We start from the raw sequence: 57,045 nt of genomic DNA on the forward strand, positions 1-57,045 counted from the left end.
TGCGACTCCGCCTCCGGCGTTGTCGTCAGTCGACGACGCTCCGCGTCGCCTCCCTCCTCCGCCTTGGATTCGAAGCCGCATGACGCCGCTCGCTGATCCACTGGCTATCGTGCACCAGGTCGTTAGCGTCCGCAGGTTCCGTCGGCCGCCCGCCCCCTGGCCGTTCGCTCCCTCACCGTCCGCCGACCCGTCCGTGCAGCAGCCGCGAGAGCGCCGCGTGCACCTCGTCGATCGACCGCTCCGGCTGGAACGCCTGCCAGTCCAGGGCCGCCACCAGCACCATCCCGACCAGCGCCGCCGCCGTCAGCGGGATGTCGATCTCCTCGCTCAGCTCACCGCCCTCGACGGCCTCCCTGAGCACCGTCTCGACCACGGCGACCGCCTGCTGACGCACCACCAGCAGGGTCGACTGCCAGGCCCGGTTGGTGCGCCACAGCTCGGCGACGTACAGCTGGGTGAAGGCCGGATAGCGGTCGATGAAGGCCAGACCGGCCCTGATCATCGCGTCCAGCGCCTCGACCTTGCTGCCGCCGCGCTCCGCCGTTTCGTCGGCGGCGGTCTGCAGGGACGCGGTGAGCAACCCGACGCCGTGCCGCAGCAGCTCCTCGAACAGCTCCGTCTTGCTCTTGAAGTTGTAGTAGACGGTGCCCTTGGCGACCCCGGCGCGCTCGGCGATCTCGTCCACCGTTGTCGCCGAGAAGCCCTGCTCCGCGATGAGCGTCACGGCGGCCTCGTAGAGCTTCTGCCGGGTGGCCTGGCGGCGGGTGCTGCTGCTGTCCATGGCGACGATTCTCACAGGTCCGGCCCTCCCGGGTCCGCCGGGACCGCTCACAGGCTCAGCTCGGGGTGGAGCCGGTCGAAGGTCCACACCTGCTTGCGCCGCGCCGACACGGCGGTCAGCGCCAGCGCGCCGGCGGTGAACGCCGTGAGGACGGCGCAGGCCTGCCAGACCGGTCCGAGCCCGCCGCCCGTGATGAGTCTGCGCAGCGCGTCGACCACGTAACTCATCGGCAGATACGGGTGGATGGCGCCGAAGAACCCCGGACTGGTCTGTACGGGATAGGTGCCTCCCGCCGAGGTCAGCTGGAGCATCAGCAGCGCCAGTACGAGAATCCGGCCCGCCGCTCCGAACCGGGCGCCCAGCCACTGCACGATCGCGGCGAAGCAGCAGGTGACCAGCACCAGGAAGCCGACCGTCCCGGCGGCGTGCGCCATCTCCAGGCCGATCGCCCAGTGCAGTACGGAGAGCAGCGCGCCGACCTGCAGCAGACCGATCGCGGCGACCGGCAGCCAGCCGGCCAGGGCGATGCGCCGGGCGGCGGCGCCGGCGGCCAGCGCGCGCCGGTTCAGCGGCTGGATCAGCATGTAGGCCACCATCGCGCCGACCCAGAGGGAGAGCGGGATGAAGTACGGGGCGAAGCCGGTGCCGTAGTTGGGCGCCGGGTGCAGCGACCGGGACGCGAGCTGGACGGGGTCGGCCATCACGTCCGTCCGCCGGTCCCGGTCGCTCTTGTCGTAGTCGGGGATCCTGCCGACGCCGTCGTTGAGTCCTCCGGCCAGTTCGGCCGAGCCGTCGGCGAGTGTGAAGATCCCTCCGTCGAGCGTGCTCGCCCCGGTCGTGAGCTTGCCGACGCCGGTGTCGAGGGTGGCGGAGCCCTTCTTGGCGTCGGTGAGCCCGGTGTGCAGCCGGTCCGCGCCCTTGGCGACCTTCTGGGCGCCGGTGTTGAGCGCGTTGATCTTGGTGACGGCGGCTTCCAGGTCCTCGTCCAGTCGCGGGGCGCGCTCGGCCAGCGCCTCCGCCTGCTTCTGGAGCGTGGCGAGATGGCCGTCCAGCTCCGTCAGCTCGCCGTTGTTGTTCTTCACCAGGGCGTTGACGTCGTCGGCGACCCCGGCCACATCGGCGGCGGCGTCCTTGGCCCGCTCCAGCGGCGGGCAGGCGGCGGGGTCCGGTTCGGGAAGGTCCTCGCAGCGCTCCCGGTAGACGGTGGTCAGCTCGGTGGAGGCCCGGTGGGCGCCGGCCGCAGCGGCGGGCGCGGCCTTCACGAGCAGGCCGAGGTTGTCCCGTATCGCCTGTGAGGAGTCCGCGACCAGCCGCGCCGAACCGGCGATCGTCTTCCCGTTGTCCTTGAGGTACGGACGGACGTCGGCCGCCACCCCGTTGACCTTGTCGGCGAGCGACTGGGTTCCGTCGGCGACCTGTTGGGCGCCGGTGTCCAGGTCGCCCGCGCCCCGGTTGAGCTTCTTCAGCCCGCCGGCCAGCTCGCCGCTGCCCTCCTTGGCGGTCTTCAGCCCGGCCACGAGGTCCTTGGACCCCTTCTTGGCCTTCCCGATACCGCCGTTGAGCCGGTCGGCGCCCCGGGCGGCCTTCTCGGTGGCGTCATGGATGTCCGAGAAGGAGATGAAGATCTTGTCGAGGAAGGAGCGGGAGGCGTTCGTCGACGCGGCGGTCCGCACCTCGGAGAACACGGTCCGGGAGATCTGGCCGACGATGTAGTTGTTGGCGTCGTTCGTACGCACCTGGAGCGCGCCGGTCTCGGGCACGTCGCCGGAACTGGAGGCGATCCGCCGGCTGAGGTCGGCGGGCATGGTCAGGGAGAGGTAGTACGAGCCGTTCTCCACGCCCGCGCGGGCCTCGGCCGCGCTCACTTCGTGCCAGTCGAAGACCTCGCTGTCGCGCAGACCACGGGTGATCTCGTCGCCGGCCGTGATCTTCTGTCCCCCGGCGGTGGCGCCCCGGTCGTCGTTGACGAGCGCGACGGGTATCCGGTCGAGCCGGCCGTACGGATCCCAGAAGGACCAGAGATAGAGCGCGCCGTAGAGCAACGGCAGCAGCGTGATCGCGACGAGCGCGGCGCGCGGCAGCCTTCCCCTGCCGAACCGCTTCAGCTCAAGCGCGGCGAGTCTCGGCGAGCGCATCGGCTGCACCCTCCTCGGTCTGTGTGGTGGTCTTCGCGGTGCCGTCCGTGGTGTGCTCCGCGGGCTTCCCGGCGCGCTCGTCCGTACGGATGACGGTGTCCGCGTCCTCGGACGCCTGGCTGCACACGGCGAGCACGGTCGTGCCGCCGTCGGCGACGGACCGCAGCAGCCTCCAGGCCTCGGCGCGGTCGGCGTCGGAGAGTTTGAGGTCCAGATCGTCGACGGCCAGCAGCCGTGGCCGGCCGATCAGCGCGAGGGCCACCGAGAGGCGCAGCGCCTCCAGCCGCTCCAGGTCGCGCACCGAGGTGCGCTCGCCCTTCGGCAGGGTGGCCGTGTCGAGTCCCGCCGCCGCCAGTGCGGCGTCGATCCGGCCGCGTGCCTCGGCGGCCCGCTCGGCGCGTGGCCGCAGCAGGGCCCGCAGGCGTCCGCCGAACCGCCGCTGGAGCAGGGCGCGTTCGCGCAGATGCTCGGCGAGGGTCAGGGCCGGATCGAGATCGCTGACGCCGGGGACCGGGCCGAGGGCGCTGATCCGGCGTACGGCGGCCATGCCGCGCGGCAGCGGCAGACCGCCGACGTCGGCGCGGCCCTCGGTGGGGCGCATCCGGCCGGTGAGCGCGAGGAGCAGACAGGTACGGCCGGAGCCCGAGGGGCCTTCGATCGCGACGACCGTGCCGGGCCCGGCATGGACCCGGACATGGCGGAACGCCCAGCCACGCGGGCCCTTGAGCCCGAAGTCCTCCGCGGTGACGGCCGCGGCGCCGTCCCGGCCGTCGACTTGGTTGTCCACGTGCCCTCACCCTCACCACTGTCGGATTTTTGTACTGACCAGTCAGTGCAAAAACTACTCCGAACGTGCGAGCGAAGCAAAGCCGCAGGTCAGGGCCGATTGTCAGTGGGGCCCTTCAGGATGGACACATACGGCCACAGCGCCGTCACACGACGACAGGAGGTTCGTCATGGCCAGCTCGCACGCCGGTGCCGCGCACCGGCGCCCTACTGGCGGCCCTGCCCCCTCACTGACCGGACCGCCGAGCGATGTCCACCCCGTCCTGCGGCGGGCCACGGCGCCGCCCGCCGCCCTCGATCTGCTCGCCCAGGCCCGCGGCGGACTCGACGAGGCCGCCGCCCTGGACACTCCGAACGAGCGCTACGCCACCGCCCATCTCGCCGCCCTGCGCACCGCCGCCGCGGTGCTGGCGGCCCGCGGCCGCCCGGAGACCACCACACAGCGGCGCAGGCGCATCAGAAGCGCCTGGGAGGTCCTCCCCGAGATCGCGCCCGAGCTGTCCGAATGGAGCGCCCTCTTCGCCTCGGGCGCCACACGCAGGGCGCGCGCCGAGGCGGGCATACGGGGCGCGGCCGGCCACCGCGACGCCGACGATCTGCTGCGCGACGCGGCCCTGTTCCTGCGCCTGGTGGAACGGCTGCTGGCGCTCGACCCGGCGCTGCCCCGGCCCAGGTCCGACGAGCCACGCCGGGGCGATGCCGCTGGGTGACCGGGACGGACGGCCGAGGCAATAGGGTGGGCGGAACCTGCACCGTTCACGCCCCGCCACCAGGGGCGGCACCGCGCCGAGGAGTCAACTGCCGTGTCGGACCCATCCCCCGCCTTCGGTGGGGAGACGTCATCGCGCCCCCGCGGCTCCCTCCGTACCGCCGTGGTCTGGGAGGTCCTCAAGGACGCGCTCGACCGCCGGGCCAAGGTGGCGGGGACGGACACCCTGGATGTGCTCGACACCGGCGGGGGCACGGGCAACTTCGCGGTGCCCGTCGCCCGTCTGGGGCACCGGGTGACGGTGGTCGACCCCAGTCCGAACGCGCTCTTCGCGCTGGAGCGCCGGGCGGCGGAGGCGGGCGTCGCCGAGCGGGTCCGTGGCGTGCAGGGAGACATCCACGGTCTCTTCGACGTGGTCGAGCGCGGCGGCTTCGACGCCGTGCTGTGCCATGGCGTCCTGGAGTACGTGGACGACCCGGCCGAGGGCGTGCGGAACGCCGTCGAGGCGCTCCGCCCGGCCGGGGCGCTCAGCCTGCTCGCCGCGGGCCTGGGCGGCGCCGTGCTGGCCAGGGCGCTGGCCGGCCACTTCAACGAGGCCAGGCAGGCGCTGACCGACCCGGCGGGACGCTGGGGCGAGGGCGACCCGGTGCCCAGGCGTTTCAGCGCGGAGCAGCTCACCGACCTGGTCGGCGCGGCCGGTCTGCGGGTCGGGGCCGTGCACGGCGTACGGGTCTTCTCCGACCTGGTCCCCGGCGGCCTGGTGGACACCCAGCCGGGGGCGCTGGACGCCCTGCTGAAGCTGGAGGCGGCGGCCGCCGAGCTGCCCGCGTTCCACTCCGTCGCCACCCAGCTGCATGTCCTGGGCGAGAAGCGCGGCTGACCGCGTGCGGCCGGCCGCCGCTCGGGACATGCTCAGGAAACGCTCGGGAAGCGATCCGGAAGCCGTCCGGAGGCCCTCGGAAGGCCGCCAGGAGCGCTGATCGCGTGGCTGATCAGCGACGTAGCCGCGCATGGAGTGCGCCACAGGCCCCCCAGCGGAGCGCTCGGCGCCGTATGATCGGGGTACACCATCCGGCATGACGGATCGAAGGTTGGGGAATCAACGCCTCAGCGGCCGAGCCGACATGGCGGCCCGGAATAGCGAAATGGCGTTGAGGGCGGGTTTCACGGGGGCGATTCCCTGCCTATCCTTGAAGGGGCCGCATACCGGTCGCCCCCCGCGACCGACGACTAGGAGGACTCCGTGCCGCTCTCGGAGCACGAGCAGCGAATGCTCGAGCAAATGGAGCGAGCGCTGTACGCCGAAGATCCCAAGTTCGCGACAGCGCTTGAGGGAAGCGGGCTGCGTACATACACCCGGCGACGGGTCTATCAGGCGGTCGCCGGCTTCCTGGTAGGTATCGCGCTCCTCATGGCCGGAATGGTCGCCCAGCAGATCTGGATCAGCGTGGTGGGGTTCCTCGTCATGCTGGGCTGTGCGGTCCTGGCGGTCACCGGCTGGCGCAAGGCGCCCAAACCGGGCGAGCAACACGCGACGGGCGGCAGTACGGCCGACCGACGACATCCCAGGCCACGTCGCTCGATGATGAACCGGATCGAGCAGCGGTGGCAGCGCCGCCGTGACGAACAGGGCCAGTAAGGCCCTGAGGTTCTCAGATCGAGCCAGTTGAGCCAGTACGGCTGAGGGGCGAACGCGCGACGCGTTCGCCCCTCAGCCGTCTGCCCTCGGCCCTCCGCCGTCAGCCGCGCTGCCGGGAGGGGAGCAGGCGGGTCACGGCCGTCCACCGGAGGAGGTCCGGACGGCTTTCCCAGCGGGCCGCGAGCGCCGCCCAGCGCTCCGAGGCGGCCCATATCACCCGTTTGGACGAGCGCGGGGCGAGAAGTGCGCGCAGACGGATCCACTCGCCGGCCGAGACTCCCAGTCCCTCCCGGACCCGCCGGGCGTCATCGGCGAGACCCGTCGCGGGCCGTGGATCCGGCGCGTACAGCACCTGCTCCACCGCGCCGGCCACCCGGTGCACCGCCTCGGCCGGCGGTCCCGCGAGCCGGCCCAGCCGCACGATCCTGGCCGCCGCCTTCCGGGGCGTCTGCGAATCGTCCGGCAGGATGCCGTGATCCCAGGCCGTATCGGTGATTTCTCGCCAGGCTCCGAGCGTCCGCGCCGTGGTATCCGCCGGCGCACGTCCACCGGAGCCCAGCCGCTGGGCCCGGATCCAGATCCGCCACAGCAGGGGCAGCGACAGCAGCAGGGCCGCCGCCAGCACGCCCAGGAGGACCCAGAGCACCGTCTTCCACGGGAAGCCCCCGTCCGCCGGGGGCAGCGCCCCGTCGGCCGTGGCCGCGTCGCACTCACCCAGCCGCCGTTCCTGTGCCGGGCAGCTGTCCGAGACGGACGGCGCCGAGGACGGTGCGGCCGAGGTGCTGGCGTCGGGCTGCGCCGCGTCGCTCGGCCCGTCGGACGGCGCCTCCGGCAGGGTGTAGGAGGGCGCGCTGCCCCGGCTCGGGGTCGGTTCGAACCGCGTCCACCCGACCCCTTCGAAGTACAGCTCGGGCCAGGCGTGCGCGTCCCGCAGCCCGACGGACATGCTGCCGTCCGCCTGCGGGGTGCCCGGGGTGAAGCCCACCGCGACCCGCGCCGGAATGCCCAGCGTGCGGGCCATCGCGGCCATCGTGAAGGAGAAGTGGACGCAGAAGCCTTCCTTGTCCTTCAGGAAGTTGGTGATCGCCATGACCCCGGTGCCCGAGTTCACCTGGGTGTCATACGTGAAATCGCCGTCCACCGCGAACCAGTCCTGCAGCTTGACGGCCTTCTCGTAGTTGCTCGTCGCCCCCGCCGTGATGTCCAGCGCGGTCGACTTCACCACGTCCGGCAGGATCGCCGGAACCTGGGTGTATTCACGCTGAATGGCGGACGGGGGAGCGGGCGCCGAGGCCAGCTGCTCCCTGGTCGGGTTCACCAGCAGACTGCCGACCTCGTACTGCGCGCCCCGCGTCGACTGCCCGCGGTCGCCCACCAGCGTCCGGCCCGTGGGCTCGAAGCGCCAGCGTCCGTCGATCTTCACATTGGTCGCCGGATAGGGCATCGGCAGATAGTTCTGCCGGTACCAGCCGGCGGCCGAGATGGCGGTCGTGATCTCGGTGGTGCCGACATCGCCGTCCAGACCCGGCACCCCGGGCAGCCGGTCGGGGACGTCCTCCACATTGCGCTGCGAGAACCGCCAGGACGCCCCGTCGAACTTGTCCAGCGACATGATCCGCAGATACAAGTTCTGGGTGTTCTCCGCGTTGGTCTTGTAGCGCAGCGCCTCGCGGTCCTCCGGCTGGTTCAGATTGTCCTGGAGCGAGACCAGCGGGTTCACCGCGGAAATGGTGCCCCCGCCGCCCACCCCCGAGCCTTTCCCGTTCCCCGTGCCGCCCAGCAGTCCGCCGTCCAGGGCGGGCAGCGCCGCCGGCACCGCCAGCGCTATCCCCAGCGCCACCACACCGATCCGGCGGCCGGTACGGACCGGGGCGAGCGCGGAGCCGCCCGCCGAGTCCAGACCGCCCGAGACCCGGCCCTGCGTGCGCGGCGCGCCGCCGAACACCCGGCCCCACTGGGAGAGCCGGTCCCGGCTCTCGGCCAGCAGCAAGAGCAGATAGCCGGCGGCCGCGACCAGGAACCACAGCCCGCCCCCGGCCCCGCCGGAGAGCCCCGCGGCGACCGAGTACAGCGCGAGCAGCGGCAGCCCGGCCGGGGCCGCGCTGCGGAAGGTCACCGCGAGCGCGTCCACCGCGAGCCCGATGACCAGCACGCCGCCGATCAGCATCAGCCTGATGCCGTCGGTCGGCGGCGCCGGGATCGAATACCGTCCGACGTCCTCGCCGCCCGCCGTCAGGAGCCGGCCGAACTGCTCGAAGACCTCGGGCGTCGGGACGATGCCGAGGAACGCCTGATCGCCGGCGAAGACCACCGTGAGCATCAGCAGGGCAGCGACGGCCTGGAGCGCCACCGTCAGCGCCCGCGCCAGCGGAACCCGCCGGGCCAGCGCCCCCACCCCGCCCATGACCGCCACCATGATCGCGGCGTGCACCAGCCAGGCGTCCGGCTTGACCAGCGGGATCAGAGCGCCCGCCGCCATCAGCGTGGCGGCGAAGGAGCACAGCGCCAGCCTTCCACGACCGCTCATGACCATCCTCCGGAGAAGCCTGTCGAACCGCCCGCGACGGCCGATTCGGAGCGCTGCCGCGCGGCCTGCCGCCACAGGTCGGGCAGCGCCGCCCCCGAGGTCACGGGGAGGGCCGTCCAGCCGGCCTCCCGCAGCTGCCGCAGCCGCGCCTCGGCGCGGTCGCCGGGCTCGCCGCCCTGCGCCCACCCGTCGCTGTCGAGCACGAAGGCGACGGCGGCGCCGCTGCGCAGCCGCATCCTTGCCGCCACGGCGGCCTGTGCCTCGTCCAGATCACCGAAGAAGGCCACCAGCAGCCCTTCGGTGCCGCCGCGCAGTACGTCGTACGCACGGGAGAGGCCCGCCCCGTCGGAGTGGTCGACGACCGCGAGGGTGTCCATCATCAGTCCGGCCGAGTCGGCGGAGTCCTGGGTCGCCCCGGCGAAGCCCTCGGCCCCCGCGCCGGGCACCGAACTGCCCGTGTCCGTCAACAGCCGTACCGCGAAGCCCCGTTCCAGCATGTGCACCAGCGCGGAGGCCGCGCCCGACACCGCCCATTCGAACGCCGAGTCCGGGCCAGCGCCTTCGTAGGCGAGCTGCCGGGTGTCCAGCAGCACCGTGCACCTGGCCCGCTGCGGCTGCTCCTCGCGGCGCACCATCAGCTCGCCGTAGCGGGCCGTGGAGCGCCAGTGCACCCGGCGCAGATCGTCGCCGTGCCGGTAGCCGCGCGGGATCACATCGTCCTCGCCGGCCAGCGACAGCGAGCGCTGCCGTCCGTCCCCGTATCCCGAGGACTCGCCCGCGAGCCGCACCGGCGGCAGCGGTTCGGTGCGCGGGATGACGGTCAGGGTGTCGTACGCGCTGAACGAGCGGGTCAGCTCACACATCCCGAAGGGGTCGTTCAGCCGCAGCTGGAGCGGTCCGAGCGGATAGCGCCCGCGCAGATCCGACCGGACCCGGTACGACACCTCGCGGCGGCCGCCCGGCTCCACCCGGTCCAGTACGAACCGGGGGCGCGGGCCGAGCACGTACGGCACATGGTCCTGGAGCATCAGCAGACCGGTGGGCATACGCGTCACGTTGTCCATCCGCAGATGCACCCGCGCCTCGGACCCCGCGGGCACCCGGGAGGGCGACAGCCGCCTGCTGCCCGCGACCCGGTAGCGCGTGCGGTACAGGACCGCCACACAGATCAGCGGCAGCACGGCGAGCAGGAACCCGACCCGCAGCAGATCGGACTGGCCCAGGACAAAGGCGCAGACAGCCGCCGCGACCCCGGCGGCGAGGAACGACCGGCCGCGGGTGGTCAGTCCGGACAGCGCGGCCCGCAGCCCGCCCCCGTCCTCGCCGTCCGGGGTGACCGGCCCCCCGGCTGCCATCACAGCCGCCGTGCGCCGGGCTGCTGGCCGTAGATCCGGGCGCCGGGCGCCGGACGTCCCGCACCGTGGCCGCCGTCCGCGGTGGGCACGGGGATGCGCTGCAGGATCTCCAGCACGACCTGCTCGGCGGTACGCCGGTTCAGCTGTGCCTGGGCCGTGGGCAGCAGACGGTGCGCCAGCACCGCCACCGCCAGGGCCTGCACATCGTCGGGCAGTGCGTACTCCCGCCCGCTCAGCGCGGCGGAGGCCTTGGCGGCGCGCAGCAGATGGAGCGTCGCGCGCGGCGACGCCCCGAGTCTGAGATCCGGGTGGTTACGGGTCGCCCCGACCAGTTCGACGGCGTACCGCCGTACGGAATCGGCGACATGGACCGTGCGCACCGCGTCGATCAGCTTCACGATGTCGTGCGCGTGGGCCACCGGCTGGAGGTCGTCCAGCGGCGAGATCCCGCCATGAACGTCCAGCATCTGCAGCTCGGCCTCCGGGCTCGGGTAGCCGATCGACACCCGGGCCATGAAGCGGTCGCGCTGCGCCTCGGGCAGCGGATACGTGCCCTCCATCTCCACGGGGTTCTGCGTGGCCACCACCATGAAGGGGCTGGGCAGTTCGTAGGTCTGCCCGTCGATGGTGACCTGGCGCTCCTCCATCGACTCCAGCAGCGCGGACTGGGTCTTGGGCGAGGCGCGGTTGATCTCGTCGCCGATCACGATCTGGGCGAAGATCGCGCCCGGTTTGAACTCGAAGTCCCGCCGCTGCTGGTCGTAGATCGACACCCCGGTGATGTCGGACGGCAGCAGGTCGGGGGTGAACTGAATACGCCGCACCGAACAGTCGATGGAGCGCGCGAGCGCTTTGGCCAGCATGGTCTTGCCCACGCCGGGGACATCCTCGATCAGAAGATGTCCCTCGGCGAGCAGCACGGTCAGCGAAAGCCGTACGACCTCAGGCTTGCCCTCGATCACACCCTCCACCGATGTGCGGACACGCTCCGCTGTGGTGGTCAGATCAGTGAGGCTCGCTCGATCGTCATAGGTCGTCACCCGGCCCTCCTCGGCCCTTACTACGGGCCGATGCTCATCAGACGGCCCGGCCCACCCCGAAACACGGACACCGCCTCCGGAAGGTTCCGGAACGCTGTCACAGACGCATTCTTGTTGCCGTTACCGCTTCGTGTCACTCGCCTGTGGATAAGTGGGTACGGTAAGTCGGATTTGCCGTTTTTCTTGTCCGGCCTCGCCCTCAGCCGGCCGGGTCGATCTCCCTCAACAGGCCCGTCTTCACGTCGAACACGAACCCGCGTATGTCATCCGTGTGCGGCAGGAAGGGTGAGGTCCTGATGCGCTGCATCGACTGCCGTACATCCTGGTCGACGTCGCGGAACGCCTCCACGGCCCAGGCGGGCCGCTGTCCGACCTCCATCTCCAGTTCGTGCCGGAATTCCTCGGTGAGGCTTTCCAGGCCGCAGCCGGTGTGATGAATGAGGACGACGCTGCGAGTGCCCAGCGCCCGCTGGCTGATGGTGAGGGAGCGGATGACGTCGTCGGTGACCACGCCGCCCGCGTTGCGAATGGTATGGCAGTCACCGAGGGAAAGCCCCAGGGCGTCGTGCAGGTCGAGCCTGGCGTCCATGCAGGCGACGACGGCGACCTGCAGCACGGGTCGCGCGTCCATCCCCGGGTCGCCGAACCCGGCGGCGTAGCGGTGGTTTGCCTCGATGAGCCGGTCGGTGACCGTCCCGCCGGTGCGGGCCGCACCGGCGGGAGCCCCGGCGGGCTCTGCGGGGAAGTGTGCGGAAGTCGACATACCTATGACGGTAATGGTCACGTGACGGTGAAGCCTGCTGTGGGACAGGACAAAGAACATCAACATGGCTTGTTGTGAGCTAACCCACAGGGGCGAATGGGTGTCGTCCGAACGGGCGAACTGTGCTGTTTATGACCCTCTGACGAGTGACCCGTGCGACGCGCTGGCCGGTTGATTGACCGCAAGGGCCTGTGGACTAAAGTGACGCGAAGTTCACGGACACCTCGCGAACACATCCCGATTTCCCCGCGTGTGCGGCGTACGTGCGGCTCGGCCTCCTCCCGCTCGCCGGTCGGCCGACGCCCCTTTCCGGCGCCGGCGGACCACCTCCCCTTCTGAGCGGGCGGGGACCAGGCAGTACGTACGGCCGCGCCGGACCTGAGAGGGCGCATGAGCGAGCGCAGCGAGCGAGTCATGGAAAGCCGTGCGCCCGCGGAACGCCGTCCCGAGCCCTGCGGCTGTGCCGAGCCCGGCGGCCGCCCCGACCTCCGTGAGGGGCGCGCATGAACGACGTCCGCCATGTCCCTGTGATGCTCCAGCGGTGCCTGGACCTGCTGGCCCCCGCCCTCGCCGAGCCGGGAGCGGTCGTCGTCGACTGCACCCTCGGCCTCGGCGGGCACAGCGAGGCACTGCTCGCCACGTTCCCCTCCGTACGGCTGGTCGCGCTCGACCGGGACAAGGAGGCGCTGCGGCTCTCCGGTGAGCGGCTCGCCCCGTTCGGCGACCGGGCCACCCTCGTGCACGCCGTGTACGACGAGCTGCCCGAGGTCCTCGCCCGGCTGGGGATCCCCCGGGTCCAGGGCGTCCTGTTCGACCTCGGTGTCTCCTCCATGCAGCTCGACGAGACGGACCGCGGCTTCGCCTACGCCCAGGACTCCCCGCTCGACATGCGGATGGACCAGACGGCCGGGGTCAGCGCCGCCGAGGTCCTCAACACCTATCCGCCCGGCGAACTGGTGCGGATCCTGCGCGCGTACGGCGAGGAGAAGCAGGCCAAGCGGATCGTCTCCGCGGTCGTCAAGGAGCGCGAGAAGGAGCCCTTCACCTACAGCGCCCGGCTCGTCGAGCTGATCCGCGACGCCCTGCCGCAGGCCGCCAAGCGCACCGGGGGCAACCCCGCCAAGCGCACCTTCCAGGCCCTGCGCATCGAGGTCAACGGCGAGCTGTCCGTCCTGGAGCAGGCGATCCCCGCGGCCGTGAAGACCCTCGCCGTCGGCGGCCGGATGGCCGTCCTCTCGTACCACTCGCTGGAAGACCGGCTGGTCAAGCAGGTCTTCGCGGCGGGCGCCGCCAACACCGCGCCGCCCGGCCTGCCCGTCGTCCCCGAGCGCTATCAGCCCCGCCTCACCCTGCTCACCCGCGGCGCCGAGCTCCCCACGGAGGAAGAGGTCGCCGAGAACCGCCGCGCGGCCCCCGCCCGGCTGCGGGGGGCGCAGCGGATCCGGGAGGACGTTCTGTGAGCGGACCGGCCAAGCAGTTGAAGGGGCGGGCCGCCCGGCTCGCCCGGCTGATGCCCTCCGGGGCCAGCTCGGCGGCCCGCACGCCCTTCGTCCTGCTGGTCGTGCTGCTCCTAGGCGGCGGCCTGATCACCCTGCTGCTGCTGAACTCCTCCCTCAACGAGGGCTCGTTCCAGCTGAGCGAGCTCAAGAAGCGGACCACCGACCTCACCGACCAGGAGCAGGCGCTCCAGCGGGACGTGGACGACCTCTCCGCGCCGTACGCCCTGGAGCGCCGGGCCCGCCGGCTCGGCATGGTGCCCGGCGGCAGCCCCGCCTTCCTCAACCCCGACGGTACGGTCAGCGGCTCCCCGCACGAGGCCGAGGCGCTGCCCCCCGTACAGCCGTCGGTCATGGGGGCGGCGCCGCCCGCGGCGCGCTGGCCCGCGCCCGTCCTGCCGGTTCCGGTGTCGCCCCCGGCCTCCCGCCCGGCCGGTGCTCCGGTGCCCGCCTCGCCTTCCGTCTCCCCGTCCGCCTCCGCACAGACATCCGGCAAGCCGGCCCCGACGACCTCCGGCAGGTGACGCAGTGCCCCCCAAGGAACCACCGCGCCGCCGGGTGCCGGGCCCCGCGCGCCCCGGCAACGGCGGACGCGCCCGGCCCGCCGCCCGCCGCCCGGCCTCGGCGCCGCGTGGAGCGCGCCGGATCCGGCTGGGCAGCCCCCGCCCCCGGCTGCGGCTGGTCAGCCTCGGCCTGACGCTCGTCATGCTGGCGTTCGTCGTCCGGCTGCTCCAGGTGCAGGCCGTCGACGCGAGCGCGTACGCCGCCAAGGCGGAGAAGAACCGGTATCTCAGCCACAAGATCGCGGCGGAGCGCGGAGAGATCACCGACCGCTCCGGGATCGCCCTCGCCGACAGCGTCGACGCGTACGACATCACCGCCGACCCGCTGATGTTCACCCCCGGCACCAGCAAGGCCCCGGACGCCGCCGAGCAGGCGGCCGCGCTGCTCTCCCCGATCCTCGGGGTGGACGGCGGTGCCCTGGTGAAGAAGCTCACGGTCCCCAAGTCGCGCTACACGGTGCTGGCCCGCCGCCAGACCCCGCAGGTGTGGAACCAGATCAAGGACCTCAGGGGAGTGCTGGCCGCGAAGGCGGCCAAGGACAAGGCGGCCGGCGGCCCGGGCGTCAATGTGCTGGCCGGTGTCTTCCAGGAGCCCAGCAGCAAACGGGTGTACCCCAACGGTGAGCTCGCCGCGGGGATACTGGGGTACGTCAACGCCGCCGGGCGCGGCGCCGGCGGTGTGGAGTCCATGCTCGACGAGGAGCTGGCGGGCAAGGACGGCGAGGTCACGTACGCGCAGTCCGGTGGCCGCCGCGTCCCCACCGCGAGCTCGCGGGAGAAGCCCGCGGTGCCCGGCTCCGACATCGAGCTGACCATCGACCGGGACATCCAGTGGGCCGCCCAGCAGGCCATCGCGGACCAGGTGCGGGCGTCGCAGGCGGACCGCGGCTATGTGATGGTCCAGAACACCAGGACCGGCGAGGTCCTCGCGATGGCCAACGCCCCGGGCTTCGACCCCAACGACCTCTCCGAGGCCAACGCGGCCTCCATGGGCAACGCGGCGCTCCAGGACGTGTACGAACCGGGCTCCACCAGCAAGGTGATGTCCATGGCCGCCGTACTGGAGGAGAAGGCCGCCACCCCCGGCACCCATGTCGTCGTGCCCAACCGGCTGCACCGCGGCGACCGGCTCTTCAAGGACGACATCGACCACCCCACCTGGTACCTGACGCTCAACGGCGTCCTCGCCAAGTCCAGCAACATCGGCACCATCCTGGCGTCCGGCCAGCTCGGCAAGACCCAGCCCGAGGCCAACAGCGTCCTCCACTCGTATCTGAGCAAATTCGGCATCGGCCGCCCGACCGGTCTCGGCTTCCCCGGCGAGACGCAGGGCATCCTCGCCAAGCCGCAGGACTGGTCCACCTCGCAGCAGTACACGATCCCGTTCGGCCAGGGCCTCTCCCTCAACGCGATGCAGGCCGCCTCGGTCTACTCGACCATCGCCAACGGCGGCGTACGGATCGAACCCACGCTGATCCGCGGTACGAAGGGCCCCGACGGGCGCTTCACCGCGGCGCCTGCCCCCAAGAAGACCCGCGTGGTCAGCGAGAAGACCGCGAAGACCGTCGCCGCCATGCTGGAGTCGGTGGTCGGCAACGAGGAGGGTACGGGCACCAAGGCCCGCATCCCCGGCTACCGCGTCGCGGGCAAGACAGGTACGGCCAACCGGGTCGACCCCGAGCTGGGCCGCTACAAGGGGTACACCGCCTCCTTCGCGGGCTTCGCGCCCGCCGACGCCCCGCAGATCACCGTCTACTGCGCCATCCAGAACCCCACCAAGGGCAGTTACTTCGGCGGACAGATCTGCGGACCCATCTACAAGAAGGTCATGGAGTTCGCTCTCAAGACGCTGCAGGTCGCTCCGACCGGCAGTGAACCCGCCCGGCTGCCGGTCACCTTCAAACCCGGCGAGTGACCCCAGGGAAAGACCCAGTGACAACGATCACCCCCGATTCCGGGAACCACCGTGACCCCGCCGCGCACGAGCCCCCCTCACGTGGCTCGCGGCCCGCAGAGCCCGGTACGCTCACCGCCGTGCCACACGCTGATCAGTACAGAACCACCCCTGAGGACGCCCCTGTGAACCAGCCTGGGACGCCCCGTCCGGACCGGGTACGCCCGACCTCCCTCGCGGAGCTGGCCGCCCGGCTGGGCGCCGAGGCCCCGGGGGAGGGGGAGGGTACGGGCCCCGGAGAAGCGACCGGCATCACGCACGACTCGCGGGCGGTACGCCCCGGGGACGTGTACGCCGCTCTGCCCGGCGCCCGCTTCCACGGCGCCGACTTCGCCGCCCAGGCGGCGGACCTCGGCGCGGCCGCGATCCTCACCGACCCGGCGGGCGTCGACCGGGCCACGGCCACCGGACTGCCGGTCCTCGTCGTCCCCGACCCGCGGGGGCGTATGGGAGAGCTCGCCGCGGAGATCTACGGCCGCCCCGGCGCCGATCTGCTCCAGATCGGCATCACCGGCACCTCGGGCAAGACCACCACGGCGTATCTCGTCGAGGGCGGGCTGCGCGGAGCGGGCCACCGTACCGGCCTGATCGGCACCGTGGAGATGCGGATCGGGGACGAGCGCATCAAGTCGGAGCGCACCACTCCGGAAGCCACCGACCTACAGGCCCTCTTCGCCGTCATGCGGGAGCGCGGCGTCGAGTCGGTCGCCATGGAGGTCTCCAGCCACGCCCTGGTGCTCGGCCGGGTCGACGGCTGTGTGTTCGACGTGGCCGTCTTCAACAACCTCAGCCCGGAGCACATGGAGTTCCACTCCGGCATGGAGGACTACTTCCAGGCGAAGGCGCAGCTGTTCACCCCGCTGCGTTCCAGGACCGGCGTCGTGAACCTCGACGACCCGTACGGCCGCCGCCTCGTCGACGAGGCGACCGTCCCGGTCACCACCTTCTCCGCCGAGGGCCATCCGGACGCCGACTGGCGCGCCGAGGACGTCGAGGTCGGCTCGCACGGGTCCACGTTCACCGTGGTCGGTCCCAAGGGCGAGCGGGTCAGCGCCGAGGCGCCGCTGCCTGGGCCGTTCAACGTCGCCAACACCCTGGCCGCGGTCGTCACCCTGGCCGTGGCCGGGATCGACCCGCAGACCGCCGCCGACGGCATCGCGGCGGTCCCCGGGGTACCGGGGAGGCTGGAGCGCGTGGATGCGGGCCAGCCCTATCTCGCCGTCGTCGACTACGCCCACAAGACGGACGCCGTCGAATCGGTCCTGCGCTCCCTGCGCAAGGTCACCCGGGGCAAGGTGCACATCGTCCTCGGCTGCGGTGGCGACCGCGACGAGACCAAGCGCGGGCCGATGGGCGCGGCCGCCGCCCGGCTCGCCGACACCGCCGTACTGACCTCGGACAACCCCCGTTCCGAGGACCCGCTCGCGATCCTCGCCGCGATGCTCGCCGGCGCCGCCGAGGTGCCGATCCACGAGCGCGGCGACGTCCTGGTGGAGGCCGACCGCGCCTCCGCCATCGCCACCGTCGTCTCCCGCGCCCGGGCCGACGACACCGTGCTGATCGCCGGCAAGGGCCATGAGCAGGGCCAGGACATCGCCGGAGTGGTACGGGCCTTCGACGACCGCCAGGTCCTGCGCGAGGCCATCGAGCGCTCCCTCCGTCACGAGCCCCGTCACGAGAACAACAGTCAGGGATGACCCAGTGATCGCCCTCTCTCTCGCCGAGATCGCCGCCATCGTCGGCGGGCAGCCGCACGACATACCGGATCAGTCCGTCCGGGTCACCGGACCCGTCGTCATCGACTCCCGCACGGTGGAGAGCGGCAGTCTCTTCGCCGCCTTCGCCGGCGAGCGCGTCGACGGGCACGACTACGCGGTGACCGCCGTCCAGGCGGGCGCGGTGGCCGTGCTGGCCACCCGCCCCGTCGGCGTGCCCGCCATCGTGGTCGACGATGTCGTACAGGCCCTCGGTGCCCTCGCGCGCACCGTCGTCGAACGCCTCGGCGCCACCGCCGTCGCGCTCACCGGCTCGGCCGGCAAGACCAGCACCAAGGATCTGATCGCCCAGCTGCTCCAGCGCAGCGGACCCACGGTCTGGCCGGCCGGGAATCTCAACAACGAGATCGGTCTGCCGCTGACCGCGCTGCGTGCCGTCGAGGACACCCGCTACCTCGTCCTCGAAATGGGCGCGCGCTACATCGGCGACATCCGCTACCTCACCGGACTCGTCCCGCCCAGGATCGGCCTCGTACTGAACGTCGGCACCGCCCACATCGGGGAGTTCGGCGGCCGCGAGCAGATCGCCCAGGCCAAGGGCGAAATGGTGGAGTCCCTGCCGTCGGCGGACGAGGGCGGCGTCGCCGTGCTCAACGCCGACGACCCCCTCGTCCGCGCGATGGCATCGCGCACGAAGGCCCGTACCGTCCTCTTCGGAGAGTCAGACGAAGCAGACGTACGGGCAGAGAACGTCCGCCTCACCGAGACCGGACAGCCCGCTTTCCGGCTTCGGACACCCTCCGGGTGCAGCGACGTGATGCTGCGGCTGTACGGTGAGCACCACGTGTCGAACGCGCTCGCCGCGGCCGCCGTCGCCTATGAGTTGGGCATGTCCGTCGACGAGATCGCCGTGGCGCTCTCCGAGGCGGGAACCCTCTCCCGCTGGCGTATGGAGGTCACCGAGCGCTCGGACGGCGTGACGATCGTCAACGACGCCTACAACGCGAACCCCGAATCCATGAGAGCGGCGCTCCGTGCGCTGGCCGCCATGGGTGGTGCCTCACGGGCCACGGGGGGCCGTACGTGGGCGGTGCTCGGCCCGATGGCCGAGCTGGGTGACGATTCGCTCGCCGAGCACGACGCGGTCGGACGGCTAGCCGTCCGGCTCAACGTCAGCAAGCTCGTGGCAGTCGGGGGCAGGGAAGCGTCCTGGCTGCAACTGGGCGCTTACAACGAGGGTTCGTGGGGTGAGGAGTCGGTGCACGTGTCCGACGCGCAGGCGGCGGTCGACCTGTTGCGCAGTGAACTGCGTCCGGGAGACGTCGTGCTGGTGAAGGCTTCCAGGTCGGTCGGTCTCGAGCGGGTCGCCCAGGCACTGCTCGGGAACGCCAGCGAGGGCGAGGTCGCCGGCCGATGAGGCAGATCCTCTTCGCGGGAGCCATCGGGCTCTTCCTGACCCTGATCGGCACTCCGCTGCTGATCAAGCTCCTGGCCCGCAAGGGATACGGGCAGTTTATCCGGGACGACGGCCCGCGCAGCCATGGCAGCAAGAAGGGCACGCCCACCATGGGCGGCATCGCCTTCATCCTGGCCACGCTGATCGCCTACGCCCTGGCGAAGGTGATCACCGGCGAGGACCCGACGTTCTCGGGTGTGCTGGTCCTGTTCCTGATGGCCGGCATGGGGCTCGTCGGGTTCCTCGACGACTACATCAAGATCGTGAAGCAGCGGTCGCTGGGCCTGCGGGCCAAGGCCAAGATGGCGGGCCAGCTGATCGTCGGTATCGCCTTCGCGGTGCTGTCGCTCCAGTTCGCCGACTACCGCGGCAACACCCCCGCCTCCACCAAGCTGTCGTTCGTCACGGACTTCGGCTGGTCGATCGGCCCGGTGCTGTTCGTGGTCTGGGCGCTGTTCATGATTCTCGCGATGTCCAACGGCGTGAACCTGACGGACGGTCTGGACGGCCTCGCCACCGGCGCCTCGGTGATGGTCTTCGGCGCGTACACCTTCATCGGCCTGTGGCAGTTCCAGGAGTCCTGCGCCAACGCGGGAACCCTGACCAACCCCAACGCCTGTTTCGAGGTACGTGATCCACTCGACCTGGCGGTCGTCGCCTCGGCGCTGATGGGCGCCTGCTTCGGCTTCCTGTGGTGGAACACCTCGCCCGCCAAGATCTTCATGGGCGACACCGGTTCGCTCGCGCTGGGCGGCGCCCTCGCCGGACTGGCGATCTGCTCCCGTACGGAGTTCCTGCTGGCCCTCCTCGGCGGCCTCTTCGTCCTGATCACCATGTCCGTGGTGATCCAGGTCGGCTCGTTCCGGATGACCGGCAAGCGCGTCTTCCGGATGGCACCGCTCCAGCACCACTTCGAACTCAAGGGGTGGTCGGAGGTCCTGGTGGTGGTCCGTTTCTGGATCATCCAGGGCATGTGCGTGATCGTGGGTCTGGGGCTCTTCTACGCGGGCTGGGCGGCCGAGAAGTGAACTGGCACGGCAAGCGGGTCACCGTCGCGGGTCTCGGGGTCTCCGGGATCCCGGCGGCCCGGGTGCTGCGTGAGCTCGGTGCCGAGGTCACCGTCGTCAATGACGGCGACGACGAACGGGCCCGCGCGCAGGCCGCCGAGCTGGAGAAGCTGGGGATCACCGTGCGCCTCGGCGACGGAGCGACCCTGCCCGCGGCGACCGAGCTGATCGTCACCGCTCCCGGCTGGCGGCCGGACAAGCCGCTCTTCACGGCCGCCGCGGCGGCCGGGGTGGAGATCTGGGGCGATGTCGAGCTGGCCTGGCGGCTGCGCGGCCCCGGTGCGGCCCCCTGGCTCGCGGTCACCGGCACCAACGGCAAGACCACGACCGTCAGGATGCTCGCCTCGATCCTGGCGGCGGCGGGGCTGCGTACGGCCGCCGTCGGCAACATCGGCGTCTCGCTGCTGGACGCCGTCACCGGCGAGGAGACGTACGACGTCCTCGCCGTCGAGCTGTCCAGCTACCAGCTGCACTGGGCGCCGAGCCTGCGCGCCCACTCCGCGGCCGTCCTCAACCTCGCCCCCGACCATCTGGACTGGCACGGCTCCATGGAGGCGTACGTCGCCGACAAGGGCCGTATCTACGAGGGCAACAGCGTCGCCTGCGTCTACAACGCGGCCGACCCGGCCACCGAGGACCTGGTGCGCGCCGCCGACGTCGAGGAGGGCTGCCGGGCGATCGGCTTCACCCTCGCCACCCCGGGACCGTCCCAACTCGGAGTCGTGGACGGCATCCTGGTCGACCGCGCCTTTGTCGAGAACCGCCGCGAGCAGGCCCAGGAGCTCGCCCAGATCTCCGATGTGAACCCGCCGGTCCCGCACAACATCGCCAACGCCCTCGCGGCGGCGGCCCTGGCCCGCGCCTTCGGCGTCGAGCCCGCGGCCGTACGCGACGGGCTGCGCGCCTTCCGCCCCGACCCGCACCGGATCGAGCAGGTCGCGGACATCGGCGGCGTCACCTACATCGACGACTCCAAGGCCACCAACACCCATGCCGCGGAGGCGTCCCTGGCGGCCTACGACCCGATCGTCTGGATCGCGGGCGGCCTCGCCAAGGGCGCGACGTTCGACGAGCTCGTCGCCGCGTCGGCGCGGCGGCTGCGCGGCGCGGTCCTGATCGGCGCCGACCGGGCGCTGATCCGGGAAGCCCTCGCGCGACACGCCCCCGAAGTCCCGGTCGTGGACCTCGACCGGACCGACACTGGGGCGATGTCGGCGGCGGTCCGCGAAGCGGCACGGCTCGCGCAGCCGGGGGACACGGTACTGATGGCCCCCGCCTGTGCCTCGATGGACATGTTCGCCAACTACAACAAGCGAGGCGAGGCGTTCGCGGACGCGGTACGCGCACTCGCCGCCGAGCACGTCTGACCGGGCCCGGCCTCCGTGCCGTGCTGACCGCGACACCGGCGGTTCTCGCCGCAGGCCCCGGATCCCCGGCAGCCGCGCCAGGCATGACTGGAGGGGACAGCGACGATGCCGGCCGACGACACCGCGGGACGGGCCCGGCGGCCCCTGGTACGCCGCTGGGGCCCGGCGGGCACGCCTGCCGTCGCGGGAGCGCCCGGTGCGGACTCAGGACCTGACGGGGGCGCGGACGCGGCAGCGGCGTGCGGGACCGTGCGCGGCCGTGGGCTCGCGCTGCGTGGCCGGGCCGCCGGCGCCGCCGTACGCCGCCCGCCCGCCCGCGGCAGGGGCGGCGGGACCGGCGCTCCCCGCCGGCCCCGCGGCGCGGGACCACGGCGGTTCTACGAGCAGGCACGCCGCGCCTGGGACCGGCCCCTCACCGCGTACTACGTGATCCTCGGCAGCGGTCTGCTGATCACCGTGCTCGGCCTGGTGATGGTCTACTCCGCCTCGATGATCTACGCCTTGCAGCTGTCACTGCCGGGCACGTACTTCTTCCGCAAGCAGTTCGTCGCGGTGGTCCTCGGCACCGGTCTGCTGCTGCTCGCCTCCAGGATGCCGATCAAGCTCCACCGCGCGTTCTCCTACCCGCTGCTGGTCGGCTCGGTCTTCCTGATGGTGCTCGTCCAGATCCCCGGGATAGGGCGTTCCGTCAACGGCAACCAGAACTGGATCTATCTGGGCGGCCCGTTCCAGCTCCAGCCCAGTGAGTTCGGCAAACTGGCGCTGATCCTGTGGGGGGCCGACCTGCTCGCCCGCAAGCAGGACAGGCGGCTGCTGACCCAGTGGAAGCATCTGCTGGTGCCGCTCGTCCCGGTCGCCTTCATGCTGCTCGGGCTGATCATGCTCGGCGGCGACATGGGTACGGCGATCATTCTCACCGCCATCCTCTTCGGGCTGCTCTGGCTGGCGGGAGCGCCCACCCGGCTGTTCGGCGGGGTGCTCGGCGTCGCCGCCCTGGTCGGCTTCATGCTCATCAAGACCAGCGCGAACCGGCTGTCCAGGTTCTCCTGCGTCGGCGCGATCGATCTGGGCCCTGAGGGACAGTGCTGGCAGGCGGTGCACGGAATCTATGCTCTCGCCTCCGGCGGATGGTTCGGTTCCGGCCTCGGCGCGAGTGTGGAAAAGTGGGGCCAACTGCCCGAACCGCACACCGACTTCATTTTCGCCATCACCGGGGAGGAACTGGGTCTGGCGGGGACGCTGTCGGTGCTCGCACTGTTCGCGGCTCTAGGCTATGCGGGTATCCGCGTGGCCGGACGCACGGAGGATCCCTTCGTGAGGTACGCCGCGGGAGGTGTGACCACCTGGATCACGGTGCAGGCCGTGGTCAACATCGGTGCGGTGCTCGGCCTGCTGCCGATCGCCGGAGTCCCGCTCCCGCTGTTCTCCTACGGAGGGTCGGCCCTGCTGCCGACCATGTTCGCTATCGGGCTGCTGATCGCGTTCGCGCGAGAGGATCCCGCCGCGAAAGCGGCCCTGGCCATGAGACGGCCCGGGGTGAGATGGAAGACGATGAGACGGCGCGTCAAGAAGCGTCCGTCCGGAGAGCGGTGAATTTCGGTGCATGTCGTACTCGCCGGTGGGGGGACCGCCGGCCACATCGAGCCGGCGCTCGCCCTCGCGGACGCCCTGCGCAGGCAGGACCCCACCGTGGGGATCACGGCCCTCGGCACGGAACGCGGCCTGGAGACCAGGCTCGTACCCGAGCGGGGGTACGAGCTGGGACTGATCCCGGCCGTACCGCTGCCGCGCAAGCCCACACCCGAGCTGATCACCGTCCCCGGACGGCTGCGCGGCACCATCAAGGCCGCCGAGCAGATCCTGGAACGCACCAAGGCGGACTGCGTCGTGGGCTTCGGCGGCTATGTCGCCCTGCCCGGCTATCTCGCCGCCAAGCGGCTCGGGGTGCCGATCATCGTCCATGAGGCCAACGCCAGGCCCGGCCTCGCCAACAAGATCGGCTCGCGGTACGCGGCCGGGGTGGCGGTCTCCACTCCGGACAGCAAGCTGCGGGGCGCCCGCTACATCGGTATCCCGCTGCGCCGCACCATCGCCACCCTGGACCGGGCCCGGGTCCGTCCGGAGGCGCGGGCCGCGTTCGGGCTCGACCCGAACCTGCCGACCCTGCTCGTCTCCGGCGGTTCGCAGGGCGCGCGCCGGCTCAACGAGGTGGTGCAGCAGGTCGCCCCGATGCTCCAGCGCTCCGGAATCCAGATCCTGCACGCGGTCGGTCCCAAGAATGAGATGCCGCGCGTGGACAACATGCCCGGAATGCCGCCCTACATCCCGGTACCGTACGTGGACCGGATGGACCTCGCGTACGCCGCGGCGGACATGATGCTCTGCCGCGCGGGCGCGATGACCGTCGCCGAACTCTCCGCCGTCGGGCTTCCCGCCGCGTATGTCCCGCTGCCGATCGGCAACGGCGAACAGCGGCTCAACGCCCAGCCGGTGGTGAAGGCCGGCGGCGGACTGCTGGTCGACGACGCCGAACTCACGCCCCAGTGGGTGCAGAGTCATGTGCTTCCGGTGCTCGCCGATCCGCACCGGCTGTACGAGATGTCCCGCGCGGCCGCCGAGTTCGGCCGCAGGGACGCCGATGAGCTGCTGGTCGGCATGGTGTACGAGGCGATCGCAGCACGCCGCAAGGCGTAGGGAGGCAGGGGAGCGTGGCCGGACCGACGACCGCCGAGCGTGACGCACGACCGCAGTCGGCGTCCGGCCGCCCTCCTCGGGGGCCGTTGGCCCGCCTGCTCCGGCTCCGGCTGCCCAAGCGGTGGCTGATGATCGTATTGATCGTCGCGACCGTGCTGGTCGCGGGCGGCACCTGGGTGCTGTACGGCTCGAACTGGCTTCGGGTCGAGCGGGTGAGCACCTCGGGTACCGGCGTACTCACCCGCGCCCAGGTGGAGACCGCCGCGGCCGTGCCGGTCGGGGCGCCGCTGATTTCCGTCGACACGGACGGGATTGAGGCCAGGCTCCGGCAGAAACTGCCGCGTATCGACTCGGTCGAGGTCGTTCGTTCATGGCCGCACGGAATCAGTCTGAAAGTGATCGAGCGAACCCCCGCTCTGCTGATCGAAACGGGCGCAAAGTTCATCGAAGTGGACGTCAAGGGCGTGCGTTTCGCGACGGTGGGGACGGCGCCCGCCGGCGTACCCCTGCTGAAAATGACAGCGGCTCAGTCGGCCAGTCTCGGCCGTTTCGGAACCGGCCGTCTCGTCCTCGAAGCGGTGCGGGTCCGCAGGGAACTTCCCGCGAAAGTGGCCAAGGACACCAGGGTGATCCGGGTACGTTCGTATGACTCGATCTCCCTGCAGTTGAGCGGCGGCCGTACGGTGATGTGGGGGAGCGGCGAGGACGGCGCGGCCAAGGCGCGTGCGCTCACCGCTCTGATGAAAGCGGCTCCCAAGGCGGGGTACTTCGATGTGAGTGCACCCACCGCGCCTGCGGCGTCGGGCAGTTGACGGGCATTTGCGCTGGCCAGCACCCTGGTTGGTCAGCGCTATGGGTGATCACATAGGGTGAAAAGAAAAACGGGAGGTTCGGCGTGTTCGTTGAACGTGCGCCACTTGTCGACTTAGTGTCCTGTTCGGAAGAGTCCAAGAAGCGGACACACTGGTAACCCTGAAGTTCAACGTCAGGGTTTGGGTCGGCGTTTCGGACCGTCCCATCGGCATCAGTCGTCGCGGCGCTACAACCGCGAAGCGACGACACGTAACTCGAGGCGAGAGGCCTTCGACGTGGCAGCACCGCAGAACTACCTCGCAGTCATCAAGGTCATCGGTGTCGGCGGCGGTGGTGTCAATGCCATCAACCGAATGATCGAGGTCGGCCTCAAGGGCGTCGAGTTCATCGCGATCAACACGGACGCGCAAGCCCTGTTGATGAGCGACGCCGACGTCAAGCTCGACGTAGGACGCGAACTCACCCGCGGCCTCGGGGCCGGAGCCAACCCGGCAGTCGGTCGCAAGGCGGCAGAGGACCACCGTGAGGAGATCGAGGAGGTCCTCAAGGGGGCCGACATGGTCTTCGTCACCGCCGGCGAAGGTGGCGGCACCGGCACCGGCGGCGCACCCGTCGTCGCCAATATCGCGCGCTCGCTCGGCGCCCTCACGATCGGTGTGGTCACCCGCCCGTTCACCTTCGAGGGCCGCCGCCGCGCGAACCAGGCGGAGGACGGCATCGCCGAGCTCCGCGAAGAGGTCGACACCCTCATCGTGATCCCCAACGACCGGCTGCTGTCCATCTCGGACCGCCAGGTCAGCGTGCTTGACGCGTTCAAGTCCGCGGACCAGGTGCTGCTGTCGGGTGTCCAGGGCATCACCGACCTCATCACCACCCCCGGTCTGATCAACCTCGACTTCGCCGACGTCAAGTCCGTGATGTCGGAGGCGGGCTCGGCGCTCATGGGGATCGGCTCGGCCCGCGGCGACGACCGCGCGGTGGCCGCCGCCGAGATGGCGATCTCCTCGCCGCTCCTCGAAGCGTCCATCGACGGCGCCCGCGGTGTCCTGCTCTCCATCTCCGGCGGTTCCGACCTCGGTCTCTTCGAGATCAACGAGGCGGCGCAGCTGGTGAGCGAGGCGGCCCACCCCGAGGCCAACATCATCTTCGGCGCCGTCATCGACGACGCCCTGGGCGACGAGGTCCGGGTCACCGTCATCGCGGCCGGCTTCGACGGCGGACAGCCGCCGACCCGCCGCGAGACCGTCCTCGGCGCCGGCGCGGCCAAGCGCGACGAGCAGCCGGCCCCGTCCCGGTCCACGGACAGCGGCCGGTCCACGAGCGGACTGGGTACCGTGCCGCCCCGCGAGGACAGCCCGGCCAGGTCCGAACCCGCCCCGGTGATCAACGAGAAGTCGTTCTCGGTGAGCCCGCCGCAGGTCCCGACGGCCCGTCCGTACCAGGACAACCAGGTCGAAGAGCTGGACGTTCCGGACTTCTTGAAGTGATACGGCAGCACGAAACACTGAGCGGCGCGCACTTCGCCTTCACCGACCGGTGGGGCGGGGTGAGCGCCGCTCCGTATGAGCAGCTCAATCTCGGCGGCGCGGTCGGTGACGACGCCGCGGCCGTGCAGACCAACCGCGAGCTCGCCGCGAAGTCCCTGCGGCTCGACCCCGCGCGCGTCGTCTGGATGAACCAGGTGCACGGCCGCGAGGCGGCCGTCGTCGAAGGACCGTGGACCTCTCAGGACGTCCCGGCCGTGGACGCGATCGTCACCGTACGGCGCGGCCTCGCCCTCGCCGTACTCACCGCGGACTGCACCCCGGTGCTGCTGGCCGATCCGGTCGCCGGGGTCGTCGCCGCCGCCCACGCCGGGCGCCCCGGCCTGGTCGCGGGGATCGTCCCGGCCGCCGTCGAGACCATGGTCTCGCTCGGCGCGCAGCCGTCGCGGATCACCGCCCGTACCGGACCGGCCGTCTGCGGACGCTGTTACGAAGTGCCGGCGCGGATGCGGGACGAGGTCGCCGCCGTCGTACCGGAAGCCTGGTCCGAGACCAGTTGGGGCACCCCGGCCGTGGATGTCACCGCCGGAGTGCACGCACAGCTCGACACTCTCGGGATCCGGGACCGGCAGCGTTCCGCGGCCTGCACCCTGGAGTCGGGCGATCACTATTCGTACCGTCGCGACCGCACGACCGGGCGGCTCGCCGGCTATGTCTGGCTGGACTGATAGGGCATGACCGACCGGAAGACCGAACTCGCGGCCAATCTCGCGCTGGTGGAGGAACGTATCGCCACCGCCTGTGCCGCCGCCGGGCGCGCGCGGGACGAGGTGACCCTGATCGTGGTCACCAAGACCTACCCCGCCAGTGATGTCCGGCTGCTCCATGAACTGGGCGTCCGGCACGTCGCCGAGAACCGCGACCAGGACGCCGCCCCCAAAGCAGCCGCCTGCACGGATTTGTCGCTTATCTGGCACTTTGTCGGTCAATTGCAGACGAACAAGGTTCGCTCTGTGGCTGGTTATGCCGATGTGGTGCAGTCCGTCGACCGGCTCAAGCTCGTTTCCGCACTCTCCGCCGCCGCCACACGTACGGAGCGTGAGCTGTGCTGCCTGATCCAGGTCGCGCTGGACGCCGAGTCCGGCGAACGCGGGGCGAGGGGCGGCGTGGCGCCCGACGGGATCGAGGAGTTGGCGGCCGCGGTGGCCGGTGCGCCAGGATTGCGGCTCGGCGGGCTGATGACCGTGGCGCCGCTGGCCGGACCGTACGCGGGCCGGCAACAGGCGGCGTTCGAGCGGCTGCAGGAATTCTCATCCCGCCTGCGCGCGGACCATCCGGCTGCGAACATGGTGTCAGCAGGGATGAGTGCGGACCTTGAGGACGCCGTGACGGCCGGAGCGACACATGTACGCGTCGGTACGGCGGTACTCGGAGTCCGACCCCGGCTCGGGTAACGTCGCGAAGCAAGTCGGACCACAGCAGAAAATATGGTCATTTCCGCCGAAAGGCGGTCAGACCTAGTGGATCGCGGGCACTTGGTGACGAGGCCGATCCACCACAGAGCGGAGGACTCAGAGCATGGCCGGCGCGATGCGCAAGATGGCGGTCTACCTCGGCCTCGTGGAGGACGATGGGTACGACGGCCGGGGTTTTGACCCCGACGACGACTTCGAACCCGAGCCGGAACCCGAGCGGGAGCACCGGCGACACCAGCCCGTGCACCAGCCCGTGCACGAGCCCGAGCGGGAAGAACCGATGCGCGTGGTCCAACCACCCGCGCAGCGTGAGCGCCAGGCGGTTCCGCTAGCGGCAGAAAGCGGACGTCCGGCACGTATCGCCCCCGTGGCATCCATCACACCTGAACGCCCGAGTCTGGAGAAGAACGCACCGGTGATCATGCCCAAGGTTGTGTCCGAGCGGGAGCCCTACCGCATCACCACATTGCACCCGAGGACCTACAACGAGGCCCGTACCATCGGGGAACACTTCCGCGAGGGCACTCCGGTGATCATGAATCTCACGGAGATGGACGATACGGATGCGAAGCGACTTGTCGACTTTGCCGCGGGTCTGGTCTTCGGTCTTCATGGCAGCATTGAGCGAGTGACGCAGAAGGTGTTCCTGCTGTCTCCTGCTAACGTCGATGTCACGGCGGAGGACAAGGCCCGCATCGCAGAGGGCGGATTCTTCAACCAGAGCTGAGAACACGGCACCGGGAACGACCCGGTCGCACGGCGGGAACGACCCGGCCGCACGGCCGGTGCAGAGTGAAAACCAGGGGAGAGGGAAGCGCGGGATGGGCGTAGCACTACAGGTGGTTTACATCGCGCTGATGTGCTTCCTCATCGTGCTGATTTTCCGGCTGGTCATGGACTACGTCTTCCAGTTCGCCCGCTCATGGCAACCCGGCAAGGCGATGGTGGTCGTTCTGGAGGCCACCTACACTGTCACCGATCCACCGCTCAAGCTCCTGCGGCGGTTCATTCCGCCGCTGCGTCTCGGGGGCGTGGCACTCGACCTGTCCTTCTTCGTTCTGATGATCATCGTGTACATCCTGATCTCGCTCGTGAGCAGTCTTGCGAGGGGAATGTGAACGATACGGTCTTGCCGACTGCCGACGACTACGTAGAGGTGAAGAAGAGATGCCGTTGACCCCTGAGGACGTGCGGAACAAGCAGTTCACGACCGTCCGCCTCCGAGAAGGCTACGACGAGGACGAGGTCGATGCCTTTCTCGACGAGGTCGAGGCCGAACTGACGCGCCTGCTCCGCGAGAACGAGGACCTGCGCGCCAAGCTGGCCGCCGCCACGCGTGCCGCCGCGCAGAACCAACAGCAGCAGGGCATGCGCAAGCCGCCCGAACAGCAGGAGCGACCGGGGGCACCTGTGCCCGCCGCCATATCTGGACCGCCGGTCCAGCAGCAGCCGCCGCAGATGGGTCCGCCCCAGCTGCCCGGTGGGGCTCCGCAGCTTCCCGCGGGGCCGAGCGGCCATGGTGGTCACGGTCCGCAGGGTCACGGTCCTCAGGGGCACGGGCCGCAGGGCCAGCACGGCCCCGGCCCGATGCAGGGCGGTCCGATGCAGGGCAACCCCATGCAGGGCAATCCCATGCAGGGTGGCCAGATGCAGGGCGGTCCGATGCAGGGTGGCCAGATGCAGGGCGGTCCCATGGGCCAGGGCGGTCCGATGGGTCAGGGTGGCCCGATGGGCCAGGGCGGTCCCATGGGTGGACCGATGGGCGGCCCCATGGGCGGCCACAACCCGCAGATGCAGCAGCCCGGTCAGGGCCCCGGCGGCGACAGCGCCGCACGTGTGCTCTCGCTTGCCCAGCAGACCGCCGACCAGGCGATTGCCGAGGCGCGCTCCGAGGCCAACAAGATCGTCGGCGAGGCACGCAGCCGCGCCGAGGGCCTGGAGCGCGACGCGCGCGCCAAGGCCGACGCGTTGGAGCGGGACGCCCAGGAGAAGCACCGCGTGGCGATGGGCTCGCTGGAGTCCGCGCGCGCGACGCTGGAGCGCAAGGTCGAGGACCTGCGAGGCTTCGAGCGCGAGTACCGCACGCGCCTGAAGTCCTACCTGGAGAGCCAGCTGCGTCAGCTGGAGACCCAGGCGGACGACTCGCTGGCCCCGCCGCGCACCCCGGCGGCCGCTTCGCTGCCGCCGTCCCCGTCGATGGCTCCGGCCGGCGCGGGTGCGATGGGTCACAGCATGGGTGGCAACCCCATGGGTCACGGAGGCCCTTCTGGTCCGTCGTACGGCGGCCAGCAGCAGATGTCGCCGGCGATGACCCAGCCGATGGCACCGGTGCGGCCGCAGGCGCCGCAGCCGATGCAGCAGGCGCCTTCGCCGATGCGCGGCTTCCTGATCGACGAGGACGACAACTGACGGGCGTACGCGTGAGCAACGCGTAGCCGTCGGCAGGCTGAAGGGCCGGGCCCGGGACATCGTCCCGGGCCCGGCCCTTTGCGCGGCCGCCGCACGGGCCATTCCCCTCCCCACCCCTCCCCGACCCCGAGGCTCCGCCCCGGCCCCGAAACGGCTCGTGCCCGAGCCCCGGGCCGCGAGTGCGGTGGCTTCGCCCACGCCCCCCGGCCGGGCCGACCTGGGGCTTGTGCCCCGGCCTCCCGGAACGGTGCGCGGCGGCCCGGCGCCGGGGGGGGTGCCGGGGCCGGGCCCCGGGTCCGTGGGTGTGCCGGGGCCCGGCCCACGGGCCCCGGTTGGGCGGCCTGGCTTTCGGCGCCGGCCCCCGGCGCGGCTCGTGCCCGGGCCCCGGGGCCGTGGGTGCCGGGGCTTCGCCCACGGGCCCTGGTGGGGTCGGCCTGGGGCTTGCGCCCCGGCCTCCCGGAACGGGGCGCGGCGGCCCGGCGCCGGGGGGTGCCGGGGCCGGGCCTCGGGAACGGCTCGTGCCCGGGCCCCGGGGCCGTGGGTGCCGGGGCTCCGGCCACGGGCCCCGGGTGGGTCGGTCTAGGGCTTTCGGCAACGGACCCCGGCACGGCTCGGGGCCGAGCTCTGGGGCCGTTGGTGGCGGGGCTTCGCCCCCCCCGGGCCCCGGAACACAGCGCGGCGGCCCGGCTCCGGGGGTGCCGGGGCCGGGCCGTTGGGGGGTGGGGTCAGGCTTTGCGGAGGCGGAATGTGAGGGACAGGCCCTCGTCCGTGAAGGGGGTGCCGTACGAGTCGTCCGCTTCGCCCGTGGCGAAGTCCAGGGCGAGGACCTCGTCGGTGATCAGGCCGGCGTGTTCGGTCAGGGCTCGTGCCGTCTCGGGAGTCTGTGCCGTCCAGCGCACGGCGATGCGGTCCGCGACGTCCAGGCCGCTGTTCTTGCGGGCCTCCTGGATCAGCCGGATCGCGTCACGCGCCAGTCCCGCGAGCCGCAGCTCCGGGGTGATCTCCAGATCCAGGGCGACCGTCGCACCGGAGTCGGAGGCGACCGACCAGCCCTCTCGCGGGGTCTCCGTGATGATCACCTCGTCCGGGGCGAGCGAGACCCGCTCGCCGTCCACGGTGACCGAGGCCGTGCCGTCGCGCAGGGCGGCGGACAGGGCCGCGGCGTCCGCGTCGGCGACCGCCTTGGCCACCGCCTGGACGCCCTTGCCGAAGCGCTTGCCCAGCGCCCGGAAGTTCGCCTTGGCCGTCGTGTCGACGAGCGAGCCGCCGACCTCGGAGAGCGTCGCCAGGGAGGAGACGTTGAGCTCCTCCGTGATCTGGGCGCGCAGCTCGGGGGAGAGGGTCTCGAAGCCCGTCGCCGCGATCAGCGCGCGGGACAGCGGCTGGCGGGTCTTCACGCCCGACTCGGCCCGCGTCGCGCGGCCCAGCTCGACCAGCCGCCGTACCAGCGTCATCTGCTGGGAGAGCGCCGGGTCGATTGCCGCGAGATCGGCCTCGGGCCAGCCGGCCAGGTGCACCGACTCCGGCGCGTCCGGCGTCACCGGCACGACCATGTCCTGCCAGACCCGCTCCGTGATGAACGGGGTCAGCGGGGCCATCAGCCGCGTGACGGTCTCGACCACGTCGTGCAGGGTGCGCAGCGCAGCCTTGTCGCCCTGCCAGAAGCGGCGGCGCGAGCGGCGGACGTACCAGTTGGACAGATCGTCGACGAAGGCCGAGAGCAGCTTGCCGGTGCGCTGGGTGTCGTACGTCTCCATGGCCTGCGTGGTCTGGTCGACCAGCGCGTGCAGCTCGCTCAGCAGCCAGCGGTCGAGCAGCGGCCGGTCGGCCGGCGCCGGATCCGCCTCGCTCGGTGCCCAGCCCGACGTACGGGCGTACAGGGCCTGGAAGGCCACCGTGTTCCAGTACGTCAGCAGCGTCTTGCGGACGACCTCCTGGATCGTGCCGTTGCCGACCCGGCGGGCCGCCCACGGCGAGCCGCCGGCCGCCATGAACCAGCGGACCGCGTCGGCGCCGTGCTGGTCCATGAGCGGGATCGGCTGAAGGATGTTGCCCAGGTGCTTGGACATCTTCCGGCCGTCCTCGGCGAGGATGTGGCCGAGGCAGACCACGTTCTCGTACGACGACTTGTCGAAGACCAGCGTGCCGACGGCCATCAGCGTGTAGAACCAGCCGCGCGTCTGGTCGATCGCCTCCGAGATGAACTGCGCCGGGTAGCGCTTCTCGAACAGGTCCTTGTTCTTGTACGGGTAGCCCCACTGCGCGAACGGCATCGAACCCGAGTCGTACCAGGCGTCGATGACCTCGGGGACACGCGTCGCCGTCCGCCCGCAGTCGGGGCAGCCGAACGTGACCTCGTCGATGTAGGGGCGGTGCGGATCCAGCGCGGACTGGTCGGTGCCCGTCAGCTCGCTCAGCTCGGCGCGCGAGCCTACGCAGGTCAGGTGGTTGTCCTCGCAGCGCCAGATGGGCAGCGGGGTGCCCCAGTAGCGGTTGCGGGAGAGCGCCCAGTCGACGTTGTTGTTCAGCCAGTCGCCGTACCGGCCGTGCTTGACCGAGTCGGGGAACCAGTTGGTCTTCTCGTTCTCTTCGAGCAGCCGGTCCTTGATGGCCGTCGTACGGATGTACCAGGACGGCTGCGCGTAGTAGAGGAGCGCGGTGTGGCAGCGCCAGCAGTGCGGATAGCTGTGCTCGTACGGAACGTGGCGGAACAGCAGCCCGCGCGCCTTGAGGTCCTCCGTCAGCGCCTCGTCGGCCTTCTTGAAGAAGACACCGCCGACCAGCGGGACGTCCTCCTCGAAGGTGCCGTCGGGGCGGACCGGGTTCACGACCGGCAGACCGTAGGCGCGGCAGACCTTGAGGTCGTCCTCGCCGAAGGCCGGGGACTGGTGGACCAGGCCCGTACCGTCCTCCGTCGTGACGTACTCCGCGTTGACGACGTAGTGCGCCTCCGTGGGGAAGTCGACCAGCGCGAAGGGGCGGTCGTACGTCCAGCGCTCCATCTCGCGGCCGGTGAAGGACTCGCCGGTCGGCTCCCAGCCCTCGCCCAGCGCCTTCTCCAGCAGGGGCCGCGCGACGACGAGCTTCTCCTCGCCGTTCGTCGCGACCACATAGGTGACCTCGGGGTGCGCGGCGACGGCGGTGTTCGAGACCAGCGTCCAGGGGGTGGTCGTCCAGACCAGCAGCGCCGCCTCGCCCGCGAGCGGGCCCGAGGTCAGCGGGAAGCGGACGAAGACCGAGGGGTCGATGATCGTCTCGTACCCCTGCGCCAGCTCGTGGTCCGAGAGGCCGGTCTGGTCACGCGGGCACCAGGGCGCCACGCGGTAGTCCTGGACCAGCAGGCCCTTGTTGAAGATCTCCTTCAGCGACCACCAGACGGACTCGACGTACTCCGGGTCCATCGTGCGGTACGCGTCGTCCAGGTCGACCCAGTACCCCATGCGGGTCGTCAGCTCGGCGAAGGCGTCGGTGTGCCGGGTGACGGACTCACGGCACCTGGCGTTGAACTCGGCGATGCCGTACGCCTCGATGTCCTTCTTGCCGGTGAAGCCAAGCTCCTTCTCCACGGCCAGCTCGACCGGCAGGCCGTGGCAGTCCCAGCCGGCCTTGCGGGCGACGTGGTAGCCCCGCATGGTGCGGAAGCGCGGGAAGACGTCCTTGAAGACGCGGGCCTCGATGTGGTGCGCGCCCGGCATACCGTTGGCGGTGGGCGGGCCCTCGTAGAAGACCCACTCCGGGCGGCCCTCGGACTGTTCGAGGCTCTTGTCGAAGACCTTGCTCTCGCGCCAGAAGTCGAGCACGGCGTGCTCCAGTGCGGGCAGGTCGACCTGGGCGGGCACCTGGCGGTACTGCGGCGGTGTCACGGGTGTCATGGGGCGCTTCCTCCGGCGGAACTGTGGCAACTCCGTCGGAGGGACGAGAGCTGCGCTCCCGCGGTACCACCCTCCTTGGCCCCGGGCGTGTGCCGCCCGCGGCCCCCTCATTGGGGTCGCGCTGCCGGTTCTACTCGCTCCGGGATCTACCGGGGCTTTCTTCCGGCGGCTCCGGGGTGATGCTTCACCTCGCGCTCTGCCCCCGGGCTCTCACCGTCCCCGGGTCGCTCATGGCCGCGTACGACGCTACTCGTCCCCATCCACGCCTCTCGCTGGCCCCAGTGTACGGGGCCGTGCGGGGCCCGGCCGACCGGTTTTCGCGGGGGTGGCGTACGGCCGAGCGTATGACACGAACGGTTAGACCGGCCCCCGCGGACTTCGCGGCAGGCCCGGCGGCGGATTACCGGGCGGGTAGCTGGGCACAACGGATGCAGGCTTGTCTCGCTCACGGCACGGGGAGGGCCGAAACGGCGGCGTGCCCCGTTGCCGCGTGGCTGGGGTCGATTTATCGTCCCAGCACGATTCGCGAGCAGGATCACCATATGTGAAGGGGCCGCGGCCATGGTGGCGAAGAAGACCGCCGCGAAGAGCACATCCGCGGGAAAACCCGCGGGGAAGTCCGCGGCGGCGAAGAAGACACCAGCGAAGAAGACACCAGCGAATAAGGCACCGGCGAAGACGTCAGCGAAGACGTCGGCGCAGCAGCCGGCGAAGACATCGGCGAAGAAGACGCCCGTGACGAAGACGCCCGGGAAGAAGACAGCGGCGCACGGGGCACCGGCACCGCACGCACCGGCGAAGAAGGCGGCTGCGAAGAGGGCGCCGGCGAGCAGGGCACCTGCGAAAAAGGCCGCGTCCGCGGCCGAGGGGGCGGCTCAGGCCGCGGAACAGACGGGAGCCAAGACGGTGGCAGCGAAGAAGACCGCGGGCGGCAGGAGCACAGCGGCGGGCAAGGGCGCCGCGGCGGCCGCGACGGCGCTCGTCACGGCGAGCGCAGCCGCCGCGACTCCCCCCGGGGAGCTCGCGGTACGGCCGGGCGAGGACCCCTGGACGCCGGAAGAGGTCGCCGCGGCGCGGGCCGAGCTGACCGGCGAGATCGCCCGGCTGAACGCCGAGATCACCTCGTCGGAGGCGGCCCTCGTCGGGCTGATGCGGGACTCCGGGGACGGCGCCGGCGACGACGACGCGGACACCGGCACCAAGAACATCACGCGGGAGCACGAGATGGCGCTCGCCGCCAACGCCCGAGAGATGCTGGAACAGACCGAGCGGGCGCTCCAGCGGCTCGACGCGGGCACGTACGGACTCTGCGAGATCTGCGGCGAGCCCATCGGCAAGGCCAGGATGCAGGCGTTCCCGCGGGCCACGCTCTGTGTGGAGGACAAGCAGAAGCAGGAACGTCGAGGCTGAACGCGTACAGGTGTGCCGTACCCTCGTCCTCAGTCAGGCACCTAGGGTTGAGGAATCACGTGGCAGAGGCGGAGCGCGGCATCGGTATGCCGGATGTTGACGACGAGGCTGCGGCTCCCGCCGAGCAGTCCAGGGGCAAGCGCAGGATCCTCGCGCTCTTCACCGTCGCCGTCGTGGCGTATCTGCTGGACCTGGGCAGCAAGATGCTCGTGGTGGCCAAGCTGGAGCACCACGAGCCGATCGAGGTCATCGGCGATCTGCTGAGGTTCGAGGCGATCAGGAACGCGGGCGCCGCGTTCGGCATCGGCGAGGCGTTCACGGTGATCTTCACGTGCATCGCCGCGACCGTGATCATCGTGATCGCCCGGCTGGCGCGCAAGCTCTACAGCCTGCCCTGGGCCATCGCGCTCGGCCTGCTGCTCGGCGGTGCGCTCGGCAATCTCACCGACCGGATCTTCCGTGCCCCCGGGGTCTTCCGGGGCGCCGTCGTCGACTTCATCGCGCCCACGCACTTCGCGGTCTTCAATCTCGCCGACTCCGCGATCGTCTGCGGCGGCATCCTCATTGTGCTGCTGTCGTTCCGGGGGCTGGACCCCGACGGGACTGTCCACAAGGACTGACAAGGCATACTCGACGGGTGAGCTTTCCCGAGATCAGAACGCTGCCCGTGCCCGATGGCCTGGAGGGCGAGCGCGTCGACGCCGCCATAGCCCGTATGTTCGGGTTCTCCCGTACGAAGGCGGCCGAGCTGGCCGCCACCGGGAAGGTCCAGGTCGACGGCGCCGTCGTCGGCAAGTCGGAGCGGGTGAACGGCGGGGCCTGGCTCGAGGTGGAGATGCCCGCGGCGGCCGCGCCCGTCCAGATAGTGGCCGAGCCCGTCGAGGGCATGGAGATCGTGCACGACGACGACGACATCGTGGTGATCGTCAAGCCGGTCGGCGTCGCCGCGCACCCCAGCCCCGGCTGGACCGGCACGACGGTCATCGGCGGGCTGGCCGCGGCCGGCTACCGCATCTCGACCTCCGGCGCGGCCGAGCGGCAGGGCATCGTGCACCGGCTGGACGTCGGGACCTCGGGGCTGATGGTCGTGGCCAAGTCGGAGCGCGCGTACACCCTGCTCAAGGCGCAGTTCCGGGACCGGATCGTCGACAAGCGCTACCACGCGCTGGTGCAGGGGCACCCGGACCCGATGAGCGGGACCATCGACGCCCCCATCGGCCGCCACCCCAACCACGACTACAAGTGGGCGGTCATCGCGGAGGGCAAGGCGTCGGTCACGCACTACGACCTGATCGAGGCGTTCCGGTCGGCCTCCCTGCTGGACATCAAGCTGGAGACGGGCCGTACGCATCAGATCCGGGTGCACATGTCGGCCCACCGGCATCCGTGCGTCGGCGATCTCACGTACGGCGCCGATCCGACGCTGTCCAAGCGGCTGGGGCTGACCCGGCAGTGGCTGCACGCGGTGCGCCTCGGCTTCGAGCACCCGTCGGACGGTCAGTGGGTGGAGTTCTCCAGCACGTACCCGGACGATCTGCAGGGCGCGCTGGACAAGGTCAGGGCGGAGAGCAACGTATGAGCACGGCGACCGGGGCCGGGGGCGGCGAGAGCGGCTACGCGATACGGGTCGCGACGGATCCGGCGGACATCGAGGCGTGCTTCGCGGTCCGTAAGGAGGTCTTCGTCGTCGAACAGCGGGTGCCCGAGGACCTCGAGTACGACGGCCGTGACGGCGACGCGGTCCAGGTGCTGGCCGTCCGCGACGACGGGCTGCCGCTCGGCACCGGGCGGCTGCTGTACGGACCGGGCGCGGCCGACAGGACCGGCGGGGACCTGAGCGTCGGTTCGCTGGGACGGCTGGCGGTCGGCAGGGCGGCCCGTGGCAGGGGCGTCGGCGCGGCGCTGGTGCGCGCCATCGAGGACGCGGCGCGCGAGCGCGGTCTCGCGGCGGTGGATCTGCACGCGCAGTCGCACGCGCTGGGCTTCTACGAGCGGCTGGGATACGAGGCGTACGGCCCCGAGTTCCTGGACGCGGACATGCCGCACCGGTCGATGCGGCGGGCGCTGTAGCCGGACCGCCTGACGGACCGCCTGACGGACCGTCCCCGCCGGCCTTCCCCACCGGCCGACCCCCCTGGCCGGATTCGTACCGGGCGCGTGGCAGGCTTTAGCCCTTGATCACCGACTGCCGTCGAGGCATTCGACCGCCGGAGGGCGCACCGTGGACCAGTTGGCGCTGCTGCTCGTGCTGTTGCTCGGGGCGCTGGTCACGGTGCCGCTCGGGGAGCGCCTCAAACTGCCCTCGCCGGTGCTGATGACCCTGGTGGGGATCGTCCTGGCGCTGCTGCCGTTCGTACCGAACGTCCAGGTGCCGCCGGGCCTCATCCTTCCGCTGTTGCTGCCGCCGCTGCTGTACGCCGCCGTGCAGCGCACCTCCTGGCGGCAGTTCGCGGCCAACAAACGCCCCATCTTCCTGCTCGCGGTCGCGCTGGTGTTCGTGACGATGGCGGCGGTGGCCGCCGTGGCCAACTCCATCGTCCCCGGACTGCCGATCGCCGCCGCGGTCGCGCTGGGCGCGCTCGTCGCCCCGCCCGACCCGGTGGCCGCGACGGCCGTCGCCGGATCCCTCGGGCTGCCCAGACGGCTGGTCTCGATCCTGGAGGGCGAGGGGCTCTTCAACGATGTCACCGCGATCGTGCTCTACCACGTGGCCATCGCCGCGGCCGTCAGTGGAACGTTCTCCTGGCCGCAGGCGGCCGGACAGCTCGTCCTGTCCGCGGTGGTGGCCGTCGCGGTCGGGCTCGCGCTCGGCTGGCTCTCCAACAAGCTGATGTCGCTGCTCGGGGACGCGACCCTGCAGATCGGCCTGTCGCTCCTGGTGCCGTTCGCCAGCTATGTGCTGGCGGAGGAGCTGTACGGCTCGGGCGTGCTCGCCGTCCTCACCACCGCGCTCTTTCTCGCCGAGCACACGGCGGACGCCGACGACGTCATGGGCCGGCTCGCGGGGAACTCCTTCTGGCAGATCGTCGACACGCTCGTGACCGGTGTCGCCTTCGGCCTCATCGGCCTGGAGCTCCACAACGCCTTCGGCGCGGCCAGCGGCCGGGCGGCGGAGATGCTCGGCTGGGGCGCGGCGGTCGTCGGGGTCGTCGTCGGCGTACGGCTGCTGTATCTGATGCCGGCGACCTGGCTGGCCAAGCGGATGCACACGCTCCGCGACTACGACGAGGAGATCCCGGTCAGCTGGCGCGAGACCGTGGTGATGTGGTGGTCGGGGATGCGCGGGGTGGCCTCGGTCGCGCTGGCGCTGGCGATCCCGCTGAAGACCGACAGCGGGGAGCCGTTCCCCGGCCGTGACGAGATCATCTTCATCGCCTTCGCGGTCATCGTGAGCACACTGGTGATCCAGGGCCTGACCCTGCCCTGGCTGGTACGGAAACTCGGCGTCCGGGCCGACACGGACGCCGAACGCGAGCTGGAACACTCGCTCGCGGTCCGCGCGGCGAAGGCGGCCAGGCGGCGGCTCAAGGAGATCGAGGACGTCGAGGAGCTGCCGGAGGACATCAGCGAGCGGCTGCTGCGCGGGGCGTTCGACATCGGGGTGCGGATCAGCCCCGACCTGATCGACGACGAGCGGCGCGAGTGGGCCACCAAGCGGGCGGACCGGGTCAAGACCGTGCAGCGCATCCAGCGCGAGATGATGTCGGCGGCCCGCCACGAGGTCCTCGCGGCCCGCAGCGAACCGGGCGCCGACCCCGAGGTGGTGGACCGGGTCCTGCGCCACCTGGACGTGCACAGCATGCGCTGAGGCCCGCCGGGACGCGGCGGCCCGGTGTCAGCCGCGGCCGGTACGGGCGTGGTCGCTGTCCTCCTCTGCACTGTCCGACTCTGTACTGTCCGACGGGCGTTGGCCGTTCCTCCGCAGGACCGGGGCGGGCGCCGTCGCGATCCTCGGCAGGGCGTACGGATGCCATTCGGACAGCCACGCCAGCATCTGTTCCCGTACCGCGCAGCGGGCCGTCCAGATGTCGTCCGCGTCCTTGGCCGTGACCACCGCCCGCACCTCCATCGTGCTCGGGGTGGTGTCGGTGACCGCCAGGCTCCAGTCGCGGCCGTCCCAGGCCGCGCACTCCAGCAGGATGTCGTGCAGCCTCTCGCGCATCAGCCGCACCGGCGCCGAGTGATCCAGCTGGAAGAAGACCGTGCCGGTCATCTGGACACCGCCGCGCGACCAGTTCTCGAACGGCTTGCTGGTGAAGTACGACACCGGCATCGTGATGCGCCGCTCGTCCCAGGTCCGTACGGCGAGGAAGGTGAGCGTGATCTCGTCGATCACGCCCCACTCGCCGTCCACCACCACCGTGTCGCCGAGCCGCACCATGTCGCCGAAGGCGATCTGGAAACCCGCGAAGAGATTGCCGAGCGTGGACTGCGCGGCGACACCGGCGACGATGCCGATGATGCCCGCGGAGGCCAGCATCGACGTGCCGATGGTCCGCAGATCGGGGAAGGTGAGCAGGATCGCGGCGACCGCCACCACCACGACGACCGCGGTCACGATCCGCATGATCAGCGTCACTTGGGTACGGACCCGGCGCAGCCGGGCCGGGTCGCGGGTCGAGGTCGCGTAGCGGGCGTACGTCGACTCCACCGCGGCGGACACGATCCGTACCACCAGCCAGGCACCGGCTCCGATGAGCACCAGCGACAGCGCCTGGCTGATCCGGTCCTGGTGGTCCTCGATGATCCGCCACCGGGTCGCGCGGAACGTGCCGCGCAACAGCGCGGTGAGCAGGACCACTTGCAGCGGCAGCCGGCAGCGGCGCAGCAGGCCCCACAGCGGGGTCTCGGGATGGCGGTCGTCCGCGCGGCGCAGCAGCAGGTCGACGGTCCAGCCGAGCACCAGCGTGAGCAGGACCGAGCCACCGAGCACGGTCAGTGGGCGCAGTACGTTCTCCATTGGCTCCCTCGACGGTTCCTGTGAGCGGGCTGGCAGGATGGCCGGATGGACATCATGCTTTTCCATTCGGTCCACGGTCTGCGCCCGGCGGTGCACGCGGCCGCCGACCGGCTGCGTGCCGCCGGGCACGAGGTGCGCGTGCCCGACCTCTTCGACGGACAAACCGCCGGCACCGTCGAGGACGGCATGGCGCTGAAGGAGAAGATCGGCAAGGAAGAGCTGCTGCGGCGCGCTGTCCTGGCCGCCGCGCCGTACTCCGAACGCGGCCTGGTGTACGCGGGTTTCTCGTTCGGCGGCTCCGTCGCGCAGAACCTGGCGCTGGGCGACGAGAAGGCCCGCGGGCTGCTGCTGATGCACGGCACGTCAGACATCGCGGAGAACGCGGCCGTCGACGAGCTGCCCGTACAGCTGCATGTGGCGGACCCGGACCCGTTCGAGTCGCACGACTGGCTGACCGCCTGGTATCTCCGGATGCGGCAGGCGGGGGCCGATGTGGAGATCTACCGCTATCCGGGGGCCGGGCATCTCTACACCGACCCGGATCTGCCCGACTATGACGCGGCCGCCGCCGAGGAGACCTGGCGGACCGCGCTCGCCTTCATCGCGTCACTCTGAGCGGCGTCACCGCACGGGCTGAGCGGCGTCACCGCACGGGACAGCGACGGGCGGGCGGGACCGGGGAGGGGCCGCCCGCCCGTCCGCTGTCAGCCCTTGAGGGCCTTGGTGACCGCGGCGTTGAACTCCGCCACCGTCATGGGCGGGTTCTCCGTGCCCTCCGCGGTGAGCGCCTTGCCGTCCATCCTGAACGCCGGAGTGCCCTGGACACCGCTCTTGTCGAAGGCGGCGGACATCTTCATCGCCCAGGCGTCGTACGTGCCGTCCCGTACGTCCTGCTGGAACGCCGTGTTGCCCTTGAGCGCGTTCACCGAGTCGGCCACCTGGATCAGATAGCTGTCCTCGGCGAACTTGTCGCTGCTCTCCTCCGGGTGGAACTTCGCCGAGTAGAGCGCGGTCTTGTACTGGAGGAAGGCCTCGGGGCTCACATTGAGCGCCGCACCCAGCGCGGAGAGGGCGTTCTTCGATCCCGTGCCGTTGTCGGAGTTGTCGATGAAGGTCGCGCCGACGTACTTGATCTTGAACGTGCCGGCGTCGAGGTCGTTCTGGACCGTCTCGCCGACCGTCTGCTCGAAGCTCGCGCAGACCGGGCAGCGGGAGTCCTCGTACACCTCCAGCGTCTTCTTGGCGTCCGCCTTGCCGAGGACGACGGTCGTGCCGTCCGTGCCCTCGGTGTTCTTCGGGGCGACGACGCTCTTCTCGTCCTTCATCGCTTCCCAGTGGGAGGGCTTGTTGCTCTGGACGACGGCGAAGCCCACGCCGCCGGCTATCGCGAGGACCACGACGGCCGAGCCCAGGACGACGAGCTGACGGCGGACCCTGTCCTTCTTCGCCTGCCGCTCGCGCTCCTGGCGCACCCGCTCGCGGGCGGCTGACTTGCTGGACTGGTTGTTGCGTGCGCTCATGGTGATTCACTCCGTGTGAGGACGTACTGCCGCTGAAGCGGGGGACGGGGGGGCGTGGCCGCTCGGCTCAGAGAGAGCTGAGCGCGAGGCCGGGAGGCCCCCGCCGTCCTACGGAGTGCACAAGAAGACGCGTACGGGACGGGCGCGGACGGCCCGCCGGGCACACCGCGTGGCGTACGGCCCCGCGGACCGTCCCCGCCACGGTGGCCGCGATCAGCAGCGGCCGGAACGCGAACGCGGCCACGGCCAGCACCAGACCGGACAGCGCGGCCTCGCCGCGCCGCAGCCAGAGTGCGGCGAGCAGCCCGATGGAGACATGGGCGGCCAGCAGCAGCCAGGGCAGGGCCGGGTCGGGGGAATGCAGCAGGGTGACGGCGGCGGACTCGGGCGAGACCACCCCGGGCAGCGGCGCACCGACGGCGCCCCCGCACAGGAGGTCGAAGCCGACCGAGCGCAGCGACCCCGCGACGGGGCCGCCCGCCGGTCCGTAACAGACCTGCTGGCCGCTGGTGAAGACGGTGTCCGCGGCCAGTTCGAGCGGGACGAGCAGAGCGGCGATCCGCCAGAAGCCGCGCTCGCGGCCCCCCGCCGCGTAGGCGACGAGGAACACCGCGGCACTGAGCGCGGCGACGACGGACAGCGGCAGCGGGGCCTGGGACAGCAGCACATGGGAGCCCGCGGACAGCGTCACGACCAGTGCCGTGAACAGTGCTGCCCGCGCCGCCCTGAGCCGCGTCCCGGATATGTCCATCGTCGCCGAGTGTGCCATGTGCCCCTGTAAGCGGTCCCTAAAGACCGCTTCGGGCCTTACGTCACCCGGGCCCTGTGTCGCGTGGGCCTTACCCCGCCAGCCGTCCGTTGCGGAACAGGTCGACGAAGATCTGGTGATCCGCCCTGGCCCTGGCCCCGTACGCGTGCGCGAACTCCACCAGCAGCTCGCTGAAACCGTCCTCGTCGGCGGCGATGGCCGCGTCGATCGCCCGCTCCGTGGAGAACGGCACCAGCGAGTGGCCGCTCTCGTCGTCCGCCGCCGAGTGCATCGTGGCCGTGGCCCGGCCGAGGTCGGCGACGACCGCCGCGATCTCCTCCGGGTCGTCGAGATCCGACCAGTCCAGATCCACGGCGTACGGCGACACCTCCGCCACCAGCTGGCCGCCCCCGTCCAGCTCGGTCCAGCCCAGCCACGGATCGGCGTGGGCCTGGAGCGCCCGCTGCGAGATCACCGTGCGGTGGCCCTCGTGCTGGAAGTACTCCCGCGCGGCGCGGTCGGTGATGTGCCGCGAGACCGCCGGGACCTGCGCCTGCTTCATGTAGATCACGACATCGTTCTCCAGGGCGTCGCTGTTGCCCTCCAGAAGGATGTTGTACGAGGGCAGCCCCGCGGACCCGATGCCGATGCCGCGCCGTCCGACCACATCCTTCACGCGGTACGAGTCGGGGCGGGCCAGGCTGGATTCGGGGAGGGTCTCCAGATAGCCGTCGAAGGCCGCGAGGATCTTGTACCGGGTGGCCGCGTCCAGCTCGATGGAGCCGCCGCCCGCTGCGAAGCGCCGCTCGTACTCACGGATCTCGGTCATCGAGTCGAGCAGCCCGAAGCGGGTCAGCGAGCGGGCCGAGCGCAGCGCGGCGAGCAGCGGGCCCTGGGCGGTGTCCAGGGTGAAGGGCGGCACCTCGTCGTTCTTGGCGCCGGTGGCCAGCGCGTGGATCCGCTCGCGGTAGGCGCCGGCGTAGATCTCCACCAGCTCGGTGATCTGTTCGTCGCTGAGGGCCTTGGTGTAGCCGACCAGGGCGAGGGAGGCGGCGAAGCGCTTCAGGTCCCAGGTGAAGGGGCCGATGTACGCCTCGTCGAAGTCGTTGACGTTGAAGATCAGCCGGCCGTTGGCATCCATGTAGGTGCCGAAGTTCTCGGCGTGCAGATCGCCGTGGATCCACACCCGGCCGGTGCGCTCGTCGAGGAACGGGCCGCCGATGCCGCTCCCGGCGCGCTCCCGCTCCAGGTCGTGGTAGAAGAGGCACGCCGTGCCCCGGTAGAAGGCGAACGCGGAGGCCGCCATTTTCCGGAACTTGACCTGGAAGGCTGCTGGATCGCCCGCCAGGAGCTCACCGAACGCGGTGTCGAAAACGGCGAGGATCTCCTCGCCGCGCTGTTGGTCAGCTGCTTCAACGGGTCGCGGGACCGACATCGCTGGGTGCCTCCTGGTGCATGACAATCGGGTCGGATCTGGGACGGAATGGGCCTGCTCGCCCCTCGGACGAGGCCGCGGCGCCGTCAGAAGGGGCAACGCACGACGCTACCCGCGAGTGCCCGCCCGCTGTGAGTCCCGACACGAGTTGAGGGGCACGCCCGGTAACGGGCGTGCCCCTCGCGCGTTCTGTGGGACGTGGCGCGTCAGTTGTGGCCGAAGCGCTTCTGCCGTCCCTTGTGGGTGGGGTCCGTCGGCTGGATCTTCGCCTGCATCTGCTCCGACTCGGATTCCATCGACGAGGACTTCGCCTCCTCGGCACCGCGCTCGGCCGCTGACCGGGCCTGTTGCTTGGTGCGATCTCGGTTCTTGTTCTTGGCCATGATGTGCCTCCCGCGGGGTTTTAGGGGCTAGGCCGTGTTTCAGACTCACATAACGTGCGAAAAGTCGCATTTTGGATCATTGCCGTGTGTAGCGGCGGCTCGTCGACGGGCCGGCCGGTCATACGCCACGCCGATGATCGAGTTCCGGACGTCAAGCCTCTTGCGGTCGGGCAGACTCGAAGGAAACCCGCAGTAACTCCCGATCTCCCGATCTCCAGATCCCGAGGTTCCCGAAAGAAGGTGGAACACGTGGACCGCTGCGTCGTCCTGGTGGACGCCGGCTATCTGCTGGGCGCCGCCGCGAGTCTCCTCGCCGGAGAGCCGGCCCGTTCCCGCATCACCGTCGACCACGCCGCCCTGATCCAGGGCCTGCGTGAGCGGGCCGAGGCCGATACGGAACAGCCGCTGCTCCGTATCTACTGGTTCGACGGCGCCCCCGACCGGGTTCCTCAGCCCGAGCACCGGCGGCTGCGCGTCATGCCGCGCGTCACCGTCAGGCTCGGGGCGCTCACCCGCAGCGACGGGCGCTGGGCGCAGAAGGGCGTCGACGCGGCCATGCACGCGGAGCTGACCGAACTGGCCAGAAATCGCGCCTGCTCCGATGTCGTGCTGGTGACGGGTGACGGTGACCTGCTGCCCGGTCTGATGTCCGCCAAGGAGCACGGCGTCGCCGTCCACCTCTGGGCGGTACAGGCCGCGGACGGCGACTACAACCAGTCCGAGGACCTGGTCGCCGAGGCCGACGAGCGCCGTGTCCTCGACCGGGCCTGGATCACCAAGGCCGTACACGCCAAGGACCTGGGCGGTGTCTGCGCACCTTCGCCGGCCCCCCGCCCCGAGATCGCGGCGATCCTCTCCGCGCCGCTGCCCGAGTCGGCGCTCGCCGCGTCGGCGGAGCGCGCGGCCGAGGCCCGGCCCGCCGGCGGGCAGAACGGCTCGGCGGCCCCGCCCCCGGAGCACGGCTCCGAGCCCCACCACCCCTCCTCCCCGGGCACCAAGGGCGTCCCCACCCCCAAGGACCTGGCGGGCCTGCGCGGCCCCGGCACCCCGCCGCCCTCCCCGCCCCCGGCGAACGCGACGCTGCGCTGGTCCTCCGACAAGGGATGGGTCGAGCGCCCCGGCGGCGGCACGGCGGGCGAGCCGCCCGAGACGGCCTCCCTGCCGACGCTGGCCCAGCTCACCAGCGCGGAGCAGCGCTGGGCCGACCGCGAGGAGGACATCACCACGGTCGGCGGCGACCCCTTCGAGGTGGGGCAGGTGTTCGCCCGCCGCTGGATGGAACGGCTGCCGGACGCGAGCCATGTGCAGAAACTGTCCGTGATGTATCCGCGCGTTCCGCACCGCATCGACGGGGAGCTCCTGCGGTACGCGGCGCGCTTCGGGCTGCTGGCCCACAAGGACGACCAGATCGACGAGCACGACCGCTATGCGATCCGGGCCGGTTTCTGGCGCGAGATCGACGTCCGCGCCGCGGCGGACCAGGCCCGCCCTCTGTAGAGCGCGTGCCGTGCACCAGGTCATAAGACCCTGCCGTGGCCGCCCCCGGGGCGGTGGCGGCTCGTCGACCACGTAAGGTCGTTCATCGTGAGTACGGTGTGTGTGGTGCGCGATCTGGTCAAGACGTACCCCGCCGCGCGCGGCAGGCGCGGGGCTCCCGCCACCTCGGCGGTACGGGCCACCGACGGGATCTCGCTCGATGTGCGGCGCGGCGAGATCTTCGGTCTGCTCGGGCCCAACGGAGCGGGCAAGTCCACCCTCGTACGGCAGCTCACCGGACTGATGCGGCCCGACTCGGGCAGTGTCGAGGTGCTGGGGCACGATCTGGTGCGCCATCCCGAGCGGGCCTCCCGGCTCATCGGCTATCTCGGCCAGGAATCCACCGCGCTCGACGAACTGACCGTCGCACTCGCCGCGGAGACCACCGGCCGGCTGCGCGGGCTCGCGCTGCGGGCGGCGCGGGCCGAGCGGGACGCGGTCCTCGCCGAGCTGGGGCTCACCGAGATCGCGGGACGCCCGCTGAAGAAGCTCTCCGGTGGCCAGCGGCGGCTGGCCTGCTTCGCCGCCACGCTGGTGGGGGCGCGGTCCGTACTCGTGCTCGACGAGCCCACCACCGGCATGGACCCCGTCGCGCGCCGCGCGGTGTGGGCGGCCGTGGACCGGCGGCGGGCCGAGCACGGCGCGACCGTACTGCTCGTCACGCACAACGTCATCGAGGCCGAGACCGTACTCGACCGGGTCGCCGTGCTGGAGCGCGGCAAGGTCATCGCATGCGACACGCCGTCCGGGCTCAAGCAGCAGGTCGCCGGCGAGGTCCGGGTCGAGCTGGTGTGGCGCGAACGCGCCCCGCTCGATGTGCCCGAGGTCGCGGCGCTGCGCGGATCCGCCCAGGAGTCCGGGCGGCGGTGGGTACTGCGGCTCGCACCGGACGAGGCGCGCGCGGCGGTCGCCGCGGTGACCGGCGGCGCGGCCTTCGCGGCGCTGGACGACTTCACGCTGGCCACCCCCAGCCTGGAGGACGTGTATCTGGCGCTCGGCGGACAGACGAAAGGGCTGGTGAAGGCGTGACCGGCGGCCCCGTGACAGGGTGGAGCCCGTCGGCGGCCGGTATGTCCCGCCGCGTCGCGGTCCGCACCCGTACGCCCGTACCGAACAGGAGCAGCGCCAGGTGAGCATCGTGCCGGTGGAGGCCGTGTCCGGGAGAGTCCGGACCGCGGGAGGGACGCCCGCCGAGGCGGAGACACCCGCGCCCCTCGCGCCCCGGGCGCGGTTGCTGCCGTCGCTCGCCGCCGTGTACCGCGCCCAGCTGTCCCGGGCCCGCGTCGCCCGGATCCCGCTGCTCTTCGTGGCGACCTTCCAGTCCGTCGGGATCATGGTCCTGATGCGGGGGGTGGTCGACGGAGGCGCCGAGGCGCGGGCGGTCGTCGCCGGGTCGAGTGTGCTCGTCGTCGCGTTCGTGGCGCTCAACCTGCTCGCCCAGTACTTCGGCCAGCTGCGGGCGAGCGGCGGTCTCGACCACTACGCCACCCTGCCCGTGCCCCCTGCGGCGGTGGTGCTGGGCGCGGCCGGCGCGTACGCCTCCTTCACGGTGCCGGGCACCGCCGTCACGGCCGTCGTCGGCAGCGTGCTCTTCCAACTGCCCCTGACGCATCTCTGGGTGCTGGTCGCGGTCATTCCGCTGGCCGGGGCTGCCCTCGCCGGTCTCGGCGCGGCGCTCGGTCTGCTCGCGCCCCGCCAGGAGCTGGCCACTCTCCTGGGCCAGCTGGGGATGTCCGCGGCGCTGCTGCTGGGTGTGCTGCCGGCGGACCGGCTGCCGGGGCCGATCACGTACGCGCGCGACCTGCTGCCCTCGACGTACGGCGTCGAGGCCCTGGCCCGTACCTTCGACGCGCATCCCGACTGGCCGGTCGTCGCGCTCGACCTCGCGGTGTGCGCGGGCGTCGGCGTTTTCTCGCTGGCGGTCGCCACCTGGGCGTACCGGCGGGCGGCGGTCCGGTGAGGCACCCCCCGGCCGGGCCTGGCACGATGGCGGAGTGACCGCACCTCTGACGCCTCCCCACCAGCCGCCGCACGACGATCCCTGGCAGACACCACCGGCCGGGGACTCGCCCTATTCCTGGGCCGAAGCGGAGGAAGGGCCCGATATGAAGACCGAAGCGCGGCAGGCCGCCGTGGTGATGGTGGCCGTCGCGGTGTCGGGTCTGCTGCTCGGGCTGCTGTGGCTGTGGCTGGCGCCGCGTATCCCGCTGATCTCGGACGACACGGCGGTCTTCCTCAAGGACACGGAGAGCGAGGAGGCGATCGGCGCGGACGGTACGTTCGCGCTGCTGGCGCTCGCCTTCGGCGCGGTCAGCGCGGTGCTGGTCTTCCTGTTCCACCGGCGCGGCGGCATCGGGCTGGTGATCGGCCTGGCCCTGGGCGGACTGCTGGGCGCGGTGCTGGCCTGGCAGCTCGGCGGATGGTTCGGCCCCACGTCGGACGTGGTGGCACACGCCAGGGCGGCCGGCAAGGGCGTCACCTTCGACGCGCCGCTCGAACTGAACGCGAAGGGCGCGCTGCTGGCGTGGCCGGTCGCCGCGATGGTGGTCCACCTGGCCCTGACGGCCCTGTTCGGCCCCCGCGACCCGGAGCCGACGGGGGAGTGGGGCGCGGCGTACGGCCCCGCGCGGAGCGAGGACAGCCAGGCCTGGGGCGGCCCCGAGAAGTAGGACCACCCGTCCCGGCCCGCCCGACCGGCCTCCTGCGGCGTCAGGCGCGGCCGATCGGGGCCAGGACCGCCGCGGTGAGCGTGGTCAGATCGGCCGGGGACAGCTCGACCTCCAGGCCGCGGCGGCCCGCCGAGACACAGATCGTCGGATGGGCCCGCGCCGAGGCGTCCAGTACGGTGCGCAGCCGCTTGCGCTGGCCGAGGGGTGAGATACCGCCCCGGACGTAGCCCGTCGTACGCTCCGCCGCCGCCGGGTCCGCCATCGACGCCCGCTTGCCGCCGACCGCCGCCGCGAGGGCCTTGAGGTCCAGTGAGCCGGCGACCGGGACGACCGCCACGGTCAGTTCGCCGTCGACGTCCGCGACCAGGGTCTTGAAGACCCGGTCGGGGGAGACCCCGAGCGCCTGCGCAGCCTCCTCGCCGTAGGAGGGCGACGCGGGGTCGTGCTCGTACGCGTGCAGGGTGTACGCCGTGCCCGCGGCGGTCAGCGCGACCGTCGCCGGCGTGCCTCCCGACTGCTGCTGCTTTTTGGGCTTCTTCGCCAAGGCGCCTGTTCCTCGCGTCAGTTGGGGCTGATCGGCGTCAGGGTCAGATCCCCGCCGGGCAGCGAGGGCAGATGACGGATGACCGCGGTCTCGGCCCGCAGGAGCTTCAGCTCCTCGCGCAGCCGGGCGGCCATGTCCGGGGCCTCCAGCAGCCGCTGCTTCGTCGGGGTGTCGAGCACGGCCGCCGCGGCGACCAGATACGACACCACCGAGGGCTCGTCCGGCAGTTCGTCGCTGGTGGAGAGCGAGCGCTCGCGCGCCCCGGCCAGCCGCTTCTGATAGTTCAGGAAGGCGCGCAGCACCCCTTCGGCAAGGGTGTTCGCGCCGTCTCCCTTCTCCTCGGGAAGCTCTTCGAGCTCGGCCGTCAGATAGGGGCCGCTCGCGTCGACCGAGAGCAGCTTGACCCGGGTGGTGCCGGTGGCCACCACCTCGAAGCTGCCGTCCGGGCGTTCGCGGATCGTGGCCGCGTCCGCGACGCAGCCCACCGGGTGGAAGGCTTCGAGGGGGTCGGCGCCGAAGCCGGCGGCGGGGCCGCGGTCGGCGGCGGCCGTCGGGTCGGGCAGCCCGGGCGCGGTCGTCGCGGTCTCGTGCCCGTCGCGGATGGCGACCACGGCGAAGCGGCGTGGCTCGGATTCATCCGTCTTGAGCAACTCGCGCATCATCGCGCGATAGCGCTCCTCGAAGACGTTGAGGGGCAGGACGAGGCCTGGGAACAGCACCGCGTTCAGCGGGAAAAGAGGGAGGCGTGCGGTGGTCACAACGGTCAAGCGTAATGGCCGCGGGGCCCTCTCCGGTCTGCCCGGTTCCGCAAAGGCATCGCGGAGGCCACCTGGATCCTCACGCCGTCCCGCGTTTCGAGGAACTGACCCAGCGGATCGTCGGTGAAACAGGTCCACGGGAAGGAGGTCGCGTACGGTCCGATCAGCCGGAACTGTTCCAGTGCGGCGCTCCAGCGACCCCGCCTGACCAGGACGTACGCCAGCAGGTTGCGTACCTCGGCCGGCCAGGCGTCGCCCGCTTCGTACTCGGCGGAGACGGCGACGGCCAGATCCGCGGCCGCGTCGATCCTGTCCCCCTGGACGGGCGTGGGATCGCCGCTCAGCAACTGGGTGAAGGCGGCCCGCACGGGCAGCGCCCGCACCAGCGATCCCGGCAGGGCGTCGTGCGCGGCCTGCTCGGCGAAGTCGAAGCACTCGCGGTGCGAGCCGTACCACTGCGCCGAGAGGTACTGGAGGGCCGCCACATGGCAGCCGTAGTGGTGCGAGGAGCGGCGCACGGCCTGCTCCCACAGCGACTCGAAGGCGGTGTGCGAGGCGTGCGTGCCGCGCGCGTGGTCGAGCGCGATGCGCCAGGGCACCGGATCGCGCGGATCGCCTGCGGCCGCGGCGTCGATCAGCGGGCCCGTCTCCCGCAGCCGCTCGGCGCGGGCCGGTGACTCCCAGGCTCTGCGGACGGCCAGTTCCGCGCTGACGAGGAGCGCGTCCGGATCGCTGGGGGCGCCACGCAGCCAGGCGGCAAGCCAGGCGTCACGGCCGTGGGCGAACGCGGCGAGCCGCCGCACATAGCGGTCGCGGTTCTCCCACTCGGCCGATTCCCGCGTGGTCGCCAGCAGCTTCGCCGCCTGCTCGTACTCGCCGAGAGCGGCGGAAACCAGCGCGGGGGCGAGCCGGCGGTCGGGGGCGTCGAGCAGCACCGCGTTGTCCGGCGGCAGCCCGGCGGCGAGCTGCGGGGTGTGCCGGACCATACGCGCGGTACTGATCAGGGCGCGAAGCAATGACATGGTGCGGACCATTGAAAACCGCAGGTCGCGGACGCGCCAGTGGGCAGCTGTGAAGCTTTCGCATCAGGAGGAAAGGTTGTACCTCCGGAAGTCAAGAGAAGGCAAAGATGCCGGCGAGTGAGCCGAAGGGGCGCGCCGCTGTCGAAAGGGAGAGCGCGCACAGGCCCCGAGGTACGAGGGGTCGAGCACGGTCGACCGTCGACAGTGGCATAGAGCGCCCCGGAGGCGAACCGAGCCCCCAAAAAGCTCAGCTGCGGCGCAGGAGGCGGGTGGCGCCGGCGGCTACCGTCGTGGCGAGGATCCAGCCGAGCAGGATCAGCGCGGCCGCCGCCCACTGCCAGCCGCCCTCCAGCAGCCAGTAGCCGTCCTGGCCGAGATCGATCACCGGCACCAGCAGATCCAGCGCGTAGAGCGACGCGTTCCACGGCGGATGCTGTTCGGCGTGGAGCGCCTGTGGGGGATGGCGGGTGAAGGCGATCGTGCCGGCGCCCCACAGCACGGCCATCCACAGCGCCGCCCGCCCCGGCCGGTAGCCGTACGCCACCGTCCAGTCCTGGAGATAGCCCCAGAGCTTCGCGGCGAGCGGCAGCGTCTCGCGCCGCCGCCGCTGCTTGGCGAGCAGCACCTCACGGGCGTCCGCGTCCTCGCCGCTGTTGCGCAGCACGTGTGCCAGCCGCTCGTACGGCTCAGGGGCGTACTCCGGGGTCGCCGCGGCCACCCACTCCAGCCGCCGGGCGAGCGGGAAATGGCCGAACGGGACGAGGTTCTCGTAGACCAGACCGCCCATGGTCAGCCCGCCGGGCCCCGGCCAGCTGGTCGACATGTCGACCAGCGTGACGATCCTCGCGCCGCTCAGCACGACCCGGCCCTCCTCCGCGCGCTCGCACTTGAACCGCAGCTCCGGTGTGACGATCCGGCGCAGCGACAGCTCCTCCGTGGCCGTCAGGAAGAAACGTGCCTGCTCCAGATCGACGGCGTCCCCGAACCGGCCGTCGTCCAGCCGCACCCCGCCGTGGCACTCGAAGCGCCGCAGCCGGGCGCCACGGGCCGGCGCGACGGCGTACCCGGTGCCGTGCGGGGGAGTGGCGCCGAAGGGGCCGTTCTCCCCGCTCCGTTCCGGCCCCACCCACGCGCCCGTCATATGGAGGGTCCGCTCGACCGTCAGCCGCGGTGCGTTCAGCGCCATCAGCTCCCGCGCCGCGCGCAGCCGGCTGCCGCGCAGGCTCAGCGACACCCCGACCTGCGCGCCGCGCAGGCTGACCTCGCCGTAGGTCTCGATCTCGTCGGCCTGGAGATCCTGGCCGACGCATAATCCGTCGGCGGTGATCGCCCGGCCCAGCCGGTCGGGACGGACCTCGATCTGGCTGATCAGCAGGTCGGTGCCGATATGCGCGTCGGTCAGCCGGATGCCGCGCTCGACCCGGCAGCGCGGCAGATGGAGATCGCCCTCGGTGCGCAGCCGGGCGGCCTCCAGCCGGGGTATCGCGCAGCCCACCATGCGCAGCGTGGTGAAGTGCGACTCCGGCAGCACCACCTCGTTCTCGAAGCGGCAGTGCTTCAGCTCGACGTACGGCGCGATCGTGCCGCCCGCGAGGTTGAGCGTCCCGGTGATCTGGACCCCGCGGAGCTTCAGCGCCGCGACCCGGCCCGCCAGCGCGGCCGGCCCGCTGAGCAGCAGCAGGGCGATGACCCGGGCGCGCACGCTGCGCTCCGTGCCCCAGGACCGCCCGGAGAAGGGGTTGTCCAGCAGTGGATCCGACGTGCTCAGATCGTAGGTACCGCCGTTGCGGAACGCCTGCCACATGCCGAGTTCCGCGGCGCTGAGCCAGTCGGGAGATTCGTCGTGCTGCGGCTCGGTCACGGCCGCCTCCGCTTCCCGTTTACGCACAGATGGTTACAGATGGTCCGTAAAGCTGTTGTTCCCTCTGAGTGACGACCTGAAAGCTGGGGGTGAGGAGTGACCTCCGGGACGTGTATCAGCCAGTGATACCTGCGTCCGGGGGGCTGATCCGGTCTGCGAGAATTAACCCCGTGATCTCACGAATCGACCTGCGCGGCGACACCCTCCCCGAGGGTGGAGCCCTGCGTGACCTGCTGCCCCGAGCCGAGTTCGATGTGGCGGCCGCCCTGGAGAAGGTGCGGCCCATCTGCGAGGACGTGCTTCATCGGGGCACGGCGGCGCTGATCGAGTACGCGGAGCGGTTCGACGGCGTGAAGCTGGAGCGGGTACGGGTGCCCGCGGCCGCTCTCGCCGACGCCCTGGAGGGGCTCGATCCGGCCGTACGGGCCGCCCTGGAGGAGTCGATCCGGCGGGCCAGGCTGGTCCACCGCGCGCAGCGCCGCACCCCGCACACCACCCAGGTCGTGCCCGGCGGGACCGTCACCGAGAAGTGGGTGCCGGTCGAGCGCGTCGGTCTCTACGCGCCGGGCGGCCGGTCCGTCTACCCGTCGTCCGTGATCATGAATGTGGTGCCCGCGCAGGAGGCGGGCGTCGAGTCCCTCGCGCTGGCCTCCCCGCCGCAGGCGGAGTTCGGCGGACTGCCCCACCCCACGATCCTCGCCGCGTGCGCGCTGCTCGGAATCGACGAGGTGTACGCGGTGGGCGGCGCCCAGGCCGTCGCGATGTTCGCGTACGGCACCTCGGGGCCCGACGGCTGCGCCCCCGCCAATATGGTCACAGGACCCGGCAATATCTGGGTCGCCGCCGCCAAGCGCTACTTCACCGGCCGGATCGGCATCGACACCGAGGCGGGGCCCACCGAGATCGCGGTCCTCGCGGACTCGACCGCCGACCCGGTGCATGTCGCCGCCGACCTGATCAGCCAGGCCGAGCACGACCCGCTCGCCGCGGCCGTCCTGGTCACCGACTCGGTGGAGCTGGCCGACGCGGTCGAGAAGGAGCTGGAGCCGCAGGTCGCCGCGACCAAGCACATCGCGGACCGGGTCGTCCCCGCCCTGTCGGGCAAGCAGTCCGCGATCGTGCTGGTCGACTCCGTCGAGGACGGCCTGCGGGTGGTCGACGCGTACGGCGCCGAGCACCTGGAGATCCAGACCGCCGACGCCGCCGCGGTGGCCGGGCGGGTCCGCAACGCGGGCGCCGTCTTCGTCGGCCCGTACGCGCCCGTCTCCCTCGGCGACTACTGCGCGGGCTCCAACCACGTGCTGCCGACCGGTGGTTGCGCCTGCCACTCCTCCGGCCTCTCCGTCCAGTCCTTCCTGCGCGGCATCCACATCGTGGACTACAGCAGGGACGCCCTCGCCGAGGTCGCCCACCATGTGGTGACGCTGGCGGAGGCGGAGGACCTGCCCGCGCACGGCGCGGCGCTCAAGGCGCGGTTCGGATGGCAGGTGCCGGGCGCATGAGCTCCCCCGACCCCTTCACCCTCGACGACCTGCCCGTACGGGACGAGCTGCGCGGCAAGTCCCCGTACGGCGCCCCGCAGCTGGACGTCCCCGTACAGCTGAACACCAACGAGAACCCCTACCCGCTGCCCGAGCCGCTCGTCGAGCGGATCGCCGAGCGGGTCCGTGCGGCCGCCCGCGGGCTCAACCGCTACCCCGACCGGGACGCGGTCGAGCTCCGTACCGAGCTGGCCGCGTACCTCACCCGTACCGGAAAGTACCCGCTGACCGCGGCGAACGTCTGGGCCGCCAACGGCTCCAACGAGGTCATCCAGCAGCTGCTGCAGACCTTCGGCGGCCCCGGCCGTACCGCGATCGGCTTCGAGCCCTCGTACTCGATGCACGGTCTCATCGCGCGCGGCACCGGCACCGGCTGGCTCTCGGGCCCGCGCAACGAGGACTTCACCATCGACGTCGGGGCCGCCGTGGCCGTGATCGCCGAGCACCGGCCGGACGTCGTCTTCATCACCTCGCCCAACAACCCGACGGGCACGGCGGTCGACGCGGACACCGTCCTCGCGCTGTACGAAGCGGCCCAGGCCGCCAAGCCGTCCCTGGTCGTGGTGGACGAGGCGTATGTCGAATTCAGCCACCGGGCCTCCCTGCTGCCGCTCATCGGGGGCCGGCCGCACCTGGTCGTCTCCCGCACGATGTCCAAGGCCTTCGGCGCCGCCGGACTGCGCCTGGGCTATCTTGCCGCCCACCCCGCCGTGGTCGACGCCGTCCAGCTGGTGCGCCTGCCGTACCACCTCTCCGCCGTCACCCAGGCCACCGCGCTCGCGGCACTGGAGCACACCGATACGCTGCTGGGGTACGTCGAACAGCTCAAGGCCGAGCGGGACCGCCTGGTCGGCGAGTTGCGGACGATCGGTTACGAGGTCACCGACTCGGACGCGAACTTCGTGCAGTTCGGCCGCTTCGAGGACTCGCACGCCGTCTGGCAGCGGATCCTCGACCGGGGTGTCCTCGTCCGTGACAACGGCGTACCGGGCTGGCTGCGGGTCACCGCGGGCACCCCGTCCGAGAATGACGCGTTCCTCGACGCGGTACGTGACTTGAAGAAGGAGCAGAGCGCATGAGCCGCATCGGCCGCGTGGAGCGCAGTACCAAGGAGACCTCCGTCGTCGTCGAGATCGATCTCGACGGCAGCGGCACGGTGGATGTGTCGACCGGGGTCGGCTTCTTCGACCACATGCTCGACCAGCTCGGCCGGCACGGCCTGTTCGACCTCACGGTGAAGACCGAGGGCGATCTGCACATCGACACCCACCACACCATCGAGGACACCGCCCTCGCGCTCGGCGCCGCCTTCAAGCAGGCCCTCGGCGACAAGGTCGGCGTCTACCGCTTCGGCAACTGCACGGTCCCGCTGGACGAGTCGCTCGCCCAGGTCACCGTCGACCTCTCCGGCCGCCCGTACCTGGTGCACAGCGAGCCCGAGAACATGGCGCCGATGATCGGCGACTACGACACGACCATGACCCGGCACATCCTGGAGTCCTTCGTGGCCCAGGCCCGGATCGCGCTGCATGTCCACGTCCCGTACGGACGCAACGCCCACCACATCGTGGAGTGCCAGTTCAAGGCGCTGGCCCGCGCGCTGCGCTACGCCTCCGAGCGCGACCCGCGCGCTGTGGGAATTCTTCCGTCGACCAAGGGTGCCCTGTGACCGGTCTGTCCACCGTTCTGATCGTCGTGGGGCTGTTCCTGGCGGGCGGTGTCTACTCCTTCTCCAAGCAGAATCTGCCCAAGGGCGTGATCGTGCTGCTGGCCCTCTGCAGCGTGCTGTGCCTCGTCGCGGGTGTCCTGCGTATCCAAGGGATCTGGGAATGAGCAAGAGCGTCGTCGTCTTCGACTACGGGTTCGGCAATGTCCGCTCCGCGGAACGCGCCCTCGCCCGGGCCGGCGCCGAGGTCGAGATCACCCGCGACTTCGACCGGGCCATGAACGCCGACGGGCTGCTCGTCCCCGGCGTCGGAGCCTTCTCCGCCTGCATGAAGGGGCTCACCGCCGCCCGCGGCGAGTGGATCGTCGGCCGCAGGCTCGCCGGCGGCCGCCCGGTCATGGGGATCTGCGTCGGCATGCAGATCCTCTTCGAGCGCGGCATCGAGCACGGCGTGGAGACCGAGGGCCTCGACGAGTGGCCGGGCACGGTCGCGCCGCTCAACGCCCCGATCGTCCCGCACATGGGGTGGAACACGGTCGAGGCGCCGCAGGACAGCGAGCTGTTCGCCGGGCTCGACTCCGATGCCCGGTTCTACTTCGTGCACTCGTACGCCGTGCACCAGTGGACTCTGGAAGTCACCAACCCCAAGATCCGTGCCCCCAGGGTCGCGTGGTCCACCCACGGCGAGCCGTTCGTCGCGGCCGTGGAGAACGGGGCACTGTGGGCCACCCAGTTCCACCCCGAGAAGTCCGGCGACGCCGGCGCCCAGCTGCTGACCAACTGGATCGGAACCCTGTGATGTCCTCTGTGCCGAAGTCTCCCGCGGCGAAGCTCGAACTCCTTCCCGCCGTCGATGTCCGCGACGGCCAGGCCGTCCGGCTCGTCCACGGCG

The 57,045-nt window shown here is 71.3% G+C and carries 52 protein-coding genes (1 of these 52 only partly in view); 35 read left to right on the plus strand and 17 right to left on the minus strand.

Features of this window, described 5'->3' with window-relative positions:
* Window positions 1-172 precede the first annotated feature (172 nt).
* From ACFVWW_RS30720 to ACFVWW_RS30730, 3 genes are read right to left on the minus strand one after another with little or no spacing between them, the layout of a single operon-like run.
* Complete coding sequence (locus ACFVWW_RS30720) at window positions 173-781, minus strand: TetR/AcrR family transcriptional regulator (protein WP_384192567.1); 609 nt, start codon at window positions 779-781, stop codon at window positions 173-175.
* A gap of 47 nt (window positions 782-828) precedes the next feature.
* Window positions 829-2,916, minus strand: coding sequence for a YhgE/Pip family protein (locus ACFVWW_RS30725; RefSeq protein WP_386877843.1), 2,088 nt, complete (start codon window positions 2,914-2,916; stop codon window positions 829-831).
* A complete protein-coding gene (locus tag ACFVWW_RS30730; protein WP_386877842.1) occupies window positions 2,888-3,703 on the minus strand; it encodes an ATP-binding cassette domain-containing protein in 816 nt (271 codons plus the stop codon). Before ACFVWW_RS30730 ends, ACFVWW_RS30725 begins: the two co-directional genes overlap by 29 nt.
* 169 nt (window positions 3,704-3,872) lie before the next feature.
* Here ACFVWW_RS30730 and ACFVWW_RS30735 point away from each other — a divergent pair, with 169 nt between their 5' ends.
* The 3 genes from ACFVWW_RS30735 (at window position 3,873) to ACFVWW_RS30745 (ending at window position 6,050) form a co-directional block, all read left to right on the plus strand.
* Entirely contained in the window at window positions 3,873-4,412 is a 540-nt protein-coding gene (locus ACFVWW_RS30735) for an SAV_6107 family HEPN domain-containing protein (RefSeq protein ID WP_384192576.1), read from the plus strand.
* A 162-nt stretch (window positions 4,413-4,574) separates the two neighbouring features.
* Window positions 4,575-5,291, plus strand: a complete 717-nt coding sequence (locus tag ACFVWW_RS30740; RefSeq protein WP_384192582.1) for a class I SAM-dependent methyltransferase — start codon at window positions 4,575-4,577, stop codon at window positions 5,289-5,291.
* 363 nt (window positions 5,292-5,654) lie between these two features.
* Window positions 5,655-6,050: a DUF3040 domain-containing protein gene (locus ACFVWW_RS30745; protein ID WP_384192579.1), complete on the plus strand. Its 396-nt coding sequence runs from the start codon at window positions 5,655-5,657 to the stop codon at window positions 6,048-6,050.
* Between the two features lie 100 nt (window positions 6,051-6,150).
* Here ACFVWW_RS30745 and ACFVWW_RS30750 read toward each other — a convergent pair whose 3' ends face one another.
* The 4 genes from ACFVWW_RS30750 to ACFVWW_RS30765 form a co-directional block, all read right to left on the minus strand.
* A complete protein-coding gene (locus ACFVWW_RS30750; protein ID WP_386877841.1) occupies window positions 6,151-8,577 on the minus strand; it encodes a DUF3488 and DUF4129 domain-containing transglutaminase family protein in 2,427 nt (808 codons plus the stop codon).
* Window positions 8,574-9,932, minus strand: a complete 1,359-nt coding sequence (locus ACFVWW_RS30755) for a DUF58 domain-containing protein (RefSeq protein WP_384193816.1) — start codon at window positions 9,930-9,932, stop codon at window positions 8,574-8,576. Before ACFVWW_RS30755 ends, ACFVWW_RS30750 begins: the two co-directional genes overlap by 4 nt.
* A complete protein-coding gene (locus ACFVWW_RS30760) occupies window positions 9,932-10,972 on the minus strand; it encodes an AAA family ATPase (protein WP_386877840.1) in 1,041 nt (346 codons plus the stop codon). Before ACFVWW_RS30760 ends, ACFVWW_RS30755 begins: the two co-directional genes overlap by 1 nt.
* A 199-nt stretch (window positions 10,973-11,171) precedes the next feature.
* Window positions 11,172-11,801 carry a beta-class carbonic anhydrase gene (locus ACFVWW_RS30765; RefSeq protein ID WP_384193821.1) on the minus strand — a complete coding sequence of 210 codons (630 nt, stop codon included), beginning with the start codon at window positions 11,799-11,801 and terminating at the stop codon, window positions 11,172-11,174.
* Window positions 11,802-12,238: 437 nt separating this feature from the next.
* On the opposite strand from ACFVWW_RS30765, the gene rsmH reads away from it, so the two are divergent.
* The 16 genes from rsmH to ACFVWW_RS30845 all read left to right on the plus strand — a co-directional run bounded on the left by rsmH (window position 12,239) and on the right by ACFVWW_RS30845 (window position 30,228).
* Window positions 12,239-13,195 (plus strand): 16S rRNA (cytosine(1402)-N(4))-methyltransferase RsmH, encoded by a 957-nt coding sequence (rsmH, locus tag ACFVWW_RS30770; protein WP_384193824.1) that lies wholly within the window; start codon window positions 12,239-12,241, stop codon window positions 13,193-13,195.
* Window positions 13,192-13,755, plus strand: a complete 564-nt coding sequence (locus ACFVWW_RS30775) for a hypothetical protein (RefSeq protein ID WP_386877839.1) — start codon at window positions 13,192-13,194, stop codon at window positions 13,753-13,755. Before rsmH ends, ACFVWW_RS30775 begins: the two co-directional genes overlap by 4 nt.
* 4 nt (window positions 13,756-13,759) lie before the next feature.
* Window positions 13,760-15,709: a peptidoglycan D,D-transpeptidase FtsI family protein gene (locus ACFVWW_RS30780; protein ID WP_386877838.1), complete on the plus strand. Its 1,950-nt coding sequence runs from the start codon at window positions 13,760-13,762 to the stop codon at window positions 15,707-15,709.
* Between the two features lie 17 nt (window positions 15,710-15,726).
* Window positions 15,727-17,445: a UDP-N-acetylmuramoyl-L-alanyl-D-glutamate--2,6-diaminopimelate ligase gene (locus tag ACFVWW_RS30785; protein WP_386877837.1), complete on the plus strand. Its 1,719-nt coding sequence runs from the start codon at window positions 15,727-15,729 to the stop codon at window positions 17,443-17,445.
* Between the two features lie 4 nt (window positions 17,446-17,449).
* Window positions 17,450-18,880 (plus strand): UDP-N-acetylmuramoyl-tripeptide--D-alanyl-D-alanine ligase, encoded by a 1,431-nt coding sequence (gene murF, locus ACFVWW_RS30790; RefSeq protein WP_384193367.1) that lies wholly within the window; start codon window positions 17,450-17,452, stop codon window positions 18,878-18,880.
* Window positions 18,877-19,947, plus strand: coding sequence for a phospho-N-acetylmuramoyl-pentapeptide-transferase (gene mraY, locus ACFVWW_RS30795; RefSeq protein WP_384193364.1), 1,071 nt, complete (start codon window positions 18,877-18,879; stop codon window positions 19,945-19,947). Before murF ends, mraY begins: the two co-directional genes overlap by 4 nt.
* The gene (gene murD, locus ACFVWW_RS30800) at window positions 19,944-21,353 is read left to right on the plus strand and encodes a UDP-N-acetylmuramoyl-L-alanine--D-glutamate ligase (protein WP_384193361.1); all 1,410 of its coding nucleotides are present in this window, start codon (window positions 19,944-19,946) and stop codon (window positions 21,351-21,353) included. The genes mraY and murD overlap by 4 nt, the downstream gene beginning before the upstream one ends.
* Before the next feature lie 105 nt (window positions 21,354-21,458).
* Window positions 21,459-22,946: a putative lipid II flippase FtsW gene (ftsW, locus tag ACFVWW_RS30805; protein WP_384193358.1), complete on the plus strand. Its 1,488-nt coding sequence runs from the start codon at window positions 21,459-21,461 to the stop codon at window positions 22,944-22,946.
* 6 nt (window positions 22,947-22,952) lie between these two features.
* Window positions 22,953-24,047 carry an undecaprenyldiphospho-muramoylpentapeptide beta-N-acetylglucosaminyltransferase gene (gene murG, locus ACFVWW_RS30810; RefSeq protein WP_384193355.1) on the plus strand — a complete coding sequence of 365 codons (1,095 nt, stop codon included), beginning with the start codon at window positions 22,953-22,955 and terminating at the stop codon, window positions 24,045-24,047.
* Window positions 24,048-24,061: 14 nt separating this feature from the next.
* On the plus strand, window positions 24,062-24,859 hold the full coding sequence (locus tag ACFVWW_RS30815) for a cell division protein FtsQ/DivIB (RefSeq protein ID WP_384193352.1): 798 nt from the start codon (window positions 24,062-24,064) through the stop codon (window positions 24,857-24,859).
* A gap of 276 nt (window positions 24,860-25,135) precedes the next feature.
* On the plus strand, window positions 25,136-26,347 hold the full coding sequence (gene ftsZ / locus ACFVWW_RS30820) for a cell division protein FtsZ (RefSeq protein ID WP_384193349.1): 1,212 nt from the start codon (window positions 25,136-25,138) through the stop codon (window positions 26,345-26,347).
* Window positions 26,344-27,072 carry a peptidoglycan editing factor PgeF gene (pgeF, locus tag ACFVWW_RS30825; protein ID WP_386877836.1) on the plus strand — a complete coding sequence of 243 codons (729 nt, stop codon included), beginning with the start codon at window positions 26,344-26,346 and terminating at the stop codon, window positions 27,070-27,072. The genes ftsZ and pgeF overlap by 4 nt, the downstream gene beginning before the upstream one ends.
* A 6-nt stretch (window positions 27,073-27,078) precedes the next feature.
* On the plus strand, window positions 27,079-27,798 hold the full coding sequence (locus ACFVWW_RS30830; RefSeq protein WP_384193344.1) for a YggS family pyridoxal phosphate-dependent enzyme: 720 nt from the start codon (window positions 27,079-27,081) through the stop codon (window positions 27,796-27,798).
* Between the two features lie 124 nt (window positions 27,799-27,922).
* Window positions 27,923-28,546 (plus strand): cell division protein SepF, encoded by a 624-nt coding sequence (locus tag ACFVWW_RS30835; protein ID WP_384193342.1) that lies wholly within the window; start codon window positions 27,923-27,925, stop codon window positions 28,544-28,546.
* A gap of 94 nt (window positions 28,547-28,640) precedes the next feature.
* Window positions 28,641-28,937, plus strand: coding sequence for a YggT family protein (locus ACFVWW_RS30840; protein ID WP_384193339.1), 297 nt, complete (start codon window positions 28,641-28,643; stop codon window positions 28,935-28,937).
* A gap of 49 nt (window positions 28,938-28,986) precedes the next feature.
* Window positions 28,987-30,228 (plus strand): DivIVA domain-containing protein, encoded by a 1,242-nt coding sequence (locus tag ACFVWW_RS30845; protein WP_384193336.1) that lies wholly within the window; start codon window positions 28,987-28,989, stop codon window positions 30,226-30,228.
* 725 nt (window positions 30,229-30,953) lie between these two features.
* On the opposite strand, the gene ileS is transcribed toward ACFVWW_RS30845, so the two are convergent.
* Window positions 30,954-34,091 carry an isoleucine--tRNA ligase gene (ileS, locus tag ACFVWW_RS30850; protein WP_386877927.1) on the minus strand — a complete coding sequence of 1,046 codons (3,138 nt, stop codon included), beginning with the start codon at window positions 34,089-34,091 and terminating at the stop codon, window positions 30,954-30,956.
* A 570-nt stretch (window positions 34,092-34,661) separates the two neighbouring features.
* On the opposite strand from ileS, the gene ACFVWW_RS30855 reads away from it, so the two are divergent.
* The 5 genes from ACFVWW_RS30855 (at window position 34,662) to ACFVWW_RS30875 (ending at window position 39,318) form a co-directional block, all read left to right on the plus strand.
* The gene (locus ACFVWW_RS30855) at window positions 34,662-35,510 is read left to right on the plus strand and encodes a TraR/DksA family transcriptional regulator (RefSeq protein WP_386877835.1); all 849 of its coding nucleotides are present in this window, start codon (window positions 34,662-34,664) and stop codon (window positions 35,508-35,510) included.
* A 59-nt stretch (window positions 35,511-35,569) separates the two neighbouring features.
* The gene (lspA, locus tag ACFVWW_RS30860; protein ID WP_384193424.1) at window positions 35,570-36,130 is read left to right on the plus strand and encodes a signal peptidase II; all 561 of its coding nucleotides are present in this window, start codon (window positions 35,570-35,572) and stop codon (window positions 36,128-36,130) included.
* A gap of 17 nt (window positions 36,131-36,147) precedes the next feature.
* Window positions 36,148-37,089, plus strand: coding sequence for an RluA family pseudouridine synthase (locus tag ACFVWW_RS30865; RefSeq protein WP_384331526.1), 942 nt, complete (start codon window positions 36,148-36,150; stop codon window positions 37,087-37,089).
* Window positions 37,086-37,580 (plus strand): GNAT family N-acetyltransferase, encoded by a 495-nt coding sequence (locus tag ACFVWW_RS30870; protein WP_386877834.1) that lies wholly within the window; start codon window positions 37,086-37,088, stop codon window positions 37,578-37,580. Before ACFVWW_RS30865 ends, ACFVWW_RS30870 begins: the two co-directional genes overlap by 4 nt.
* A 151-nt stretch (window positions 37,581-37,731) precedes the next feature.
* On the plus strand, window positions 37,732-39,318 hold the full coding sequence (locus tag ACFVWW_RS30875) for a Na+/H+ antiporter (protein ID WP_384193417.1): 1,587 nt from the start codon (window positions 37,732-37,734) through the stop codon (window positions 39,316-39,318).
* Window positions 39,319-39,345: 27 nt separating this feature from the next.
* Here the strand turns inward: ACFVWW_RS30875 and ACFVWW_RS30880 are convergent, their stop codons facing one another.
* Window positions 39,346-40,470, minus strand: a complete 1,125-nt coding sequence (locus tag ACFVWW_RS30880; RefSeq protein ID WP_386877833.1) for a mechanosensitive ion channel family protein — start codon at window positions 40,468-40,470, stop codon at window positions 39,346-39,348.
* Between the two features lie 45 nt (window positions 40,471-40,515).
* Here ACFVWW_RS30880 and ACFVWW_RS30885 point away from each other — a divergent pair, with 45 nt between their 5' ends.
* Window positions 40,516-41,085: a dienelactone hydrolase family protein gene (locus ACFVWW_RS30885; protein ID WP_384193411.1), complete on the plus strand. Its 570-nt coding sequence runs from the start codon at window positions 40,516-40,518 to the stop codon at window positions 41,083-41,085.
* 89 nt (window positions 41,086-41,174) lie between these two features.
* On the opposite strand, the gene ACFVWW_RS30890 is transcribed toward ACFVWW_RS30885, so the two are convergent.
* From ACFVWW_RS30890 to ACFVWW_RS30905, 4 genes are all read right to left on the minus strand, one after another.
* A complete protein-coding gene (locus tag ACFVWW_RS30890; RefSeq protein WP_386877832.1) occupies window positions 41,175-41,990 on the minus strand; it encodes a thioredoxin domain-containing protein in 816 nt (271 codons plus the stop codon).
* 67 nt (window positions 41,991-42,057) lie between these two features.
* Window positions 42,058-42,741, minus strand: a complete 684-nt coding sequence (locus ACFVWW_RS30895) for a hypothetical protein (protein WP_386877926.1) — start codon at window positions 42,739-42,741, stop codon at window positions 42,058-42,060.
* 88 nt (window positions 42,742-42,829) lie between these two features.
* Entirely contained in the window at window positions 42,830-44,173 is a 1,344-nt protein-coding gene (locus ACFVWW_RS30900) for a DUF2252 domain-containing protein (RefSeq protein ID WP_384193402.1), read from the minus strand.
* Window positions 44,174-44,379: 206 nt separating this feature from the next.
* Window positions 44,380-44,556, minus strand: a complete 177-nt coding sequence (locus tag ACFVWW_RS30905; protein ID WP_384193400.1) for a hypothetical protein — start codon at window positions 44,554-44,556, stop codon at window positions 44,380-44,382.
* Window positions 44,557-44,796: 240 nt separating this feature from the next.
* Here ACFVWW_RS30905 and ACFVWW_RS30910 point away from each other — a divergent pair, with 240 nt between their 5' ends.
* The 4 genes from ACFVWW_RS30910 (at window position 44,797) to ACFVWW_RS30925 (ending at window position 48,761) form a co-directional block, all read left to right on the plus strand.
* On the plus strand, window positions 44,797-46,053 hold the full coding sequence (locus ACFVWW_RS30910; RefSeq protein WP_386877831.1) for an NYN domain-containing protein: 1,257 nt from the start codon (window positions 44,797-44,799) through the stop codon (window positions 46,051-46,053).
* A gap of 96 nt (window positions 46,054-46,149) precedes the next feature.
* The gene (locus tag ACFVWW_RS30915; RefSeq protein ID WP_386877925.1) at window positions 46,150-47,121 is read left to right on the plus strand and encodes an ABC transporter ATP-binding protein; all 972 of its coding nucleotides are present in this window, start codon (window positions 46,150-46,152) and stop codon (window positions 47,119-47,121) included.
* A gap of 100 nt (window positions 47,122-47,221) precedes the next feature.
* Window positions 47,222-48,052: an ABC transporter permease gene (locus ACFVWW_RS30920; protein ID WP_386877830.1), complete on the plus strand. Its 831-nt coding sequence runs from the start codon at window positions 47,222-47,224 to the stop codon at window positions 48,050-48,052.
* A 34-nt stretch (window positions 48,053-48,086) separates the two neighbouring features.
* Complete coding sequence (locus ACFVWW_RS30925) at window positions 48,087-48,761, plus strand: DUF2567 domain-containing protein (RefSeq protein WP_384188116.1); 675 nt, start codon at window positions 48,087-48,089, stop codon at window positions 48,759-48,761.
* Window positions 48,762-48,801: 40 nt separating this feature from the next.
* Here ACFVWW_RS30925 and ybaK read toward each other — a convergent pair whose 3' ends face one another.
* From ybaK to ACFVWW_RS30945, 4 genes are all read right to left on the minus strand, one after another.
* Window positions 48,802-49,305 carry a Cys-tRNA(Pro) deacylase gene (gene ybaK / locus ACFVWW_RS30930; protein WP_384188115.1) on the minus strand — a complete coding sequence of 168 codons (504 nt, stop codon included), beginning with the start codon at window positions 49,303-49,305 and terminating at the stop codon, window positions 48,802-48,804.
* Between the two features lie 17 nt (window positions 49,306-49,322).
* Window positions 49,323-50,063 carry an LON peptidase substrate-binding domain-containing protein gene (locus ACFVWW_RS30935; RefSeq protein WP_384188113.1) on the minus strand — a complete coding sequence of 247 codons (741 nt, stop codon included), beginning with the start codon at window positions 50,061-50,063 and terminating at the stop codon, window positions 49,323-49,325.
* 5 nt (window positions 50,064-50,068) lie between these two features.
* Window positions 50,069-51,097, minus strand: coding sequence for a hypothetical protein (locus ACFVWW_RS30940; RefSeq protein WP_384188112.1), 1,029 nt, complete (start codon window positions 51,095-51,097; stop codon window positions 50,069-50,071).
* A 235-nt stretch (window positions 51,098-51,332) separates the two neighbouring features.
* Window positions 51,333-52,946 (minus strand): oxidoreductase, encoded by a 1,614-nt coding sequence (locus ACFVWW_RS30945; RefSeq protein WP_384188110.1) that lies wholly within the window; start codon window positions 52,944-52,946, stop codon window positions 51,333-51,335.
* A 170-nt stretch (window positions 52,947-53,116) separates the two neighbouring features.
* Here ACFVWW_RS30945 and hisD point away from each other — a divergent pair, with 170 nt between their 5' ends.
* The 6 genes in view from hisD to priA are tightly spaced (at most 8 nt apart) and all read left to right on the plus strand, a layout consistent with a single transcriptional unit that may run on beyond the window.
* A complete protein-coding gene (hisD, locus tag ACFVWW_RS30950; protein WP_384188108.1) occupies window positions 53,117-54,448 on the plus strand; it encodes a histidinol dehydrogenase in 1,332 nt (443 codons plus the stop codon).
* On the plus strand, window positions 54,445-55,566 hold the full coding sequence (locus ACFVWW_RS30955; protein WP_386877829.1) for a histidinol-phosphate transaminase: 1,122 nt from the start codon (window positions 54,445-54,447) through the stop codon (window positions 55,564-55,566). Before hisD ends, ACFVWW_RS30955 begins: the two co-directional genes overlap by 4 nt.
* Window positions 55,563-56,156, plus strand: a complete 594-nt coding sequence (gene hisB, locus ACFVWW_RS30960; RefSeq protein ID WP_384188103.1) for an imidazoleglycerol-phosphate dehydratase HisB — start codon at window positions 55,563-55,565, stop codon at window positions 56,154-56,156. Before ACFVWW_RS30955 ends, hisB begins: the two co-directional genes overlap by 4 nt.
* Complete coding sequence (locus ACFVWW_RS30965) at window positions 56,153-56,320, plus strand: hypothetical protein (protein WP_384188100.1); 168 nt, start codon at window positions 56,153-56,155, stop codon at window positions 56,318-56,320. Before hisB ends, ACFVWW_RS30965 begins: the two co-directional genes overlap by 4 nt.
* Window positions 56,317-56,952: an imidazole glycerol phosphate synthase subunit HisH gene (gene hisH / locus ACFVWW_RS30970; RefSeq protein ID WP_384188098.1), complete on the plus strand. Its 636-nt coding sequence runs from the start codon at window positions 56,317-56,319 to the stop codon at window positions 56,950-56,952. Before ACFVWW_RS30965 ends, hisH begins: the two co-directional genes overlap by 4 nt.
* Before the next feature lie 8 nt (window positions 56,953-56,960).
* Window positions 56,961-57,045, plus strand: the 5' end (the start) of a protein-coding gene (priA, locus tag ACFVWW_RS30975; RefSeq protein ID WP_384188095.1) for a bifunctional 1-(5-phosphoribosyl)-5-((5-phosphoribosylamino)methylideneamino)imidazole-4-carboxamide isomerase/phosphoribosylanthranilate isomerase PriA. Its footprint extends 656 nt past the window's final position; only the first 85 of its 741 coding nucleotides appear in the window; the start codon lies at window positions 56,961-56,963; its stop codon lies beyond the right edge, outside the window.

This window comes from Streptomyces sp. NPDC058198 (assembly GCF_042882605.1).
Taxonomy (GTDB): Bacteria; Actinomycetota; Actinomycetes; order Streptomycetales; family Streptomycetaceae; genus Streptomyces.

What these genes read in the sequence shown, in the direction of transcription:
- ACFVWW_RS30735 (WP_384192576.1), top strand. Translation starts at nt 3,873, where the DNA reads ATGGCCAGCTCGCACGCCGGTGCCGCGCACCGGCGCCCTACTGGCGGC.
- ACFVWW_RS30725 (WP_386877843.1), bottom strand. Translation starts at nt 2,916, where the DNA reads ATGCGCTCGCCGAGACTCGCCGCGCTTGAGCTGAAGCGGTTCGGCAGG.
- ftsW (WP_384193358.1), top strand. Translation starts at nt 21,459, where the DNA reads ATGCCGGCCGACGACACCGCGGGACGGGCCCGGCGGCCCCTGGTACGC.
- ACFVWW_RS30900 (WP_384193402.1), bottom strand. Translation starts at nt 44,173, where the DNA reads ATGTCGGTCCCGCGACCCGTTGAAGCAGCTGACCAACAGCGCGGCGAG.
- ACFVWW_RS30845 (WP_384193336.1), top strand. Translation starts at nt 28,987, where the DNA reads ATGCCGTTGACCCCTGAGGACGTGCGGAACAAGCAGTTCACGACCGTC.
- ACFVWW_RS30895 (WP_386877926.1), bottom strand. Translation starts at nt 42,741, where the DNA reads ATGGACATATCCGGGACGCGGCTCAGGGCGGCGCGGGCAGCACTGTTC.
- ACFVWW_RS30890 (WP_386877832.1), bottom strand. Translation starts at nt 41,990, where the DNA reads ATGAGCGCACGCAACAACCAGTCCAGCAAGTCAGCCGCCCGCGAGCGG.
- ACFVWW_RS30885 (WP_384193411.1), top strand. Translation starts at nt 40,516, where the DNA reads ATGGACATCATGCTTTTCCATTCGGTCCACGGTCTGCGCCCGGCGGTG.
- ACFVWW_RS30880 (WP_386877833.1), bottom strand. Translation starts at nt 40,470, where the DNA reads ATGGAGAACGTACTGCGCCCACTGACCGTGCTCGGTGGCTCGGTCCTG.
- ACFVWW_RS30720 (WP_384192567.1), bottom strand. Translation starts at nt 781, where the DNA reads ATGGACAGCAGCAGCACCCGCCGCCAGGCCACCCGGCAGAAGCTCTAC.
- ACFVWW_RS30870 (WP_386877834.1), top strand. Translation starts at nt 37,086, where the DNA reads ATGAGCACGGCGACCGGGGCCGGGGGCGGCGAGAGCGGCTACGCGATA.
- hisH (WP_384188098.1), top strand. Translation starts at nt 56,317, where the DNA reads ATGAGCAAGAGCGTCGTCGTCTTCGACTACGGGTTCGGCAATGTCCGC.
- ACFVWW_RS30955 (WP_386877829.1), top strand. Translation starts at nt 54,445, where the DNA reads ATGAGCTCCCCCGACCCCTTCACCCTCGACGACCTGCCCGTACGGGAC.
- mraY (WP_384193364.1), top strand. Translation starts at nt 18,877, where the DNA reads ATGAGGCAGATCCTCTTCGCGGGAGCCATCGGGCTCTTCCTGACCCTG.
- ACFVWW_RS30835 (WP_384193342.1), top strand. Translation starts at nt 27,923, where the DNA reads ATGGCCGGCGCGATGCGCAAGATGGCGGTCTACCTCGGCCTCGTGGAG.
- ACFVWW_RS30755 (WP_384193816.1), bottom strand. Translation starts at nt 9,932, where the DNA reads ATGGCAGCCGGGGGGCCGGTCACCCCGGACGGCGAGGACGGGGGCGGG.
- ACFVWW_RS30905 (WP_384193400.1), bottom strand. Translation starts at nt 44,556, where the DNA reads ATGGCCAAGAACAAGAACCGAGATCGCACCAAGCAACAGGCCCGGTCA.
- ACFVWW_RS30765 (WP_384193821.1), bottom strand. Translation starts at nt 11,801, where the DNA reads ATGTTGATGTTCTTTGTCCTGTCCCACAGCAGGCTTCACCGTCACGTG.
- ACFVWW_RS30750 (WP_386877841.1), bottom strand. Translation starts at nt 8,577, where the DNA reads ATGAGCGGTCGTGGAAGGCTGGCGCTGTGCTCCTTCGCCGCCACGCTG.
- hisB (WP_384188103.1), top strand. Translation starts at nt 55,563, where the DNA reads ATGAGCCGCATCGGCCGCGTGGAGCGCAGTACCAAGGAGACCTCCGTC.
- ACFVWW_RS30940 (WP_384188112.1), bottom strand. Translation starts at nt 51,097, where the DNA reads ATGGTCCGCACCATGTCATTGCTTCGCGCCCTGATCAGTACCGCGCGT.
- rsmH (WP_384193824.1), top strand. Translation starts at nt 12,239, where the DNA reads ATGAACGACGTCCGCCATGTCCCTGTGATGCTCCAGCGGTGCCTGGAC.
- ACFVWW_RS30855 (WP_386877835.1), top strand. Translation starts at nt 34,662, where the DNA reads ATGGTGGCGAAGAAGACCGCCGCGAAGAGCACATCCGCGGGAAAACCC.
- ACFVWW_RS30830 (WP_384193344.1), top strand. Translation starts at nt 27,079, where the DNA reads ATGACCGACCGGAAGACCGAACTCGCGGCCAATCTCGCGCTGGTGGAG.
- ACFVWW_RS30840 (WP_384193339.1), top strand. Translation starts at nt 28,641, where the DNA reads ATGGGCGTAGCACTACAGGTGGTTTACATCGCGCTGATGTGCTTCCTC.